Annotated in this window: 51 protein-coding genes and 2 pseudogenes (2 of these 53 running past the window's edge); 17 read left to right on the forward strand and 36 right to left on the reverse strand. The window is 66.1% G+C overall.

The window, feature by feature from the left end:
- A protein-coding gene (locus tag QM693_RS07405; protein WP_283335036.1) for a dihydrofolate reductase family protein crosses the window boundary here: on the reverse strand, window positions 1-6 show its start. The gene continues 639 nt to the left of window position 1, outside the view; the window shows 6 of its 645 coding nt (coding positions 1-6); the start codon lies at window positions 4-6; the stop codon falls past the left edge of the window.
- A gap of 292 nt (window positions 7-298) precedes the next feature.
- On the opposite strand from QM693_RS07405, the gene QM693_RS07410 reads away from it, so the two are divergent.
- A complete protein-coding gene (locus QM693_RS07410; protein ID WP_283335035.1) occupies window positions 299-601 on the forward strand; it encodes a hypothetical protein in 303 nt (100 codons plus the stop codon).
- Window positions 602-731: 130 nt separating this feature from the next.
- Here QM693_RS07410 and QM693_RS07420 read toward each other — a convergent pair whose 3' ends face one another.
- Entirely contained in the window at window positions 732-1817 is a 1086-nt protein-coding gene (locus tag QM693_RS07420) for an anti-sigma-D factor RsdA (protein ID WP_283335034.1), read from the reverse strand.
- A gap of 641 nt (window positions 1818-2458) precedes the next feature.
- Between QM693_RS07420 and QM693_RS07425 the strand changes: the two genes are divergently transcribed.
- A complete protein-coding gene (locus QM693_RS07425) occupies window positions 2459-4780 on the forward strand; it encodes an ATP-binding protein (protein WP_283351865.1) in 2322 nt (773 codons plus the stop codon).
- Window positions 4781-5436: 656 nt separating this feature from the next.
- On the opposite strand, the gene QM693_RS07430 is transcribed toward QM693_RS07425, so the two are convergent.
- From QM693_RS07430 to QM693_RS07495, 14 genes are all read right to left on the reverse strand, one after another.
- Window positions 5437-5877 carry a VOC family protein gene (locus QM693_RS07430; RefSeq protein ID WP_283351866.1) on the reverse strand — a complete coding sequence of 147 codons (441 nt, stop codon included), beginning with the start codon at window positions 5875-5877 and terminating at the stop codon, window positions 5437-5439.
- Between the two features lie 181 nt (window positions 5878-6058).
- Entirely contained in the window at window positions 6059-6673 is a 615-nt protein-coding gene (locus QM693_RS07435; protein ID WP_283352169.1) for a maleylpyruvate isomerase family mycothiol-dependent enzyme, read from the reverse strand.
- A gap of 716 nt (window positions 6674-7389) precedes the next feature.
- Window positions 7390-7800, reverse strand: coding sequence for a DUF3224 domain-containing protein (locus tag QM693_RS07440; protein ID WP_283351867.1), 411 nt, complete (start codon window positions 7798-7800; stop codon window positions 7390-7392).
- 137 nt (window positions 7801-7937) lie between these two features.
- Window positions 7938-8072, reverse strand: coding sequence for a hypothetical protein (locus QM693_RS07445; RefSeq protein WP_283351868.1), 135 nt, complete (start codon window positions 8070-8072; stop codon window positions 7938-7940).
- 193 nt (window positions 8073-8265) lie between these two features.
- The gene (locus tag QM693_RS07450; protein ID WP_283351869.1) at window positions 8266-9228 is read right to left on the reverse strand and encodes an NADP-dependent oxidoreductase; all 963 of its coding nucleotides are present in this window, start codon (window positions 9226-9228) and stop codon (window positions 8266-8268) included.
- Window positions 9229-9537: 309 nt separating this feature from the next.
- Window positions 9538-10044 carry a cupin domain-containing protein gene (locus QM693_RS07455; RefSeq protein WP_283351870.1) on the reverse strand — a complete coding sequence of 169 codons (507 nt, stop codon included), beginning with the start codon at window positions 10042-10044 and terminating at the stop codon, window positions 9538-9540.
- Between the two features lie 238 nt (window positions 10045-10282).
- The gene (locus tag QM693_RS07460; RefSeq protein WP_283351871.1) at window positions 10283-10600 is read right to left on the reverse strand and encodes a hypothetical protein; all 318 of its coding nucleotides are present in this window, start codon (window positions 10598-10600) and stop codon (window positions 10283-10285) included.
- A 120-nt stretch (window positions 10601-10720) separates the two neighbouring features.
- Window positions 10721-11356 (reverse strand): 3-isopropylmalate dehydratase small subunit, encoded by a 636-nt coding sequence (leuD, locus tag QM693_RS07465; RefSeq protein WP_283351872.1) that lies wholly within the window; start codon window positions 11354-11356, stop codon window positions 10721-10723.
- Window positions 11357-11451: 95 nt separating this feature from the next.
- Window positions 11452-12315, reverse strand: a complete 864-nt coding sequence (locus QM693_RS07470) for a dioxygenase family protein (protein ID WP_283351873.1) — start codon at window positions 12313-12315, stop codon at window positions 11452-11454.
- 40 nt (window positions 12316-12355) lie between these two features.
- Window positions 12356-13174: a citryl-CoA lyase gene (locus QM693_RS07475; RefSeq protein WP_283351874.1), complete on the reverse strand. Its 819-nt coding sequence runs from the start codon at window positions 13172-13174 to the stop codon at window positions 12356-12358.
- Window positions 13171-14373, reverse strand: coding sequence for a CaiB/BaiF CoA transferase family protein (locus tag QM693_RS07480; RefSeq protein ID WP_283351875.1), 1203 nt, complete (start codon window positions 14371-14373; stop codon window positions 13171-13173). The genes QM693_RS07475 and QM693_RS07480 overlap by 4 nt, the downstream gene beginning before the upstream one ends.
- A 48-nt stretch (window positions 14374-14421) precedes the next feature.
- Window positions 14422-15789 (reverse strand): amidohydrolase family protein, encoded by a 1368-nt coding sequence (locus tag QM693_RS07485; RefSeq protein WP_283351876.1) that lies wholly within the window; start codon window positions 15787-15789, stop codon window positions 14422-14424.
- Complete coding sequence (locus QM693_RS07490; protein WP_283351877.1) at window positions 15786-16916, reverse strand: alpha/beta hydrolase family protein; 1131 nt, start codon at window positions 16914-16916, stop codon at window positions 15786-15788. Before QM693_RS07490 ends, QM693_RS07485 begins: the two co-directional genes overlap by 4 nt.
- A gap of 3 nt (window positions 16917-16919) precedes the next feature.
- A complete protein-coding gene (locus tag QM693_RS07495; protein ID WP_283351878.1) occupies window positions 16920-18515 on the reverse strand; it encodes a bifunctional 3-(3-hydroxy-phenyl)propionate/3-hydroxycinnamic acid hydroxylase in 1596 nt (531 codons plus the stop codon).
- Window positions 18516-18915: 400 nt separating this feature from the next.
- Here QM693_RS07495 and QM693_RS07500 point away from each other — a divergent pair, with 400 nt between their 5' ends.
- Window positions 18916-19737: an IclR family transcriptional regulator domain-containing protein gene (locus QM693_RS07500; protein WP_283351879.1), complete on the forward strand. Its 822-nt coding sequence runs from the start codon at window positions 18916-18918 to the stop codon at window positions 19735-19737.
- A gap of 262 nt (window positions 19738-19999) precedes the next feature.
- On the opposite strand, the gene QM693_RS07505 is transcribed toward QM693_RS07500, so the two are convergent.
- Together QM693_RS07505 and QM693_RS07510 are read right to left on the reverse strand one after the other, a co-directional pair.
- Complete coding sequence (locus tag QM693_RS07505; RefSeq protein WP_283351880.1) at window positions 20000-20791, reverse strand: HpcH/HpaI aldolase/citrate lyase family protein; 792 nt, start codon at window positions 20789-20791, stop codon at window positions 20000-20002.
- Window positions 20791-22062, reverse strand: coding sequence for a CaiB/BaiF CoA transferase family protein (locus tag QM693_RS07510; RefSeq protein WP_283351881.1), 1272 nt, complete (start codon window positions 22060-22062; stop codon window positions 20791-20793). The genes QM693_RS07505 and QM693_RS07510 overlap by 1 nt, the downstream gene beginning before the upstream one ends.
- A 215-nt stretch (window positions 22063-22277) precedes the next feature.
- Here QM693_RS07510 and QM693_RS07515 point away from each other — a divergent pair, with 215 nt between their 5' ends.
- A complete protein-coding gene (locus tag QM693_RS07515) occupies window positions 22278-23198 on the forward strand; it encodes a LysR family transcriptional regulator (RefSeq protein WP_283335027.1) in 921 nt (306 codons plus the stop codon).
- A gap of 6 nt (window positions 23199-23204) precedes the next feature.
- Here the strand turns inward: QM693_RS07515 and QM693_RS07520 are convergent, their stop codons facing one another.
- From QM693_RS07520 to QM693_RS07530, 3 genes are all read right to left on the reverse strand, one after another.
- A complete protein-coding gene (locus QM693_RS07520; protein ID WP_283351882.1) occupies window positions 23205-24062 on the reverse strand; it encodes an HpcH/HpaI aldolase/citrate lyase family protein in 858 nt (285 codons plus the stop codon).
- A complete protein-coding gene (locus tag QM693_RS07525; protein WP_283352170.1) occupies window positions 24059-25177 on the reverse strand; it encodes a PrpF domain-containing protein in 1119 nt (372 codons plus the stop codon). The genes QM693_RS07520 and QM693_RS07525 overlap by 4 nt, the downstream gene beginning before the upstream one ends.
- A gap of 208 nt (window positions 25178-25385) precedes the next feature.
- Complete coding sequence (locus QM693_RS07530; RefSeq protein ID WP_283335025.1) at window positions 25386-26780, reverse strand: SLC13 family permease; 1395 nt, start codon at window positions 26778-26780, stop codon at window positions 25386-25388.
- Window positions 26781-27212: 432 nt separating this feature from the next.
- Here QM693_RS07530 and QM693_RS07535 point away from each other — a divergent pair, with 432 nt between their 5' ends.
- Together QM693_RS07535 and QM693_RS07540 are read left to right on the forward strand one after the other, a co-directional pair.
- A complete protein-coding gene (locus QM693_RS07535) occupies window positions 27213-28133 on the forward strand; it encodes a LysR family transcriptional regulator (protein ID WP_283351883.1) in 921 nt (306 codons plus the stop codon).
- A 179-nt stretch (window positions 28134-28312) separates the two neighbouring features.
- A pseudogene (locus QM693_RS07540) lies at window positions 28313-28479 on the forward strand (ABC transporter ATP-binding protein); the annotation flags it as partial.
- Between the two features lie 5 nt (window positions 28480-28484).
- On the opposite strand, the gene QM693_RS07545 reads toward QM693_RS07540, so the two are convergent.
- The gene (locus QM693_RS07545) at window positions 28485-29726 is read right to left on the reverse strand and encodes a UPF0158 family protein (protein WP_283351884.1); all 1242 of its coding nucleotides are present in this window, start codon (window positions 29724-29726) and stop codon (window positions 28485-28487) included.
- 795 nt (window positions 29727-30521) lie between these two features.
- Here QM693_RS07545 and QM693_RS07550 point away from each other — a divergent pair.
- The 4 genes and pseudogenes from QM693_RS07550 to QM693_RS07565 form a co-directional block, all read left to right on the forward strand.
- Complete coding sequence (locus tag QM693_RS07550; protein WP_283351885.1) at window positions 30522-31196, forward strand: response regulator transcription factor; 675 nt, start codon at window positions 30522-30524, stop codon at window positions 31194-31196.
- 106 nt (window positions 31197-31302) lie between these two features.
- Window positions 31303-32574 carry an ATP-grasp domain-containing protein gene (locus QM693_RS07555; protein ID WP_283352171.1) on the forward strand — a complete coding sequence of 424 codons (1272 nt, stop codon included), beginning with the start codon at window positions 31303-31305 and terminating at the stop codon, window positions 32572-32574.
- Window positions 32575-32609: 35 nt separating this feature from the next.
- Window positions 32610-34625, forward strand: a complete 2016-nt coding sequence (locus QM693_RS07560; protein ID WP_164061406.1) for a hypothetical protein — start codon at window positions 32610-32612, stop codon at window positions 34623-34625.
- A gap of 151 nt (window positions 34626-34776) precedes the next feature.
- Window positions 34777-34950: pseudogene (locus QM693_RS07565) on the forward strand (YidH family protein); the annotation flags it as partial.
- A 121-nt stretch (window positions 34951-35071) separates the two neighbouring features.
- Here QM693_RS07565 and QM693_RS07570 read toward each other — a convergent pair.
- Entirely contained in the window at window positions 35072-35605 is a 534-nt protein-coding gene (locus QM693_RS07570; protein WP_280780147.1) for a hypothetical protein, read from the reverse strand.
- Between the two features lie 192 nt (window positions 35606-35797).
- Between QM693_RS07570 and QM693_RS07575 the strand changes: the two genes are divergently transcribed.
- Window positions 35798-36424: a MerR family transcriptional regulator gene (locus tag QM693_RS07575; RefSeq protein WP_283351886.1), complete on the forward strand. Its 627-nt coding sequence runs from the start codon at window positions 35798-35800 to the stop codon at window positions 36422-36424.
- Window positions 36425-37069, forward strand: a complete 645-nt coding sequence (locus QM693_RS07580) for an RES family NAD+ phosphorylase (protein ID WP_283351887.1) — start codon at window positions 36425-36427, stop codon at window positions 37067-37069.
- A 392-nt stretch (window positions 37070-37461) separates the two neighbouring features.
- Here the strand turns inward: QM693_RS07580 and QM693_RS07585 are convergent, their stop codons facing one another.
- The gene (locus tag QM693_RS07585) at window positions 37462-39105 is read right to left on the reverse strand and encodes a carboxylesterase/lipase family protein (RefSeq protein WP_283351888.1); all 1644 of its coding nucleotides are present in this window, start codon (window positions 39103-39105) and stop codon (window positions 37462-37464) included.
- A 493-nt stretch (window positions 39106-39598) separates the two neighbouring features.
- On the opposite strand from QM693_RS07585, the gene QM693_RS07590 reads away from it, so the two are divergent.
- From QM693_RS07590 to QM693_RS07610, 5 genes are all read left to right on the forward strand, one after another.
- On the forward strand, window positions 39599-40390 hold the full coding sequence (locus QM693_RS07590) for an enoyl-CoA hydratase/isomerase family protein (RefSeq protein ID WP_283335015.1): 792 nt from the start codon (window positions 39599-39601) through the stop codon (window positions 40388-40390).
- A 31-nt stretch (window positions 40391-40421) separates the two neighbouring features.
- A complete protein-coding gene (locus tag QM693_RS07595; RefSeq protein WP_283351889.1) occupies window positions 40422-41402 on the forward strand; it encodes an ABC transporter substrate-binding protein in 981 nt (326 codons plus the stop codon).
- A gap of 132 nt (window positions 41403-41534) precedes the next feature.
- Complete coding sequence (locus tag QM693_RS07600; protein WP_283351890.1) at window positions 41535-43877, forward strand: CaiB/BaiF CoA-transferase family protein; 2343 nt, start codon at window positions 41535-41537, stop codon at window positions 43875-43877.
- Window positions 43878-43931: 54 nt separating this feature from the next.
- A complete protein-coding gene (locus tag QM693_RS07605; protein ID WP_283351891.1) occupies window positions 43932-44876 on the forward strand; it encodes a quinone oxidoreductase family protein in 945 nt (314 codons plus the stop codon).
- Window positions 44877-44916: 40 nt separating this feature from the next.
- Window positions 44917-46461 (forward strand): AMP-binding protein, encoded by a 1545-nt coding sequence (locus tag QM693_RS07610; protein WP_283351892.1) that lies wholly within the window; start codon window positions 44917-44919, stop codon window positions 46459-46461.
- A gap of 24 nt (window positions 46462-46485) precedes the next feature.
- On the opposite strand, the gene QM693_RS07615 is transcribed toward QM693_RS07610, so the two are convergent.
- The 12 genes from QM693_RS07615 to QM693_RS07670 all read right to left on the reverse strand — a co-directional run.
- The gene (locus QM693_RS07615; protein ID WP_283335011.1) at window positions 46486-47379 is read right to left on the reverse strand and encodes an IclR family transcriptional regulator; all 894 of its coding nucleotides are present in this window, start codon (window positions 47377-47379) and stop codon (window positions 46486-46488) included.
- 89 nt (window positions 47380-47468) lie between these two features.
- Window positions 47469-48308: an alpha/beta fold hydrolase gene (locus QM693_RS07620; protein ID WP_283351893.1), complete on the reverse strand. Its 840-nt coding sequence runs from the start codon at window positions 48306-48308 to the stop codon at window positions 47469-47471.
- The gene (locus tag QM693_RS07625) at window positions 48308-48628 is read right to left on the reverse strand and encodes a DUF362 domain-containing protein (protein WP_280780158.1); all 321 of its coding nucleotides are present in this window, start codon (window positions 48626-48628) and stop codon (window positions 48308-48310) included. Before QM693_RS07625 ends, QM693_RS07620 begins: the two co-directional genes overlap by 1 nt.
- Window positions 48629-48630: 2 nt before the next feature.
- Window positions 48631-49641 carry an NAD(P)/FAD-dependent oxidoreductase gene (locus QM693_RS07630; RefSeq protein ID WP_283351894.1) on the reverse strand — a complete coding sequence of 337 codons (1011 nt, stop codon included), beginning with the start codon at window positions 49639-49641 and terminating at the stop codon, window positions 48631-48633.
- Between the two features lie 226 nt (window positions 49642-49867).
- The gene (locus QM693_RS07635; RefSeq protein ID WP_283351895.1) at window positions 49868-50701 is read right to left on the reverse strand and encodes an ABC transporter permease; all 834 of its coding nucleotides are present in this window, start codon (window positions 50699-50701) and stop codon (window positions 49868-49870) included.
- Entirely contained in the window at window positions 50698-51588 is an 891-nt protein-coding gene (locus QM693_RS07640) for an ABC transporter ATP-binding protein (RefSeq protein ID WP_283351896.1), read from the reverse strand. The genes QM693_RS07635 and QM693_RS07640 overlap by 4 nt, the downstream gene beginning before the upstream one ends.
- Window positions 51585-52565, reverse strand: a complete 981-nt coding sequence (locus QM693_RS07645) for an ABC transporter substrate-binding protein (RefSeq protein WP_283351897.1) — start codon at window positions 52563-52565, stop codon at window positions 51585-51587. The genes QM693_RS07640 and QM693_RS07645 overlap by 4 nt, the downstream gene beginning before the upstream one ends.
- Before the next feature lie 332 nt (window positions 52566-52897).
- Entirely contained in the window at window positions 52898-53770 is an 873-nt protein-coding gene (locus QM693_RS07650; protein WP_283351898.1) for an alpha/beta fold hydrolase, read from the reverse strand.
- A 36-nt stretch (window positions 53771-53806) separates the two neighbouring features.
- A complete protein-coding gene (locus QM693_RS07655) occupies window positions 53807-54760 on the reverse strand; it encodes a DODA-type extradiol aromatic ring-opening family dioxygenase (protein ID WP_283351899.1) in 954 nt (317 codons plus the stop codon).
- Window positions 54760-56103 carry a M20 family metallopeptidase gene (locus QM693_RS07660; RefSeq protein WP_283351900.1) on the reverse strand — a complete coding sequence of 448 codons (1344 nt, stop codon included), beginning with the start codon at window positions 56101-56103 and terminating at the stop codon, window positions 54760-54762. Before QM693_RS07660 ends, QM693_RS07655 begins: the two co-directional genes overlap by 1 nt.
- A gap of 125 nt (window positions 56104-56228) precedes the next feature.
- On the reverse strand, window positions 56229-57545 hold the full coding sequence (locus QM693_RS07665) for a Rieske 2Fe-2S domain-containing protein (protein ID WP_283351901.1): 1317 nt from the start codon (window positions 57543-57545) through the stop codon (window positions 56229-56231).
- Window positions 57546-57640: 95 nt separating this feature from the next.
- Window positions 57641-57671, reverse strand: partial view of a hotdog family protein gene (locus QM693_RS07670; protein ID WP_283351902.1) — the 3' portion only. The gene runs 389 nt beyond the window's last position; only the last 31 of its 420 coding nucleotides appear in the window; its start codon lies off the right edge, out of view; the stop codon is at window positions 57641-57643.

Raw genomic sequence — 57671 nt, forward strand, 5'->3', positions numbered from 1 at the left:
GGGCATGGGCGCCTCCTCCAATGATCGGATGGACCGGGATACAAATAGACAGACCGGAAGAGATGGCTGGACTCATCGCGAACGTCGAAAATCGTGTTCCGTCGGCCGATCCGCTTCCGAATGGTGCAGTGCCGCCAAAGGCAGTAGTCCAGTCTGGCATTCCTGCACTCATGGATGACACCACTACGCACCAAACAGTCGCAGCCTAGTTCGACATCGACGTCGATATCGACAGCGCTGATCGGGGCGATCGCCGCTGTTCGCGCAGTAGACTGACGGCCCCGACAAGGAGGACTCGATGCTGGTCTTCGGCGAGCCGTACGAGGCGAGTAACGGCACGGTGATCATTACTGTGTCGCGGACAGCTTGGGGCCGACGAGGTGAGCGTCCGGTCGGTATATACACAGTCGGTGCGGAGGGTGCTACGTGGACGCCTGCCGTCGATGCGAGCTTGCACGCGTTGATCGGGGTCTGCACGGGTTTCGCGGCGGCCGTCATCGGCACGATCGCGGTGTTGCGGCGACCGCCATGGCCGGAAATGACCGAGCGGGTGATGACCGCGCTTGCTCAGGCGCGGATCGCCGAAAGCCGACATAAGTAGGAAATCGATCCGCCGCCGGTAGGGGAACAGCCGTTGTCCCCGACCCTGGGCGGTGGGGTACACGAACAGCTGGTACTCGTCGCCCAGGCCTCAGACGATCAGGATGTGGGTCAGCGTGATGCTGCCCGTCTCAGCTGGTCGGGGCGGGCGGCGGGAGCGGCGCAAAGGAAGGCTCCTGCGGCAGCTGCTGGATGGGCGGTTGCGTGGTCGGGTCGTCTGACGGCGGAGGTGGGGGTGGCTGTGTGGTCGGGATGTCGGACGGCGGGGGCGGGGGCGGTTGCGTGGTCGGGTTGTCCGACGGAACAGGCAGGGGCGGCTGCGGAGGCGGGACCATCGTGATGGTGGGGTCAGGGCTGGTGGACGGCAATGTCTCGGGCGGGACCGTGAGCGTCGTCGTGGGTAGCGGCGGCAGTGACGTGGGCGGCAGTCCCGGAAGCTGCAAATCCGGCGGCAGGGTTCCCGGCAACGGCTCGATTCCCGGTGCCGTCGTGGAACCGGGTGTGGCCGGCAGTTCGATGGTCTGCGTCGGCGTGTCGGTGGTGGTGGTACCGGGCGTCGTCGTCGCAGGCGGCGTGGTGGGAGCGATCTTCTCGAGTTCCGCGGCGAGCTTCGCCCGCCACACGTCGAGTTCGTTGCGCATGTCGGCGTCGCGTACCCCGCCGGAACGGTCGGCGGCGCCCTCGAGCAGGTTCTTCGCCGCCTCCGCGTCGCCCGCGGCGATCAGCCGCTCGGCCTCCTGCAGCTGCGACGCGGTGTCGATCTGCGCGACGGTCGAATCGGCCTGCTGGCTGAACACGACCGACTTGACGCTCCACAGCGGATCGCCGGGTGCGGCGTTGTACGAGAAGATGGTGGCGCCACCCATGACGACCGCGATCGCGGCGGCAGCGCCTGCGATGGGTCGCAACAAGCGGAGCTTGCTGCGGGCAGCGCTGCGTGCGGAACGGGCGTCCGAGGCGTCGATCGCCGCGATCACGTCGTCCAGCAGCGGCCCGGTCGGCATCGGCGTCGCCACGATGTCGGCGCGCCAATTGGTCAGCAGAAGCGCGAGCTCGTACTGCTCCGGCGAATCCGTTGCGACGGGACCGCCGCCGGCGATCGCGTCGATCAAAGCGTCGTCACGGCGCACTGCCGCGACGTCCACCGGTGCGTCGTCTCCTGGGAGATCGGCATCGGGATTGCCGTTGCGCTTGATGCCCCTAGCCAAACCTCTCACCTGCCCTCATCACCCGCGCCGGCTCGTGTCGAGCCGCGCGGACAGCTCCCGTGGTACTACCCACGGCCGGGGCCGACCCACAGCCGGGGCCGTTTTCTCGGCTGACGTACCGACCACGAGGCGGTGGATCAAGCAGTTCGTTCATCTGCCTGCTCGCCTTTCGAGTCCAGCGCCCGCTGTTCGGGTCCGTCATCGTTGACTACGACATCTAGTACGTCGGTAACGGGCTCCGACTTGTTACCGCATGGCAGGGAAGAGCGACACAAAATCGGAACCATGCGCGTCGGTTGTGGGTTTCCCGGTGTTCTCCGCACGCCGTCGGTTGCCGCAGGACCACACCCCTCCTCTGTGGGCCGACCCCGGCGCACTCGGGCGGTCCTGAGGCCCTGGGCCGGGGTCGACGTTTCTGCAAGGACATCGTCTTCGGGGTGGACGATCCTCCTAGGTGGATTATCCCACCGGTGGCCGGTACTCGGCGAGGCCCAGCTCTCGGTGGCGAGGATCCCCTGGGGCGCTCAGCACGGTGATCACCCGTGCAGAGCCACGAGAGGGTAGCGACAGGGTGGTCGCGGACCGGATCGCGTCGTGGCGGCGAAGGTACCGTGGTCGGCAAGGGGATGTGAGATGAAAGTGACGGTTTCATGCCTTCCGGCGGCACGGCGAACGTGGGGAACCTTCCCTACGAATTGACGAGTTTCGTCGGCCGCCGTCATGAGATCGCCGAGGTCCGCCGTCTACTCTCCGTGTCGCGGCTCGTGACGTTGACCGGTGTGGGGGGTGTGGGAAAGACCAGGCTCGCGCTGCGGGTCGCCGCCGATTCGTCTCGTGCGTTTGACGACGGTGTGTGGTCGGTCGGGTTGGGGGAACTGTACGACCCGGGCGCGGTCGTCGACGGGGTGCTGTCGGCGTTGAACCTGCGCGAGGGGCCCGGCGCCCCGGAAACGCAGCTCGTCGAGTATCTGACGCCGCGGAAGCTGTTGCTCGTGCTGGACAACTGCGAGCACCTCGTCGGCCCGGTCGCAAACCTCGCGGAAACCCTTTTGCGCAGTTGTCCGGACGTGCGGATTCTCGCGACCAGCCGGGAGCCGTTCGGAATCGGGGGAGAGGCCGTGCTGCGGGTGCCGCCACTGACGCTGCCGGAGGCGAGGCAGCGGTCGGTGGCCGGCGGGGGGCTCGGCCATTACGAGGCGATGACCCTGTTCACCGAACGCGCGGCGACGGCGGTGCCGGGCTTCGAGATCACCGAGAGCAACGAGGGCGTGGTCGCGGCGATCTGCCGGCGTCTGGACGGTCTGCCGCTGGCGATCGAGTTGGCGGCGGTGCGGCTGCGGGTGATGTCGGTCGAGCAGATCCTGCACCGGTTGACCGACCGCTTCACCTTGCTGACGACGGGTAGCCGCGGGGCGCCGTCCCGCCAGCAGACTCTCCTGGGGAGTATCGACTGGAGCTACGACTTGTGCACCCGGGTGGAGCGGGAGATGTGGGGACGGCTGACGGTGTTTGCCGGCGGCTTCGAGCTCGACGCGGCGGAAGGGATCTGTTCCGGCGGTATGACGCCGGAACAGGTTGTCGACGTGGTGGCGTCGCTGATCGACAAATCGATCCTGCTCCGGGAGGAGACGGGAGGTGCGGCGCGGTACCGGATGCTCGAGACGCTGCGTGACTACGGGGTGGAACGGTTGCAGGAGACCGGCGAATTCGCATCATTGCTACGGCGGCACCGGGACTGGTACGCACACCTGGTGCTGCGGGCGGAGTCCGATTGGATCAGTTCGCGGCAGCTGTCCTGGACCCTGCGCCTCGACGCTGAGCAGTCCAACATCGTTGCGGGTCTGCAGTTCTGCCTGACCGGCCCGCACGAGGCGAACGCGGGGATTCGGATGGCGGGCGCGATGTACCCGTACTGGCGGGTGCGGGGCAAGCTGCGCGAGGGGATGCGGTGGCTGGCGCAGCTTCTCGCGGTGCGCGGCGACGAACCCGGGCTCGAACAGATCACGGCGTTGTACGTGCTCAGTGTGCTGTCCGGGCTGCACGGCGACGCGGACGCGTCGGCAATCTATGTTCAGCGCGGCAGTGCCCTGGCGGCGCAGCTCGGCGATCGCACCGCCGCGGCACTGATGGACGATGCCGCCGGCCAGCACGCACTGATCACCCTGGATGCCCGGGCAGCGTGTGAGCACTTCGAATCCTCGCTCGCAGTATTCCGAGACGACGGCAACGTGCTGTACATGATCTGGTCCCTGTCCGGGCTCGCGGCGGCCAGTGACGCGGCCGAAGACTGGGCGCGGAGCGAGGAGTGTCAGCGGGAGATGCTTGCGCTGACCGAATCGCGCGGCGAGTTCATGTACCGGGGCTGGGCGCTGTGGGGTGCCGGGATGGGGGCGTGGCGGCGCGGCGAGTATTCCGGGGCGAAAGAGCTTGTCATGCAGGGGCTGCAGCTCGCCCGGTCGGTGGATGACCGCACCGGCGGCGCGGGGTGCATCGAGGTCCTGTCGTGGATCGCGGTGGATGAGGGTGCTCCTCGGCGGGCGGCGACGCTGATGGGTGCCGCTGAGGGCCTCGCGCGGGCCGGCTGCAGCCCCAGCATCCTCTACCCGAGGCTGCTCGTCCACCACGACCGGTACGAGGAGAAGGCCCGTGGGGCGATCGGTGACCGTGCGTTCGAGGCGGAGTTCGGGCGCGGTCTCGGGATGCGGTTCGAGGAGGCCGCCGGGTACGCCCTCGACGAGAGAGGTACGACCGCCGCGGCGGTCGGACCGGGGTCGACGACTCTCACGCGGCGGGAGCGGCAGGTCGCCGAGCTCGTCGCCGAGGGACTGACCAACAGGGCGATCGCCGACAAACTCGTCATTTCCCAGCGCACCGCTCAGGGCCACGTCGAGCACATTCTGTCCAAACTGGGGTTCACCTCCCGGACTCAGATCGCGGCCTGGGTCATCGAGCGCAGGCAGGGCGAGCCCTGATCGTTCACGCCACCCTGTCCACGGAACAGATTCCGGCACAGGTCGTTCGGCCTCGCATGGAGGGCGGAGTCCGGTTGAGCGTCCGATCGTCCCGCCGCCGGGGTCTGGTACTGGACTGACCGGGTTACGCGGCGGGTACACCTGGCCGGTGGCCGACTTCGTCCACGCCATCCGCACGACCGCAGCCGGCGAGCCGATGCTGTCGCCATCGGTCACCCGTCGTCTTGTGGAGTTGGCCGGAGCCCGCGATGACAACTCCGCGCACGCCGCCGCCCGCGCCCGGCTCGCCGCTCTCACCGGACGTGAGCTGGAGGTCGCGCCGGTGAGAAGCTACACGCGACCAACCAGGTCCAAGTTGCGCTTCTGGTCCAGCAGGCCGACACCCCGAACTGGGAGGAGACTATGTGACGAACAGCGTCCACCTTCAGGAGTCCGAGGTGCCGCTGCCTCCCACACGACGGCCTGTCACTGAACCGGACGCTGACGATCGCCGGTCTGCTCGATCTCGTCCACGCCACGCTCCTGGTGGTAGCGCGCTGCGTGCCCGGTAGCCGATCGGCGTACGGGACGCCTACAGACGGGCATTCTGTAGCGTTGTCGCGCTACCGCCGCGTCCATGGCCACGGATTGGCACACATGGGTAGCGCTCACGCGCGTCAGCCGATCTGCTCGAACAGGGACACGATGATCCCTTCGGGCCCACGCACGTAGGCCATCCGCACGCTGTTCTCGTACTCGCCGATGCCGCCGATGAGCCCGTACCCGTCCGCAGCCACCGCGTCGACGGCCGCCTGGAGGTCGCCGACCTCGAAGGACACGTTGCGCAGCCCGAGCTCGTTTGCCATCGCCGTGGGCGATCCGGGCACGTAGTCGGGCGTGACGAAGGCCGCGAGCTCCAGCCGGGACCCTCCGTCGGGCGGCCGCAGCATCGCGATCTCACAGTGCGCGCCGGGGATACCGCAGACGGTCTCCACGAACTCGCCCTCCACGGATCCGGTGCCCTCTACCTCGAGGCCCAGTCCGACGAAGAACGCCGTCACCGAGTCGAGGTCCGCGACGGTGATGCCGATGTGGTCGAAACGTTGTACGTGTGCCATGAGATCCATCGTCCAGTTGTTGTCTTGTGTTGTCTTGCCGATTCGACGCGGGGACGGAGCCGGGGCTTGGATCTCGACAGTGAGTCCCCAATGGCCCATCCGCTTGCGGAACCGCCTGTCCGCCCGGCGGGCTCGGCCCACTGTCTCGCTGGTGTTCAATTCTGGGACGCCACGGGCGTGATCACTCGAGCGCGGATACTCCGGGTCCGTCGAGGTCACCCAGCGCCGACTTGCGCCCCGATATTGCCATGAGCAGTGACAGTGCCGGGCCGCAGACTTCCGGGCCCCCACCGATCGACACGTCTGCATCGGTGGCCCGCAACTGCACCGGGGCAATGAGCTGCTTCGCACCGCCCAGGGATACCGGGGTGCGCGCCTGATACTGCAACGACCTGACGACCGCCTCCGATGGATATATACGGTTGATGCCCAGCGGCCGTCGGATGTCTTCGCCATGGACGACCTCTTCGACCAGCCTGCTGTCGAGCGGTGCCGGCGGCGTCGACGTACGTGTTGCGACCTGCTGAAGCCGGGCGAGCGTTTGGCGGGGTGTGGCGCCGCGTTCGCGTTCGACGCCTTGGGCGTTTTGGCGATCGAAGTTGAAGCGCGCCCGGGCCATGTTGCGCACGATGCCGAGGCGGGTGGTCTTCGCGTTGTTGATCAAGTGTGCGGCGACGTCGTGCACGGTCCAGTCACCACAGAGTGAGGGGTGGTCCCACTGGTCGTCGGTGAGGTCGGTGAGGTCATCGATCAGCGCCGCACGCTCCGCATGGACGATCGGCCAGACATCATTCATGAAGCCAGTGTGACAAACTCTGCCCGTCACCGACTGGATTGGGCCCCGCCTTCCCGACCCAACGTCGTGGACGATTCATGCCCGTCGTGCCGCGACCTGATCGTCGTCAAATACCGACGTGCTGACCTACACCCCGCCTTTCCCCTGGATAGCCAGATCGGGGTCCACCTGTCCTGGACCCGCTCACGAATCTGGATCCGCATAAGTCCTGATGAGCGATGGTGATCGGTCGTGATCTGGCAGTGCAGCACTCTCGACACACTCCTGATCGAGTGTCCCGGAATGGCCCGAATGGGGGATTCTTAGTTACGGGTGGGGTCCATCCGATGTAGAAACCGGGAGTTGAACGCCCGCTGCGCTAGAGGACTCCGCCCTCTGAGCACGACCACCACGCCGAACCAGGAGCCGGTAGCCATCGACAACAACCCGAAAGCTATGAACAACAATCCCGCCCACCGCGCTACACCCGATCCGAACAACCAGATCGCACCCGCCACAAGCGCGATCCGTACCACCGTTGCCGGCACGCATGCCCCCTACCCCGCCCAGCGTCACCGTCGGTCACCCATAGTGCCATCGGCACCCTCTGGATCTGCACGTCGGTGTCTGCTGACGGATAGGGGTTCCGCCGACGGATCCCCTTGCGGAAATCGCTCGGCGGCTCAACGCGCAGATGACTCGTACCGGCCACGGGGCCCACGTGGCCGCCACCGTGACTATTCAGGATGGTTCTCGAAGCTGTAGACGAGAGTCAGGACACCTTGGCGGGCCTCGGTGGCGTGCCCGGACAGTCCGGTCAGCTCCGCAGTACCCGAGTGCGGGATCACGGTGCCGAACGTTCTCTGGTCTTCGCCGTCGGCCAGACCGCCATGTTGAATTACGAACGTCCCGCGCCGGCCGTCCAGAGTCGCTTGGATGCGTTCCGAGGCAACGTAACCGGCGCCTTCGGGCCCCTGCGTCGTAAGAACGTCCGCGACCCCGGTACCTTCCAGGGCGCCTCGGTAGGTCTTGCGGATCACGACCCTGGTCAATTTCGGGCCTACGTCTGGTTCGTCATAGGGAACCTCATCCCAGCTGTCGATGTCGAACTCGGCGTCGACTGTTCGTTGCATAGTGGTGTCAGCCATGAGGACAAAGAATGCCAGACCGGACTGACAACGTGGGACGGCAGTGCAGCTCCACAAGCGGATCCGCTCTCGGGACAGGCACCCGATTGCCGCCACCTCGGTTCTGATGCTGGCGCCGGTGGCTGCGTTCCGCAGGTCTAGTTCGGGGCAGCGATCAATTGGTGATGGGCGAGTTCGCGATAGAGCTCGCTGGTGGTGAGCAGGCCGTTGTAGATACCGATCGCGTGGACCCGCCCGTGGTCGAGGACGATGATCTGGTCGGCGTTCTTCACCGTCGCGAGCCGGTGCGCAACGAGGACGGCGGTCTGATCGACATCCGAATTCCACCGCGGCGGCGGCCACCATCAACTTCATCGCCTCGGCCGTGCCGAACAGGTCGGGCACGAAGACGCTGTCGGAAAAGCAGAAAGTGGTGCGCTCAGTGCATTGCGGGCAGCAGCCGGCGCCCGTCCGGAAGCACGCCGGTCAGGAAGCAACCGTGGTCGCGTCGAGGACCAGCTTCCCTCGGACGTGTCCTGCCCGGCCCTCTTCGTGGGCAGCTTGCGCCTCGGCGAGGGGATACACCGAGCTGACCGTGGGCCGCACTCTGCCGTCATCGATGAGCCGGGAGATCTTGGTCAGCGTGTCGGCGTTCGGTTCGACGCTGAAGTGTCGGGTTCGTATACCGCGTCGCTCGGCTTCGGCCTTGACCTCGTCCGGGACCTCTGCTGGCAGGGCGACGAGAACCCCGTCTCGCTTCAGCACGTCGAGGGACCGCTGTTGGACTTCGCCGCCGACCGTGTCGATCACGGCATGCACCGGAGCCACCGACGTCTCGAACCGCTGCTCGCGGTAGTCGATGAACTCATCAGCGCCGAGCGAGTTCACGTACTCCCGGTTGGAGCCGGACGCGGTTGCGACCACGTGCGCTCCCACGGCCTTCGCAAATTGCACGGCCAGATGGCCGACACCGCCCGAGGCGGCATGGATCAACACGCGCTGCCCTCGTTGTAGACCGGCCTCGTCGAAGAGGGCCCGCCACGCCGTCAATCCGGTCATCGGCACCGCCGCCGCTTGTGTGTGGTCCAGGATGGGCGGCTTGGCGACGACCTGGCTGGCGGGGACGGCCGTGTACTCGGCGTAGGCGTTGCCGGGTTCGGGCAGCCGAACCATTCCGTAGACGCTGTCGCCCTGCTCGAACCCGCTGACGCTGTTACCGACCACTTCCACTACCCCCGAGATGTCCCATCCCGGAATCCACGGCAGCGGAACATCGGGAAAGTGTTCGAACCCGCCTTCGCCCAGCAACCAGTCCAACACATTGACCCCCGCAGCATGCACCCGCACCACGAGTTCGTCCCCGGCAGGCTCCGGACGGGGGGCTTCCTCGTAGACCAGGTTCTCCGGTCCGCCATAGGCGTGGAGCCGTACCGCTTTCATTTCTTCCATGTTCCTCTACCTCTCCGGCCTCTGTCACGCCGGTGACGACAGAAGAGATGTCAGGAATTTCAGACAGAAATGCGGTGGCCAAACCGTGAGACGAACCAGAACCACTTCCCACCCGCAGGCGCGCGGTGGCCCTTCCTTGCGAACGACGAGAACGCCTCGTCCACAAACGAATCCACTGTTCGCCGAAGCTGGGCGCCTTCCGGCGGCTGTGGCGGTCCTACTCCGAAGCTGTCTTCGGCTCATCGACTGGCCGAGCTGAGCAGCCCCGACCTGTGAACGACCCCGCATGCGTCGAGGCTCGAGCGGGGCTCACGGCGGTGTCAGGGCGTATCGGGCGATCACGTCGGGCAACCAGTCGGGTTCGCCGAATTGCAGACCGTAGCGCTCGGCAACTGCGGCGATCTGGGTGACGTCCGGTCCGCCGGCGGCGATCAGTTCGGACACTTCCAGGAAGCAATGTTCGAAGCCGGCCGGACTGATGATCTCGATCATGCGCGCGGGGACGGTGCCGGCGTTCCACATGGCGTGCATCTCACCCCGGGGCTTTGTGATGTATCCGCCGGGTTCGAGAACGGCCTCCCGGTCGCCGGAGCGGAATCCGATCACACCCTGCGTAACTATCGAGAATTCGTCCTCCCGCGTATGCAGATGCGGCGGCACCAGCGCACCGACCGGGAACGGGTGCTCGACGACCGACAACGCCCCACCGGTGTCACGGCCCCAAAGCTTGAATTCGACCCCAATCGGGCCCAGGTCACCGGTCTGCCCGGTCCCCGGCGGCACGACGACCAGCGGTGGGGGATCGGTTGCGCTCATGCGTCTCACCTACTCACCGACGTTGACAGATCGGGTCACACGTTCTCTGCTCAATGTACTCGAACAGCCGGTCGGTGATGATCTGCATCTGGTCGGTGCGCTCGCCCGGGGGAACGAGTTCGCGGCAGGCAGTCATGAAGGATGTGGCCATTTGGGCGTGGCCGAGCCGGATCCCGCGCAGGACTCTGTCGAGGGAGACGCCGCGCCGGACGAACTCACGCACCCCGGCAAGCGCTTCCTAGGTGACGGCCGGGAGAGAGTCGGCGAGTCCGCTGATCCACAGCAGGGAACGGATAGCCGACGATTCGGTGCCCATCCGCAGGGTGTCGAATTGTTCGGTGCCGCCGCCGAGTTCGGGGATCTCCCCGATGATGCGGGTGGCCATGGACCCGCCGACTTCGCCGGCCCATTCCACCGGGCCGGGACCGATCCGATCGACCGCGTCGGCGACGGTGGCCGCGGTGCTGGCGGATTCGGGAACGGCCGCGGCCGGACGTAGATTCCGCAGCCACACACTGGCCGCCGTGCCGGGGGTGGATGTGGTCGCATCAGGCATGGCGGTGTCCGGTCGCGGTGTGCTCGTGGTGGGGCGTCAACGTCTGGCCTTATCGTCCGTGCCGACGGTTCGGTGCGTGATGAGTGCAGGGGCTCTCAGGGATTCCGTGAGGCCCGGCAGTCAGGCTTCGGGGCGAGATGTAAGAGGCAGGTCGGTGACCTGGTGGTCTTCGGACGTCGTGGGTTTCCATCGGGGCCGGGAACGCTCGTAGGCGTCGATTGCGTCCGCGTGGCGGAGGGTGAGGTCGATGTCGCCGAGGCCTTCGAGTAGTCGCCAGCGGGTGTAGTCATCGATATCGAACGGGATCGCGTGGTGCTCGGTGGTGACGGTGCATGTTCGCAGGTCGACGGTGACGGGCCTGAACGGTTCGGCCTCGACGCTCGTCCACAGGCGTTCGATGTCGGGTTGCGGGATCTCGGCGCAGAGCAGCCCGGCTTTGCCGGCGTTGGTGCGGAAGATGTCGGCGAACCGGGCGGAGAGCACGGCCCGGAATCCGTAGTCCCACAATGCCCAGACTGCATGTTCGCGGGAGGATCCGGTGCCGAAGTCGGGTCCGGCGATCAGGATGCGGCCCCGGTCGAACGGTGTGGTGTTGAGGACGAAGTCGGGCTTGGTGCGCCACTGGGCGAACAGTCCGTCGTCGTAGCCGGTGCGGGTGATGCGTTTCATGAACTTCGACGGGATGATCTGGTCGGTGTCGACGTTGCTGCGGCGCAGGGGCACCGCGATCGCGGTGCAGGTGTGAAACGGCTCCATGGAGGGGCCTTTCCAGGGGTGACTGGACAGGGGTTGCCGGCCGGGACCAGGAGCTCCGCGGGGAGGGGCCCGGCCGGCAAGTGAGGGGGACGCCGCTAGCTGGCGGGTTGGAGGGCGAAGTCGAAGTTCGCGACGAGGAACGGTTCCTCGAGGATCTGCCCGTCCGGGGCCGGGCCGGGGGCGTGCTCGACGAACGGCACGATCAGCGCGTCCTTGACGCCGAAGACGACATCGCTGTCGAGGTAGTCGGTGTCCTTCTGGAACAGGTGGGTGATCAGTTTCTTGTAGCCGGGCTGCTCGAACATGAAGTGCACGTGCGCGGGCCGGTATTCACTGATCTCGGTCCGCTCGATGAGGTTGCCGACCGGGCCGTCCATCGGGATGGTGTAGCCGAGCGGGGCGATGGTGCGCACGCAGTAGGTGCCGTCCTTGCGGGCCTGGTACTTCGCTCGGAGTCGGGCTTCGTCGATCTCGGGCATCTGCGCTTCGTAGGTGCCCGAGGCGTCGGCCTGCCAGACGTCGAGGACGGCGCCGGGGATCGGTGTGCCGGTGGTGTCGGTGACCTTCCCGGTGATGAACAGCGGGGTGCCCGCGATGCCCTCGGACATGTCGAAGCCGAACGGGGCCGGTGGGGATCCGTCGATGTGGAACGGGCCGAGGACGGTGGCCGGGGTGGCCTGTTCGGCGAAGCGGTTGTTCATCTGCACCACCAGCATGCTCAGCCCGACCACGTCCGAGGACAGGATGAACTCCTGGCGTTTGTCGTTGCTGATCTGCCCGGTGGCGGTGAGCCATTCGATGGCCGCCATCCACTCGTCGGAGGTCAGCTCCACTTCGCGGGCGTAGTCGTGGATGTGTCGCACCAACGCCGTCATCAACTCGGCCACCCGCGGGGACCGGGCGGTGGACCACCGTTTGATGGCGAGGTCGGTGATGTTGTCCTCGTTGACGAAGGCCATCGTCGTCTCCTTGATTTTTCGATCTCGAGTAGGGGTGTGGTCAGGGGGTGGGGTCGGTGTCGGGGTCGACGTAGACGGCGTTGCGGTCGACGCTCATGTAGATGTCGTGGGCGATCGGGTTGCGGCGTTCTTCGGCGATCTGGCCGAGCAACCCGGCGCACCGGGCGAGCAGCGCGAAGCCGCGGAGCAGTTCGACCGGCAGACCCAGATCCGCCAGGGCGGCCCCGCACACCCCGGCGCCGTTGAGCGGCAGAGCGCGTCCGACGCCGCGTTCGCTCATCCGGCCGATCGCCTCGAACAGTTGCAGGTGCGGGCCGCGTAGCCCTTCCTCGGTGGCGATGCCGATCAGCACGGGGGTGCGGGGGTCGCCGTCCTTGTGGTTGGGATGGCCTAGGCCGGGAACGTGTTTGCCGAGCTTCTTCTGGCGGGCGATGGCATCGAGCGCCATCTGGTCCCACTCGTCCTCGGTTGCGGGCAGCGGTCCCTCGTGGGTGTCGAGGGCGGTGTGCAGGAACTGTCCGCAGTCCTCGGTGACGCCGAGGAAGCGGGAGCCGCCGCCGAGCAGACCGGCGGCGATCGCCCCTTGCAGGGAATCGGGGGCGCTGAGGTAGGTCACCCGGGCGGCGATGGCGGTGGGGGTGAAGCCGTGGTCGGCGAGGGCGACGAGGACGGATTCGAAGACCCGCAGTTCCCCGGGGCTGGGTCGGCGCATCGCGACCAGCCAGAAGGCGAGTTCTCCGAAGCCGACCTTGCCCATGAGATCGCCGGCCAGGTCGTGGCCGAGGAGGTTGATTTCGGTGGCGGTGGAGGTGCCCAGGGAGGTGGGGTACCGGGGTGTGGTGGGGTCGGTGGTGGTCATTTCTCTCCGTACGCTGCGGCGGTCGTGGCGGCCAGCCAGGAGCGGATCTCGTCGGTGTCTTGGCCGAGGGTGGGCGGGGCTAGCTCGTAGCGGGGTTCGATTCCCGAGAACGAGATCGGGTTGCGGACCCCGGGCACGGTCTGCCCGGCCGGCCCGACCTGCACGATCGGTGCCAGGCCGAGCTTCTCGGCGTACTGCACACCCTGGGCGATGGTGTTGATCGGCCCGTTCGGCACGCCGACCTCGTTGAGTTTGGCGAACCAGTATTCCGCCGATTGGGTCTGCAGCCGTTCGACGAGCAACGGGCGCAGTTCCTCCCGGCGCTCGGTGCGGTCGGCGTTGCGGGCGAAGCGTTCGTCGTCGGCCAGTTCGGGAACGCCGAGGACCTCGACGAGCTTGCGGAACTGGCCGTCGTTGCCGGCGGTGACGATCAGATCGTTGTCCGCGGTCGGCAGCGGCTCATAGGGGAACAGGCTCGGGTGGGCGTTGCCCATCCGGTTCGGGGTGACCCCACCCGCGACGTAGGCGGAGGTCTGGTTGACCAGCCCGCTCATCGCCGACGCGAGCAGGCTCGTCTCGATGTTCTGGCCCTTGCCGGTCATCGACCGGTGCCGCAGGGCGGCAAGGATTCCGATTGTCGAATGCAGCCCGGCCATCACGTCGAAGACGCTGATCCCGGCTCGGTAGGCGGGCCCGTCCGGGTCGCCGGTCAGGCTCATCAACCCCGACATCGCCTGCACGATCAGGTCGTAGCCGGGCAGGGAGGCGCCCTCGGCGGTGCCGAATCCGCTGATCGAGCAGTAGATCACCGTCTCGTTGCGTTCCTTGACCGAGTCGTAGTCGAGGTCGAACCGCTTGAGGCCCCCGGGTTTGAAGTTCTCGACCACGATGTCGGCGCGGGCGGAGAGGGCGTGGGCGACGGCGAGGTCGTCGGGGTCCTTGAAGTCGAGGACGATCGACTTCTTGTTCCGGTTGATCGCCGCGTAGTAGGTGGAGACCCCGTCGGGGCGGACCGGGGGCACCCAGGATCGGGTGTCGTCACCGCCCGGGCTTTCAACCTTGATCACCTCGGCGCCCATGTCGGCGAGCAGCATGGTGGCGTAGGGGCCGGCGAGGACCCGGGAGAAGTCGGCGATGACGATGCCGTCGAGCGGCCGCGGCCGCGGCGGCCGCGGACCGGTCGTGGATTCAGAGTTCACGTGAACATTTCCTTTCGAGTGGACCCGTGCGGGTCCGGTGGGAGCGGGTCAGCCCTCGACGAGGTCGAAGGCGAACAGCCGGTCCCGGGAGGCCTCGGCGCGCCGGCGGATGCCGCCGAGGTCGTATCCGACGAGCCGTCCCTGGTACTTGCGGACCTGCCCGGCCACCAGGACGGTGTCGACGTTGCCGGGGTGCCCGGCGCCGACGATGCTCGCGGCAACGTCGTTGGCGGGCAGCAGGTTGGCGTCGTCGACCCGGAGCACGATCAGGTCGGCGTCCTTGCCCGGGGTGATGCTGCCGGTCTTGTGGTCCAGGCCCGAGGCGCGGGCCCCTTCGATGGTGGCCATCGCCAGCAGGTCGGCGGGGGTGAAGGCGGGCAGCGTGTCGTAGGTGGCGGGGTCGATACTGATGCCCACGTTCTGCGCCGACAAGGCGGCGCGCATGACGTTAAACATGTCCCCGGCGACCGAGGCCTCGGTATCGATGCTCAGGCTGGGGCGAATCCCGTTGGCCAGCAGGCGTCCGGTGGCGGGGGCACCGAGACCGGGCAGAACCGCCTCGACCGCAGCGGAGACCGAGGCGTGGCCGCCGGAATCGGCGAGCATCTTCAGTTCCTCGTCATCGCTGGTGCAGCAGTGGATGAACAGCAGGTCCTCACCGAGCAGTCCGGCGTCGCCCAGGGAGCCGATGCCGCGGAACTGCGGCCCCCACGGCCCGTTCCCGACGTGCATGCTCGACCGGATGCCCAGTTCGCGGGCCATCGCGAGGTCTTGGGTGGTGACCTCGAGGGTGGACAGTTCAGGCCCGCGGAGCATGGCCTGCAGGGTGACCAGGGCGTCGTCGTCAGCCAGCACCTCCGATCGCACCCGCCGGATGTCCTCGGGGTGGGTGGCCTCGCCGCGCAGCATCCACTTGTTCGAGTCGATCGACGGCCACCCGAAGGCGAAGACACCGCGGATGCCGGAGTCCCGCAGCGCGCCGATCGCGGAGTCGGTGTGGTCGGGGCTGTTCTGGATGTGCGACTCGTCGCGCAGGGTGGTGATACCGGCGTCGAGGGCACCGAGCGCGCCGACCAGGTTGCCGATGTAGACGTCCTCGGGATTGAACTGCGGGCCCCAGGTCACCTGGATGTGCTGCCGGTACTTCGGGAAGTCCCAGCCGGTGCCGACCTGCCGGATTGCGCCCTGCCAGGTGTGCCGGTGGGTGTCGACGAAACCGGGCAGCACGGCGCGGTCGGTGCCGTCGATAACGGTGGCGCCGGTGGCATCGAGCGAGGAGCCGACCTCGACAATTTTGCCGTCGTCGATCAGGACGTCGCCGATGAAGTCGCCGAGAGCGTCGTCCTGGGTGAGCAGGTGGGCGCCGCGGATCAGGATGCGGCCCTGCGGAACCTCGGTGGTCTTCGCGCTGGTCATCGGGGGTCTCCTTCGTCGTTGAGCCGGTCGGCGAACCAGTCGGCGATGCGGGTGTGCTTGTCGTGCGAGTGGTTGTAGATGCAGTGATCGCCGTCCGGGAACTCGCTGAAGGTCTTGTCGGTCGATCCGGCACCGTCGTAGAGGGCGCGGGCGTTGTCGATCAGGAACACCTGATCGGGGGTGCCGTGCATGACATGCAACGGGCAGGTCAGATCGGCGAGTATCGGTGCGGTCAGCACGAACGTCTCCATCACCGCCCGCGCCTCGTCCGGGTCCGAGATGCCCAGCAGCGCCTGCACCTTGGTGATGAACCGGCGGTAGCGGTCGACGATCTCCGCCGGGCGGACGGTGCCGCCGTTGACGCAGCACGCCGCGATCCGGGGATCGGTGGCCGCCACCAGGGCGGCGAGGAAGCCGCCCATGCTGTTGCCCCAGATCCCCACCCGATCCGACAACCGCTCATCGGCCTGCAGGTGATCGATCATCGCGGAGAACGCCTTCTCCACTCCTTGGGTCAGATACATCCCCTGCAGCACCCGGGTTTCGCCCTGGCCGGGGCCGTCGACGAGGAGCACCGCGATACCGCGGGCGAGCAGGTACGTTGCCCCGACGTGGTATTCCTCGCGCCACCCGTCGAATCCGCCCGTCACGATGACCACCGGCGGCCTGCTCACCCCGGCCGGGCGGAGCAACCAGCCGCGCAGTTCGGCGTCCTGATACGGGATGCCGACGTGCTCGACCGGCGGATCGGCGAGAGCGCCTGCGGCCCCGTAATATTCGATCAGCTTGTGATACATCGGTTTCTTGCGAGGGTCACTGTCCGGCAGCGGGACCTGCCCGACCCGGTAACAGGCGCTGGCGCGCAGGTAGTCGGCGCGGGCGGTGAGCAGGTGCCCGGCCGCCGCCGCGTCCGCCGCGCCTGCGGCGATCCGCGCACCGACCCGGGCGCCGGCGTCGGCCCAGGGCACCCCGGAGTCGGCGAGTGCGTACAGCTCGGTCATGTCGGCGTAGTCCATGCCGTTGCCGATCAGGCGCTGAAGCGGCATGGCCCGCTTGTGTGCATCGACCTCCGCCTGCCAGGGCGCGGTTTCCGTGGCGGTGGTGGTGTCGTGTTCGGTGTTCGTCATCGCTTAGACCGTGGCGGGCTGGGCGTCGGGCTGCGGAACCGGTGCGGGGGCGGGGAAGAGGCCGGCGAAGCCGTCTGCCAGCGAGTCGAGCAGCAGGCCGGCATCGGCCGGGTCGGCCACGCTGCCGAACAGCCAGAAGTCTGGTCGGACCAGCACGGTCGAGCGGCCCAGTGCGGTCAGCCACGTGCTGTAGGTGCCGTCCACGTCGATCACCGGGGCGCCGGAGTCGGGGGCGCCGACGTGGGCGGTGACGATGCCGATCCGGTCGATGAAGTCGCGCTGCTGGTCGGTCAGTGACGTCAGGGCGGCGGAGTCGGTGGTCAGTAGCACCCAGCCCTTGCCGACGAGGTCGTCGAACAGGCCGGTGGTCCCGTCGACCTGCACCATCCCCTGGTAGCCGACCGTCCCGGCGGTCGGGTCGTCGGGGCGGACGAAGGAGGTGGGGCCGGGGATCTGCGGGAACGGCGGGATCAGCGACGGATCCGCCAGTGCCGCCTTCATGCCCTGATCGCGCATCTCGGCGATCGCGGGATCGGTGACGACGCAGGGCAGACCGATCTCACGGGAGAGGTTCATCCACGCCACGAAGATGGGTTTGCGGTCGGCGGTGTAGCTGTCGAGGATCTGCGGGGACGCCTGCCCCTTGAGCACCAGATCGAAGCGCCAGGCCAGCGAGGAGGCGTCGCGGATGCCGTTGCACATGCCCTCGCCGGCGAACGGCCACAGCACATGGGCGGCATCGCCCGCGAGGAAGACCCGCCGGTCTTGCCAGTGTTCGGCGACGACCTCGCGGAACCGGTAGACCGGGCGGCGCAGGATCTCCACGTCGTCGGGTCCCACCCACGGGGACAGCAACTCCCAGACGCGTTCTTCGGTGAAGTCTTCCGGCTTCTCACCGGGCAGCAGGGTCCATTCCCAGCGGTGATGCTGGGCGCCGAGCTGGAACAGGCAGCCCGGTCGGGCCGGATCGGCGAACTGGCCGTTGTCGAACTCGAAGTTCAACTTGTGCTTCTCTTTACAGTCGACCACGAGCTGTTCGTAGTCGCAGTTGCCGACCCAGCTCTTGATGCCGAGGGCTTCGCGGATGGAGCTGTTCGCCCCGTCCGCGGCCACCAGGTATTTGGCGCGCACCTGCGTGCGTTCGCCGGTCTTGCGGCTCTCGAGGGTGACGGTGACACCCTCCTCGTCCTGCTCGAAGTCCACCGCCTTGGTGGCCATGGTGACGTCGACGTTGCCGGTTTCGCTGACGGCGCCGTTCATCGCGAGCTCGAGGTAGTTCTGGTAGAAGATCCAGTGCCCACGGTGCCCGTGCGGGCCGGTCGTGCTCCAGTCCAGGCGCAGCAGCAGGTCGCCGTCGAACGCCTTCGTGCGCATGTCGTACATCTCCCACGGCACCGCGTCGGACTTGAACTCCTCGGCGATCCCGATCTTCTGCAGCGTGCGCACGATCTCGTCGTCCATGTGGCCGGCCCGGGACAGCCCGTAGAGGGTTTCGTGGGCTTCGAATGCCGCAACCGAGTGCCCGGCCTGGCCGAGCTGGGTGCTCATCATCTGCCCTACAGGTCCGAAACCGATGACGACGACGTCGTAGGTTTTCATCGCTGGTGATCCTTTCGAGGTTCTTCGTTGTCCGCCCGACCGCAGGCGGGGTGTGGGTGCTCGTGCAGGGCGCGGGTCCGCGAATGCCCTTCCCTGGGTTCGTCTTGGAGAACCCAGCCGCCTCACCGTCACCGGTTCGCTCGCGGCGTCGCGCTGCACATCTTCAGTTTTGATTCACCCGAACGATCTCTCAACGGCAAAAGTGCTGTTCAAAAGATTATTGTCCGTCTGGCGGACACTGGTCCGTTGGTGTAAGTTCAAGAATGCCCCGCTCGAAACGATGTGTCAAGCGTCATAGAGTCGGTCGACTGTGAGAGCAGATGCCGAGGTGGCACCGTCGAGCGGGGTCGGCTCGAGCTAATACTGGAGATCGAACGACACCTACCGAAGGGGGCCCGCAATGGCCGAACGAGGGACCGGGCCTGATTTCATCGAGGCCCTGGCCAGGGGCCTGCACGTGCTGAAAATCTTCTCCCCCGACCGGCCGGTGATGTCCCTGAGTGAGGTGGCCAAGGAAACCGATCTCGCACGCCCCACCGCACGGCGCATCCTGCTCACCCTCGAAGAGCTCGGCTACGTGCGTTCCGGGCACAGCGGCTACACCCTCACTCCCCGCGTTCTCGAACTCGGAATGGCCTACATCGGCGCCCTGAACCTGTGGGACATGGCCCGGCCGCACCTCGAGGAACTTGTCTCACATACCGGCGAATCGTCCTCGATGGCCCAACTCGACGGCTCGGACATCGTCTACGTCGCCCGCGTGGCCGTACCCAAACTCATCGCCCTGCGCGTCGACATCGGTACCCGGTTCCCCGCCATGGTCACCTCACAGGGAAGGGTTCTCCTCGCCGCGCTCAGCCCGGAATCCGCACGCGCCGTACTCGATGAGCCCAGCCGCTCCGGCCTATCGACGCGCGACTACACGCCGTCGCAGATCGACGACCTGCTCGCCGAAACCCGGGAACGCGGCTGGGCACTCGCCGACCAGGACCTCGCCCCCGGCGTCCGCTCGATCGCCGCTCCCGTCCGCGACGGCCACGGAGTAGTCCGCACAGCCATGAACGTCACCGTGCACGCCGCCGAAACCTCCGTCGAGACCCTCACCGAGAAGTACCTCCCACTTCTCCTCGACGCCGCGGCCGCAACCACCAACGACTGGGCTGCCTGGCAGAGCAGGCCCATCACATCCGCGCCGCGTAGCTCCGACAGAAAAATAGTCTGATGCAACAGACCTCGCGGTACACCTAGTATTCGAACAATGCCGAATGCAAGGCGGATCGTCGAGGCCGCGCAGACAACGGGCCGAGCAGCGTCGAGGCCGGGCGTTCGGTCAGCGAAACGATCGGGATGTCGTGGCCGCCGGCGCTCCCGACTCGCGTGAGGTCAGCCGAAGGTCCCAGCGCGGTCGTCGAATCCCATCGCTAGCGCGCTGAGACGGCCGCAGGTTCGATCGCACCACTCGAACCTGCTCACCTCACGGTTCGTCAGGCGTGGGCGGAAGCCAGTATTTTCCGTGCCCGGTCCGCGACGGGGAGGTCGACGAACTCGCCACTGGGTAGTCGCACCGCAGCGCCGCCAGCGTGCTCGAATGCCTCGACGACCTTTCGAGCCCAGTCGATGTCGTTCTGTCGCGGACTGAAGGTGGTGTGGATGGCCGGAAGCTGAGCGGGGTGGATGGCGGACTTGCCGAACAGGCCGAGGTCACGGCTGTGGGTGGCCTGGCGGACGAGTCCGTCGCTGTCGTGGATGTGCGGGTAGACGCTGTCGATCGGTGGTGCGATGCCGGCCGCGCGGGCGGCGACGACGAGGTGGGAGCGCGCGTACTGCATGGGAACGTCGCCGTCGCCCGTGCCGAGGTCTCTTCTAAGATCGATACCGCCGAGCGCGAGATGCGTGACCGCCGGGTGGTCGGCGATCGCAAAGGCGTTGGCAACACCTTTCGCGGTCTCGATGGCGCAGATCAGTGGCTTTCCGGGCGCCCGGTCCGTGACCCAGCGGATGTCGTCGAGTGTTTCGACCTTGGGGATGCGGATGCCGTGCGCGGACGTGGCGACGGCCCCTAGATCAGCGTCCGCCAATTCGGTCCCCGGCGCGTTGATCCGCACCCATGCGGTTCGGGTGGTGATGACGGATGCGACGTTCGCTCTCGCGGTCTCCTTCTCGGTAGGAGGTACCGCGTCTTCGAGGTCGAGGATGACGGCGTCCGCGCCGGCGTCGAATACCTTGCTGAGCAGTTTCAGGTTGTGGCCGGGCGCGAACAGGTAGCTGCGGTCCATCACAGGACGCCCTTCTCGGTGAGTGCGGTCAGTCGGTCCGGGTCGATGCCGAGAGTGTCCTGGTAGAACTGCTCGTTGTCCTGGCCGAGTCGGCGGCCGGCGAAGTTGATCGCACCGGGTGTTCCGAGCATGCGGAGCATGAGGTTCTGCATCTTGATCGGGCCGAGGTCTTCGTCGTCGACGGTGGTGATGCAGTGGCGGTCGAGGACGTGCGGATCGTTCATCAGTTGCGCGACGTCGTAGATCGGTGCCAGTGCGGCGCCGACGCGTTCGAATTCGGCCGTGACTTCGTGCAGCGGTCTGTCGGCGATCCATTTCGCGACCGCTTCGTCGAGCAGGTCACCGTTGCGGCTACGTTCGCCGGCGGAGTCGAACCAGGGTTGTTCGACGATGTCGGGTCGGCCGACCAGGCGCATGACTCTTTCGGCGACGGAGGTGGCGCTCGCGGAGATGGCGACCCACTGCCCGTCCTTGGTGAGGTAGGTGTTGCGTGGGGCGTTGTTGGGGGAGCGGTTGCCGTTGCGGCCGGCGATGGTGCCGAGTTGGTCGTACGCGGTGGGTCCGGGACCGAGGATCCCCAGCAGTGGTTCGAGCAGTGACAGGTCGATCACTTGCCCCTTGCCGTCGCCGTCCGGGCCGTTGCGGTGCAGTAGCGCGGTCACCACGCCGAAGGCGCCGGCGAGTCCGGCGACACCGTCGGCGAGACCGAAAGGTGGCAGCGTCGGCGGACCGTCCTCGCTCCCGGTCTGGTGCGCGAATCCGCTCATCGCCTCGGCGAGGGTCCCGAACGCCCGGCGCTCGGCGTAAGGGCCGGATTGGCCGAAGCCGGTGACCCTCAACATCACAAGTCTCGGGTTGATGTCGTGGAGGTGGTCCGGGCCGAGCCCCCACTTCTCGAGTACGCCGGGGCGGAAGTTTTCCACCAGAACGTCGGCATCGACGACGAGATCGCGGAGCATCTGCTGGCCCTCGGCGGTGCCGAGATTGAGGGTGATGCATGTCTTGTTGCGCGAGATGACCTTCCACCACAAACCGTGCCCGTCCTTCTGGGCTCCGTGTGAGCGGGCGGGATCGCCTGTGGGGTGCTCGATCTTGATCACATCCGCCCCGTAGTCACCGAGCAGCATGGCGGTGATCGGTGCGGCGTAGACGGTACTGATGTCGAGGACTCGGATGCCGTGCAGCGGACCGCGTGCCGGAGTAGAGGTGCCGCCCGTGCTCTCGTCGGCCTGGTCGTCAGGCGGGCGGATGTCACTCGGGTGTGCAGTCATAGGCTGTCCTCGCGTGGTGGGGGGAGGCGATATGGGGTGCGGCGCGTCGCCGCGGACGAGTGCCGCCCGATAGGCGGGTGCCAGGTGTCCCGGCGCGGCCGAAAAATTGTCAGGGCGCCGCTGCCGCCACTTCAGACTGGCACCCACACGGTTCAACTACAATCACGGGTATGTCGACAGGCATTAACTTCTTCTAAAGTCAGGAGGTGGGTCGGGTGCTGGACACGACCAGGATGTTCACGCTGCGCGAGGTCGCCGAGCACGGCTCGATCACCGCGGCAGCGGCGGCGCTCGGGTACACCACTTCGGCTGTCTCCCAACAAATCGCCAAGCTGGAGAAGGAGGCCGGGCAACCACTCCTCGAGCGGCACGCGCGAGGTATCGTGCTGACCGAGGCCGGGCGGTCGGTGGTCAAGCACACCGAACGCATCCTGATCGAACTCGAGGCCGCCGATGCCGAACTCGCCGAGATCAAGGGACTGCGCGCGGGTGTGCTGGCGCTCGGCACGTTCCCCACGGCCGGGTCGTCACTGCTGCCACTCGTGGTCAAGGAGTTCAAGACCCGGCACCCGGGGGTCGAGCTGAAGGTGCTCAGTGGTCGGTTCGCGTATTTGGTCGATGCGCTTCGCCGCCGGGAGACCGAACTGTCGCTGCTGTGGGACTACGAGTGGAACCGGGTGGATGACCCCACGTTGACGTACCATCACGTGATGAACGATCCGACCGTGCTGCTGGTGTCGGAACGGCACCGACTGGCCGACCGCGACTCGATCCGGATCGCCGAATTGCGCGACGAGTCGTGGGTGGTCCGCGCCGACGATCATCCGGTCGCGCAAACCCTCGAAAAACTCTGTCAGCAAGGTGGTTTCACGCCACGCACGAGTGTCTTCGCGCACGACTACGGTGAGGTGCAGGCGATGGTCGCCGTCGACCTCGGCGTGGCTATTGCTCCGCGACTGGCCGTGCTCAACCTTCGGCCCGACGTCCGGTCGATTCCCCTCGCTACCCGTCCGCCGCAACGGCGGATCCTGGTCGCGCATCTGACCGAGCGGCGGCTGAGCCCGGCCGCGCAGGAAGGAATCGCGGTGTGCGCTGCCGCCGCCCACCAGCTGCAGGAGGGCTTCGAAACCGGATAGGACCGGTCAGCTTCGGCCGATTCCGAACGCGTCGGCAAGGTGGGTGATCTTCTCGGCGCGACCGAGCCGGGGCAGGTCGCTGCCGTCGCGGACAATCCGGCCGCGGGCTTCGAAATCGGCGAGAAACTCCCGCGCCCAGGTCACGTCCGAGGGGGTGGGGCTGACGGTTTCGTTAATTACCGGCAGTTGTTCGGTGTCCAGACACAGCTTCCCGGTCAACCCGAGGGACACGGACACGGCGGACTGCTCGCGCAGCACGGTGTGACTGTTGCTGACGGTGGGGCCGTCGATCGGTCCGGGCAGGTTGCCGATTCGGCTGGCGACCACCAGCCGGGAGCGGGGGTAGGCCATGGCGAGGTCGTCGGCGCTGGTGCCGGTGTCGCGGCGATAGTCGCCGCTGCCGAAGGCGAGCCGGAAGACGCCGCGGGCGCGGGCGATATCACGCGCCTGATCGATTCCGAGGGCGGATTCGACCAACGCGAGTACCGGGGTGGATCTGCCGAGTCGGTCGAAAGTTTCGGTGATGTGTTCGGCGGCTTCGGTTTTCGCGAGCATCACGCCCGCCAGTCCGGGAAGCCCGGTGAGGCGATCGACGTCATCGCTCCAGTAGGCCGAGGAGCGGTCGTTGATCCGCACCCAGGCCGAGGTGTTCTCGAGCCAGGCGGCGACCTCTTCCCGTGCGTCGGACTTGAGTTGGGGGTCGACGGCGTCCTCGATGTCTAGGACGATTTGGTCCGCGCAGGAGCGGTAAGCCTGGTCGAACAGGTCGGTGCGGGTGCCGTTGACCAGGAGCCAGGATCGGGCGATCCGAGCATCGATTTCCCGACGTGCGATCGCCACGTTCTCCGGTGTTCGGATCCTCATCGCGCGGAGCCGACCAGTGCCGGGGCCGGCGCCGGGGCGGTGACGAACAGTTCCGCCGATGCGATGCGGCGGGCCGCCCGGTGCAGGGTGACCGATTCGAGTACCCCGTCGAGGGAAACGGAGAGGTCGACATCGAGTACCCCGGCGGGTGTCCCCACCCGAAGCGATCCCGGCCACCGGACCTGTGTGTTTTCGGTGACGACACCGCCGGTCACGGTGGACGCCGCGGCGACAGCGACCGCGGAGGTGAGCCCGATCGCCGGGTGCGGGGCGAGCATCGACAGCATCCGGACCGAGATGTCGTAGTCCTCGGCGCGGATGTCGACGCCGGCGCTGGTGCGGTAGTCCGCCGGCGGACCCACGACACCGACTTTCGGAATCGCATGGGAGATAGGATCTCCCGGCTTGCTCAACCCCATCCGCAACGATGATTCCTGTCGCAGCCGGAGCAGCAACGGCAGGTGTTCGGCGATCGTCTGGTTGTCCTCCGCGCCGGTCAGGCCGAGGTCGGCGGCGTCGAACAGCGCCGCCGGGGCGCCGGCGACGACCATCGTGGCGTGATAGCTGCGGCCCGCGATCGTGACACGATCGATGGATGCGCCGGTGGGCAGCAGGGTGGTCGCGCCGCCGGCGAGACCGGTGAAGGTGAGCCCCACCGGGACACCCAACGCGCTGGTACCGGGCACGGCCGCGTCGCCTTCGGTGGGGATCATCCCGCCAGGGGTGGCAATCTGAGCGTCCAGGATCGCGCCGGTGTTCTGGTTCCGCATCCGCACGGTCGTCGTCGCGGAGTCCACCGGAACGAACCCGGACTGCAGCGCGTACAGCCCGATCGCCGTGGCGCAGTTTCCGCAGTTGCTGCCCCATTCGACCTGGCGGTCACCAATCGCGACCTGAGCAAACAGGTAGTCGACGTCGATTCCGGGCTCGCTGGAGCGGCGCACGATCGCCGCCTTCGAGGTGGTCGAGCTGCCGCCGCCGACGCCGTCGAGCTGACGCGGATCACCCGAGCCGAATGCCGACGTCAAGATGGCATCGAGGCCGCCGGCCTGAGCAATGAGCGGATCGACGTCGAATGCGTTGAACAGCCAGCACTTGCTGGTTCCTCCCCGCATCCAGGTTCCATGAAGTGTGAACACGGTCCGGCCCACCTTTCGGGTTCGAAGAGTTTGTGAGGCACCGCTGGAGGCTCTGATCGGATGGGGAGCGTGCTTCCCAGCGGTGTCCCACTGCCCACCCTGACCTACATCAGGGTGGAGAACAATGGCGAATAAGTCGATGAGGGTTAAGTTCAGTTAAACCCTCGCGGGTGCGGTCTGCGTGTCAGACCAGAGTCGGGACGGCCACCAGCACCAGCCAGCACAGGGCCGGCGCGATCGCGACCACGATGCCCGCGTTGAGGAGCAGTTGCCGGTAGAACCGGGGCCGCTCGATGTTCTGGGCGTTGGCGAGGACGAGTGCGCCGTTGGTCGAGAACGGGGAGACGTCGACCACGGTGGCGGAGATGGCGAGTGCTGCCACGACTCCGACGACCGGCAGCGCCCCGGTCTGCAGCAGAGGAAGCGCGAGCGGGATGACCGCGGTGAGTAGCGCCGTCGACGATGCGAACGCCGAGGTGACGCCGATGACGTAGCAGAGGACGACGGCGACCAGCAGCGGTGCGCCGATGGTGATCGCCATCTCGGCGAGGTGGTCGATCGTGCCGATCTCTTCCATGAGCGAGATGTAGGTGACCATGCCGGCGACGAGCAGCACGGTGGACCAGCTGATACCGGCGATGGCCTCACTCTGCTTGGACAGGTCGGTGAAGGCGAGGATCGCACCGGCCGCGATGGCGACGAAGCTGATCGGCATATGCAGCACCAGGACCAGCACCAACACCGCGGCAATCAGGACGAGGGTGAGCTTCTGGACCCCGGTGACCGGCTGCACGTCGTGGTCGGTGACGACCTCGGTGCGCGGCGTCCGGATGAGGACCTGAGTGCCGCCCCCACCGGACGATTCGCCGGCCGGCGTTCCCCCGGGTCCCGCGGTGGGGGTGCTCAGCGCGCTCCCACCACCGTCGGAGTCGATGCCGGCGCTCGAGCCGGTGGCGGAGAACTCGAGATTCCGTACCCGGGCAAGGACGGCGTAGCCGACCACTGTGAGGACCGAAAGCAGCAAATTGATGCCGTAGCTGGCGAAGAACAGGGTCCAGGGGGCGATCGTCAGGCCGCTCGACTCGACGATGTCGCGGACGAGGACACCGGAGACCGAGATTGGGGAGAACGCTCCGGCGTGCGCGCCGTTGATGGTCATGATGCCCATTACCAGCGGACTCATCCGGGTCCGGGCGGCGAACGACATCGCCGCCGGGGAGATCAATGCGACGGCCGCCGGGCTGAACGTTCCCAGGGCCGTGAGCACGGAGGCGCAGAAGAAGAACACCCACGGGACGATCGTCACTCGTCCGCGAACGCCGCGAATGCAGGCGTTGACCAGGAGGTCGATGGTCCCGTTCTTCTTCGCCATACCGAAGAAGTAGGTGACGCCGATGATCGTCAGCACGATCGAACTGGGGAACTCGGCGAGGATTTCCTTGTCGTCGTAGCCGAGGAGGAACGCCCCCACGACGAAAGCGCCGATGAACCCCAATATGCCGATGTTGATGGGGAAGAAGGTGGCTATCACGAACATTGCCACCAACGCGATCAGTGGCAGTATCTCGATGGAAGTCATGGGCGTTCTTTCGGTTCGCTGCGGGGCGGATCGAACGGCGCCTGGTCGGCGGCCGGTCGCGACGGACAGAGGTGAATATGGGGCGGAGTCACGCGATGTAGATCGGGAGCTGTCACTCCCGCAGGCGCTGTGCGCGGTGCTCGCCGCCGCCCGAGGTGACTGTCGACGGCGTCGGCCGCCCACCCCGCACCGGGTTGCAGTACCTCATCGATGCCGGCCGAGGGGCGCCGCAGTGAGCGCACTGGGCGACCGACGGGATCGACAGGGCGATTCGGTGCTGTGATCCCGGGTGGTGAGGGAGTTGCGATCGTCTGCATGTCACATCCTTCGCTTGATCATTACCCAGATCACACTATGAGCGGGTTATGTTTATGACAATGTCGTATTTCTACGGCGGGGTTTAGCAGGATTAAAGGCTTGTGGGAGGTATCGATGCGCAACTCGTTCGATGTGGTGACACTGTTCCTGCTCCTCGACATCGCCGAGGCCGGATCCCTCACCGGCGGCGCCGAACGCGCCAACGTCACGCCATCCGCCGCGTCGCAACGCATCGCCAAACTGGAACAGGAGATCCGACAGCCGGTGTTGACCCGCCTGCCGAGAGGCGTCCGGTTGACCGAGGCCGGTGAAATTCTCGTCACGCGTGCGCGGCTGTTCCGTCAGGAAATGCGCGCTGCCCGTGGTGACCTGGAAGCTCTGCTGGGGCTCGAGCGCGGCACCGTCCGACTCGGCTCCTTCCCGACCGTCAGCGCCTCACTACTCTCGGACGCGCTGAAGGACTATCACGCCCACTGGCCCGGCATCGACGTGCGGGTCCAATCCGCGGTCCGCCCGCGACTGCTGGAAATGCTCCATTCGAGCGAGGTCGAAATGGCGTTGCTCTGGAGTTACGACTGGACCGAGGAGACCGAGAAATCCCTGGCCCTCATACCGCTGATGGAGGACGAAACGGTCCTGCTCGTCCCGCTCGACGGGCCATACATCGACAATGTCGCGGTGGCATCGCTGCGATCGGCGAAGTGGATCATCCGCAACGCAGACCACCCCGCCGCCGAAGTGCTTTACCGTAGCTGCGAGACGGCAGGGTTCACCCCGAACGTCGTCTACGAGGCCCATGACTACCAAGAGATCGAAGCGATGGTCGCCGCGGGGGTGGGCATCGCCATGGTTCCGCGTCTGGCCGTCGCACACCATCGCCCGGACGTCTGCGCTGTGCGATTTCTTCCCACCGACCGGGTTCCGACACGATCGATTTACATCGCTTCGCTTGCGCGTCGGCAGTACACCCCGAGCATGCATGCCGTCTCCCGGGCGCTGCACGACGCCGCCGACACCATCATCGCGCGACGCTGAGTTTCGTCTCCGCCCTGGAGTGAGGACAGCTATAGATGCAGCCTCGACCAGCCGAGCCAGTCCAGCCGGGATCACCAGGACGTCGTCCGCGTTGTATACCTGCGTGCCAGCGCACGAGAATCTGGAGCGAACTCGCCCCTGCCCGAGATCCTACGAGTTCTCGCCCGATCTTGCGGACCGCCGCCGAGATCGACGCGACGATCTGATCGTCTCGCACAACATCAATCTCGCGCGGACGGTGTCGCACAACATCGGCATGCTGTTCCGTCGTCATCTTGTGATGTTCGGTCCGCGGGAGGTGCTGCTCACCAGTGAGGAGCCGGTGGTCAAGCAGTTCCTGTGTGGTGCCCGTCAGCCCACGCGGATGCCGTTGTCGGCGAGGAACTCGCGGGCACGACCCAGTTGACGGTCGGTGGCGAAGGTGTACCACTGGTCGGTGAGGCTCTCCTGGTGGACGAGGTCGCGGAATAGGCCGAACGCGCCCTTGCCCTCGATCGCCCGCTCCAGCCGCTCCCGTAGCGCCGAATCGTGTTGCCGCTCGGCGAAGGCCGCCATGTCCCGCCAGCCATCCCGCGAGCCGGTGCGGTCGAACCGGAGCCAACGGTCGGGCTCGGTCTCCACGTCGACGGCGGCGTCCTCGCCGACCATCATCGGATCAGTGCTGCTGGCGTCGTACACCTGTCCGGTGCGCAGGTCGAGGTAGCCACCGGTGGACATGCCCAGATCCCCCTCCAATTCGGCACCGAGCATCTCGAGGTCGACTGGCACCACCCGCCCGGCCAGCGGCTCGCCGCGCAGACACGCGAGCAGGTCCTCGGCCAGCACCCCGTCACCCGCGCCGGCGCGCCAGGTCAGCCGGTTGATGACCGACACCGCCACCGGCTCGGCCTGCTCCCGTCGCTGCTTCAGTGCCATCGGTATTCCGGCCCCTACCTGTTGCAGCGCGTCGTCGACGTCATGTCCCCGCACCGCGGCGAGGAACCGGGCGGCATCTGCTGCCGCGATAGCGGCGCGCAGCTCGGACACATCGAGTGCGGGCACCTGGTCCTGTGCGGGCCACGCGTGCAGCAGCATCGGGTGCGGATGGCTCGGTCTGCGCGGTGCTCGGCTCTGCCCGTCGTCGTCGGACCACCGGCGCCCGTACTGATCCGGGATGGCGCCCCACCCCCAGTACGGCAGAGGCTTCCCTGGCGTGATCCCCAGCACTTCCAGGGGGTCGACCTTGTCGCCGCTGATCAGACAGCGGTGGGTCCAGTCATCACCCAGGTCGAAGGTGAACTGGAACTCCGCCCCGGGCTTCAGGAGCCGGGCGACTTTGGCCGACTCGATGTTCACCGCCTCGGTGATGGGCCCGCCGAGCGACTCCACCATCTCGGCCCCAGTCTCCGTGTCGGTGACCATTCGTCCATCGGCAAGGGTGAACATCGACAGGTGCGAGCGGTCCCACCGGGCGAAGGCGTCGTTGATCGCATTCGCGAGATCCAGGAAGGTATGCGACGGTCCGACCGCGAAGACGCGGCCGGGCCATGGACACAATTCCTCGCCGCGCCCGCCGAGCAGCTCCACCGTCACCGACCACCACGTTCGTGCCATTCCTCGAGGATGCCATGCGGGCCGCGGCGCCGCCTGCTCGCAGCCGCAAACCGCGCACAGCGCTTCACCGCTAACGGATCCGCTTACGGAACGAAGGCGGACTGCCGCCAGCATGCTCTGGGACGTCACTTCGTCCCGGTGCGGGTTCCTGCAAACACGTGTGGTGATTCGGCCGCCCGCGGAGACTGGCTGTATGGCAAGCGAATGGCAGGATTCGGAACGACATGTCAGCTGGGTACTGGGTTCGCGACGGAGTCGAGGTGATGCGGAAAACCACGGTGGTCTCACTCGTGCCCGCCCGGTTCGAAGCTTATGGCCGCGTGCTGCACCCGGTGCAGTCGGTCGACGACGGCGGGCATACGCGGTGGCTGCGCTGGTCGGACATCGCCCGTGTCACGGGCGCGATGGCTCATCCTTCGATGGAGCTGGAGACAATGCTCGAATTCGCCCCGCAGGGATATTCCAGTCGACCCCCATCGTCCCGGAGTGGCGGTCGCCGTGTGGCGACGCGGCGATCGTGAACGAGGCGTCCAGCTAGTCGAACAGGCGCTGCAAATCGACCTCAAAGGAACGACCGGTTCAACGCAAGCCCTGTGTCTGCAAGCGCTGGCATGGATCTGGCATCGGAGAAGCTCAGCTGGTCTGTGGGAAGCGCGATTGTCGTACTGCCCTATTTGAGTGAGTACCAGAAAGCCTGTGAAGGCGCGACGCAGCGTGCCTCGAGTACGGAGGCTTATGCATCTGCGCATCGTGACGGCGCGGCGTTAGGTTTCGACGCCGCGGTCGCCTAACGCCTTGGGTGAGCAACTTCATCCTCCGGAGTCGACCCCTTGCGGTCCCGCCGCACACCTGACAAAGCGTGAGCTGGAGGTTGCTGATCTGATTGCCGAGGGCCTGACGAATAAGGAGATCGCTGCTCGCTTGGAAATTTCCCCTCGCACCGCTCAGGGGCATGTCGAACACCTACTTACGAAGTTGGGATTCACTTCACGCGCACAGGTCGCGGCATGGGTCGTCGAAACACGCAGAGAAAATTCTGTGGCCCACGTCGCGGCGTTGGTGGCGGTGATGATGGCCGCTGCCTCCTGCAGCACCGCACCGCAGTACACGGATGCGAACATCGAAACACTGCCCTCGAATGCAGTAGGAACCGTGTCGCTCGGCGACCGCGCGGTCGAAACCTTCCGTGGTCGGACCCTGGTGTTCGTCTTCGACGAGAGCGGAAACGTCCTCGGCCGTTGGAAAACGGACGCATCGGCGGCAACCAGGTGGTGCCTTACACCACAACGTAGTCACCGCCTGCTGCCATGCAGTGACCACACACACCGACACCGCCGCATCGATACCCCTCTCACCGAGCACACCCCGTGCATCGATCTGAAACAACCCAAACAACGTCTCGGCTGGTCAGGCCGGTGTGAGACGGCACTGAACCGGTGTGGGAACGGGCCGAAAACCGCCTGCAGGTAGCCTTCACTGCATGGATGCGGTGAAGATCGACGCAATCGAGCGTTACCGCGCTGTCAACGACGCTGCGGCCACGCCCGAATTTCGTCTGCCCGCTCATGCGTTCCGAATGCCTTTCGAGAGGAGCAGAGAGTTGTCGGTATCGAAGCCCGAATCGAAAACCAGAAACCCAGAGAAAGGGTATGTCGCCCTTCTGGGTTGGAGTTTGAATGCTATCGAAGCTGTTGACCGTTTCGACAGGCGATATCTCGTCGTCGCGCCCGATTGGGCCGAAGATTATTGCAAGGAACACGGAATTCCGTATGTGCCGTGGAATTTCGAGCGATTGAACGATCGTTCCATGGAGATCGCCGAGACGCTGAAGGCGAAAGGTGTCGACGTCGCGATCCCACTGTTCGAGGAGACCGTCGAGTGGGCGGGCGCGATCAACTCCGTTCTTCTCGACAATCCACGACTCTTCGGCCAGTCTCTGCTACTGCGCGACAAGGCCTTGATGAAACGTCGCGCCCAACTCGGCGGCATCCGCGTGGGAATCTTCGAGGAAGCCCACGAACGCGACGACGTCATCCGATTCCTCAAGCGAGTCAACCAAACATTGCTCAAGTTGGACGGCGACCCGAACGATCCGATCCATCTCAAAGCCTTCGACAAGGCCGGCAGTCTCGGGCACCGGGTGATCCGCACCCCGGATGAGGTCGACACCATCCCGGACGAGGAGTTCCCGGTCTTGATGGAGTCTCATCTGGACGGGTGGGAGTTCGCAGTCGAGGCATGGATTCACAACGGAAAGATCCGCTTCCTCAACATCTCGGAGTACGTGACCCTCGGATACTCCGTGTTCGTCCCGGCCACACCGGAGTTGGAGAAGTACCGTCCGGAGATCACTCGTCAGATCGAGAAACTGATCAAGACCTTCGACATCGAATTCGGGTTCGTTCATCCCGAGTACTTCGTCACCAGCGACGGAGAGATGTACTTCGGAGAGGTCGCGTACCGTCCGCCGGGCTTCAAGGTGTTCGAGTTGCTGGAACGTGCCTACGGGTTCAACGCATATCAGGGCCTGGTGCTGGCATTCGATCCCAAGACGACGGAAGAAGAAATCGAGGACTTCTTCCCGAAGGAAGTGGTGGACGCCAAGGGGCATGCCGGCTGTTTCGGTGTCTATCCACGACGACGCGTCGTCAGCCAACTGTGTATGCCAGAGGAGACCGAGGACCACATCTATTTCGAATCCCACGAGCTCACAGCGCCATTGGAAGAGACGGTCACCAAGCGAACTGCATTCGGCACGCACTGGGGACTCCTCCACTTCTTCGGTGACGATCCCTACGAGATGCGTGATCGACTGAAGAAACAGGAAGAACTCGACTTCTACGTTTGAGTCGAGCAGGTCCGTTCATACGTGAGGATCCCCGGTTGAAATCGACCAGCAGCGATACGAATACCGACAGCACGACGTTGGAGAAACGTCTGGCCGGGCTCGACGATGCCACCCGATCGTTGGCAGTGACCCGCGATTTCGGTAAACACGTCAAGCTACGCCCGGTGCTGGACGCCCTGCGTCTGGTTCTGTTGCAGCCGGGGGGCGCCGCAGCGGTGCAGGCCCGCGCGGCGGACCTGGACGAAGCGGGCCTGTTCGTCGGCACCGACTGGGCCGAACCACAGATTCTCATCCCGGCGCTGAGCACCGGAGCATTGAGCAGCGCCAATGCGGACACGGTGGTACTGGAGGCCGTCAACGAATTGCGCCTGCTGGCCGTCGCCAAGGGCGAGTATGCGCACCCGTTGATCTCCGCTGAGCAAGCCAGGCACCATCTTTCGCAAGTCCTGGCCGTCAACATGTCGCTGTTGTTGACGCCCCCCAGCGAAGCGGAGCGTGAACAACAGGGACGCCTGGCGCAGGCGACCCGGGCACTGTTCCGTCATCTGGGACAGGGTGTCGGGTACGACAACATCCTCGAACACCTCGTGGAGGAGATCTGGAGGATCCTGCGGCAGCGGCCAATACAGGTCGATCAGGTCAAGCAGATGATCACACAGATCGCCGTATACAGGAACAGTCCGGACATCGAACCGGGTGCCAGCGGGGTCGGCGCCGATCGTCTGATCAGCAGTCTTTTCGGCACAACGGATGCCTGCCGGGAAGACCCGGGCGTCGATGTCTACCGCAGTCGCCTGGAAGCAATGGACAGCAGCGGCCTCCAATACGAAGCGGCCGGATTCGCGCGCGCAATGCACGACACCGGACTGGTCTCGCCGTACCACGCCGTACTGCTGCGGTACCTGCTCGAAAAAGGGGAGTACCTGATCGGAGAAGCCCTGGGGCTGTCCAGCACCGGCCGCGACTGCCTGCTCTGCTACCACGACCTGGTGCGCAGCCTCATCGACAATGCGGTCCATATCGAGACCGCCCAATGCATCTACGGTCTCGCGTTGATGCTGGAACGGGGCATTCTCTATCAACCGGCCGTCGCCCCCGCCATGTGGCGCCAACTGGCGCAACCACTGTCGGAGTATTCGCGGCAACGCCTGACCCAGACCTTCGGGCCGACGCTGGACGCTCGGGCTTGGCTGTTGTCCGGAATGCTGTCGATCCTGGGCTTGCCGCTGGGAGTGGGACAAGGCGACAACCCGACGTGCCAGTCGGCGAGGGCGCTGTCTATGTGGGCGTACAACGATCCGGACTACCTGCTCCAAACCCTGGTGTGGGCAGCACGAGACGACGAGATCGTCATGCATTTCGAAGGGCAACCGATATCGTCTCGCGACAGTGCGTCCGGTGTTGCGACCGTGCTGCCAGTCGACCTCGACCCGGTATCGCTGCTCGTCGTGCCGCACCTCGACCGCATCTACGCGGAGATGGGGAGGCGGTGCGCCGACCGCGAAGGCGACCCGCACCGCTGGGTCAACCCGGAGTTCCACGGCTGGTGGTCGGGCCGCGGGTTCCGTATCAACGTGGACGTGCCAACCGGCAAACTGACCGAACTCGACGAGTTCCTTCGTCATTTTTATGCCAGCTATCACCCCTTCTACAACGGCAACCAACCGCTCATTCACCCCCAACCGGCCGGTATCGCTGTCACCGACAGCGCCGCCCGATTCATCGGCTGGCATGCGATCACCGTGCTGCGGGTCAATTTGGACCCGCAAGAGGTGATGCGCGTTTACTTCTACAACCCCAACAACGACAGCGGACAGGACTGGGGTGACGGCGTCGTCGTGAGCACCGCAGGTCAAGGCGAAAGATTCGGCGAATCTTCGCTACCGTTCGAGCAGTTTGCCTCCCGGCTGTACATATTCCACTTCGATCCACTGGAGCCAGGCGAAGTAGCTGGGGTCACCCGAGGCGAGCTCGATCGCGTGGTGGGGCACATCCACCGCAGTTGGGGTGCGGATCGGCTGCCGGAACTCGAGACACACGCAGACTGTTGACTCGACTTCACGCCGCAATCATGGTGCCGGTCCGGACGATGCCCGGGCGTGCACGGATCAGCCTCTTTGGCGTGCGCTCACCGGCCTGCTGACGCCGTGTCTGTTCCTGAGTTAGGTTCGTGCGGGCAGATGGCGACCCCGAGCCTTCCGCGTGGGTACAGATCCGGATCCACGTTTCACCCTCGCGAACGAGCGGACGTTTCTGGCCTGGAGCCGGACGTCGCTAGGGCTTCTCGCGGCCGCCGTAGGGCTCCAAGCCTTTGGGGCCGAGTTGGTCGGCCCGACGGTCCACACGGTGCTGGTGATCGGAATGCTCGCGGGTTCCGCTGCGCACGGTGACGCATGGTCCGAGCAGGAGGATCGATGTCGCATCTGCTGGCGGTGCGGGGCGGCGGCTCCCACAGTTGGGTGGGCGCCGCCGAGTCCGCCGGCTCGGGCAGGTGAGCTCAACTGCCGAAGAGGGTGCCTAGTTCGCTGAGGTCGGGGACGAGTGCGGCGGCGGGTGGTGCGGGGTCGACGCTGGGCACGGTGACGACGGTCGAGGCTTGTTGCACGGTGTAGGCGGTCATCGGGAACTGGACCAGGTATTGCTCGATGCCGGGGTAGTTGGAGACCCACATGGCGGGGTCGGTTCCTTCGCGTCCGCAGGAGGCGAGGGCGACGTAGGAGCCGTCGGGGACGTCGGTGACCGATTGGGTTGTGGTGCCAGGTGGTATGTCGTCCTGCTGGTATAGGGACTGCCCGCTGCGCATGATGTCGTCGAGCGGTGGGAGTACGCCGCCGGGTGCGGCGGCGAGGGAGGTGGTGCAGCCGATGGTGGCGCCGGTGTTGTTGGTGATTGTGTTGGTCACGGTCGATCCGGTGACGCTGAAGGCGTAGGTGACGTCGGTGGCTTCGGCCGCTGATGCCGGTGCGGCGGTTGCGATGGCGAGGGGGATGGCCGCGGCGGCGAGGAGTGTGGTGCGGGCGGTCGTGCGCATGTGGTGGTCCTGTTCGTCGGGTGGGTGGTGCTGGGTGCATCGTGCAGGAAAACCGACTGATTGGCATTGTTTTGGTGACATCGGGTCGACTTCGTACCCGAGGGCTCCGCCGCGGGGCGCGGTAGCGACCCCAACCAGTTCCCGCTATCATGAATTTGTGCCCGTTAATTAATAAAAGTGAGGGTGGGTGTGATGAACGAGCCCGCCGATGCCAGCACTGAAGCCCGCTACCTGCGCGGCGATCTCGGTTTCGAGGATGCGCTGCGGGAGGTGACTGGTACCGACGTCGGACGCCAGTTCTTCGCCCAGATACTGCACAGCCTGTCCGGCCGGAACCCGGCGGCACCGTCGCTGTCCGACCACGACGCAGCCCTGCTCGATCGGGCCGGGTTCGTCGACGACCCGGCCGCGGCGACGACCGCACGAGTGGACCGCGACATTCGCATGCAGGAACTGGTCCGCAGCTCCCTGTCGATCGCGGAGGCCGCGGACCGTCTCGGGGTGACCGCGGCCCGGATCCGGCAACGCCTCGGCGAGGGCACCCTGTGGGCGTTCCAGTCGGGCCGGAACCGGTTGCTGCCGCCCGCCCAGTTCACCGACACCGGCGCGGTGCCGCACCTCGACCAGGTGGCGCCGTTGCTGGCGAAGGATCTGCACCCGCTGACCGTGCAGGCGTTGCTGACCCGCCCGCAACCGTCCCTGACCGTGGAGGGCCGGTCGGTGTCGATCGTGGCGTGGTTGACCGGCAGCGCCGGAACCGCCGCCGATATCGAACAGGTCCGAGACGTGATCACCGCCGCCGAATGGGAATCGGCATAGATGGGGTCGATGCTGCCCGCACCGCCGTCCATCGCCGACCTTCGTGATGCGGGCGTGCGCGGCGAGGAAGTGTTCGACTGGCAACCGGCCGAGGTGGTGTGGCGGGTGCATCGCACCACCGGCACCCATGTGCTGCCCTGGAATGGGATGCGCACGTTCGGGCCGATCCTGCGGTTCGACCACCACCCGCTCCCGCGGGCCGAACATCCCGGCTATGGCATCTGGTACGGCGCCTCCAGTCCCCGCGGCGGGTTGGCCGAGGCGTTTCAGAGCGCCCGGGTGATCGACCGCCACCGCGGCGACCCGTATCTGACCGGGCTGCGATTTATCCGCCCGCTGCGACTGCTCGATGTGTCCGGCATCGGCGAGGGGACGTGGGCGACCCGGGTCGGCGGCAACCACGCCCTCGACTCTGCCGCACACGGCCGAACCCAGCACTGGGCCCGTACCATTCACCAGGCCCATGACGATCTCGATGGGATCGCCTACCGCGGCCGGTTCGCCGGCGGTGTCTGCATCGCGATCACCGAACGCGCCGCCGACGCGTTTCCTGCGCTGCCGGCGTTGTCGCTGCCGTTGTCGCATCCCGGGTTGTCCGGGCCGATCGACAGCGCGGCCTATCAGCTCGGCTACACCATCACCTGACGCTGCGACGCACGTGGGCGAACCGGTTGGGCACGCGGCGCATGTCCCGTGACGGAACGACATCGACTGCAGGACGCGCTTCCGTCGGAGGAGGGAAGTGATCGGTACACGTCCGGTCGGACTGTATGTCGGTGTCCCGTGTCGGTGTCCGCAACTCATCATTCGGATGGTGTATTGACAACCGGAAACCCTGCATCTGAGTCCACTACGGATGATGTGGGTTTCCGCCCCGGCCGCGCACGGTTGTAGCGGCCTCTATGAGGTGGATCCACCCGCCGGCGACCCACGACTACGCTCCCGGTGCTGGCCTGCGTCCTTCCATGGCAAGACCCGGTACGTGTGAGAACGCTGCGGGCCTCGGCGTGACGGTAACCAGAGTGTTGTTACGAACCTCAGGCGGTGGGAGTGGTGGGGAGCCAGTTGTAGTTCTGCTCGTTCCAGAATCCACACCGGTGGTCCGCTGCGTACTGCTCCGTGCTGACGGTGCGTGTGTTGGGGCCTGAATCCAGAACCATGATTTTGCCCTCACCGATCGCTGACCATTCGGGCTGAGTGGGAGCAGTGGGACTGCCGTGCGCGGCGAATCCTGCCCAATAGGCCATCATCGTTTGCGACAATTGCTGCTGTTCTGGAGTGAACCGCGTCGCCAATTCCCCGCCCCACAGGTACGGCAGCTGGGTGGAATGCGCTGCTCCTACGTTGAAATCGGGGAGTTTGGTTTCGCGTGTGGGCGCGTGCTCGTCGTCGAACCTGTAGAAGAAGACTCGTGGCTGGTGGACAGCCATTTCGTTCGCCAGCGTCAGGTATTGGCATCCTCCGAGCCCGTAGAACACACTGCTGTCATTCCATATCGTACTGAGTGCGTAGGCCGCACCGTACGGACTCGGGAATGACGAGTATGGGTACTGGTCGGCGACAGCGTGTGCAAGTGGTCCGAATTCTTCTTGCAGTTCCTGCTTGTATCGGTCCTCGGTCACGTCTGCGAAAGGGATTGCCCAGCCTCGGGTTTCATCACGTGTCTCTCCGATCATGATGGGGACGTTGTTGAACGAACCAGACTTGATCGCCGCGTCTGGTGCAATCGGAAGTTCGGGGCCCCCAACGATGGGCAGAGGGCCTGTGAGGATTCCCCCGAAATTCGTGCTCGCTGCGAGAAGTTCGTCACCAGATCTGGATCGTAGACACTGGGCCATGTCGCCGGGTTCGGAGCAGCCTGTCGAAACAGCGAACGAGGCGGCGTCGGCCTGGGCTTCTTCAGTTGAGTGGCTGGGGCATCCGCCGCTTTGGATGATCGCGCCCTGGAACAGACCGCTCGCTGTCGGCGACGCGAGTTGGGCGCACACCGAGTGTCCTCCGGCAGATTGGCCCACAATTGTGACTTGACTGGGGTCGCCGCCAAAACCTGCGATGTTCTCTTGAACCCAGTGCAGGGCTGCTTGCTGATCCAGGAGTCCGAAGTTGCCTGCGGTGCCGTCATCGGCCCCAGGTAGCTGGAGGAAGCCGAAGGCGCCGAGTCGGTAGTTGATGGTGACAACGACTGTGTTGAACTTTTCCGCGATTTGTGACCCATCTGACTGGCTTCCCGAACCACTCATGAAGCCACCTCCGTGAATCCAGAACAGGACCGGGAGGGGCCCTCCAGTTCGTTCGGACGGTGTATATACGTTCAGATACAGGCAATCTTCGCCATAAGACACATCGTTGCTGCCACTGCTCACCGGTTGATAGCACCTCGGGCCGAATTCCGCTGCTGAACGGATGCCGTCCCACGTCGGCGTCGGTGCGGGTGGCTCCCACCGCAGGGTGCCGACGGGTGGGGCCGCATAAGGCATGCCGAGGAACTGGTCCACCTGTCCAGCTGATATCCCCTCCACGTCACCAGTTTTCGTTGTGACGACCAACGAATGACTGTCCGATTCTGCTTGTGAGCGTGAAGCTGCATGCTCGGGCCCCGCATGTGTGCCGCAACCTGTCAGGGCCGCCGTCAATGCCAGCACGATAGTTGTTTTCGCGAACAGTCGCGTTCTAACGCTCACCCAAATCTCCTTGGATTGTCAGATGATTGCCTGGTCGAACGAAATGAAGGCGCCGATGTCGCCACGGGCGAGTAGGGCGGATTGCTCGGGAATGCTGGTACCGATCGTTTTCACGGCGGCAGGCTCACCCCGAGACTTCGCAGGTACAGGAAGGCTTGGAGCCCTCGCCGCTGGCAGCCAAGTATCTGCAGGTGGAGGCATACGGCGCAACAAGGCCGTCCCGGTAGACGGACCCGAAAGGCTGACCTGAATGAATGCGGGAGATCTGCGAAAGACATAGTCGGCGTTGACTACCGGACGCCAGCGCCCCGGGGACACATCCCCGTTTCTCAGGCGTCGAGACGGAGAGTCCATGCGATTCGGCGAAATGCTTCGCGTCCCCGGCCCGGTTTCGTGTCGCGGGTTCGCCTACCGGACCGTTGGAGGTGTGCCGGGGCGCGCGGGTACCGATACTCGAATTCTCAGTTCCAGTCGACCGACCCATGGAGTACAGATGACGCCTTCCTTCCCTCCGCTCGCCGCGTCGGTCCATGCCGCTGTGGCCGACGCCGTGGCGGTCGTGCGCATCGAGCGACCGCCTGCGAACGCTTTCGATCCTGCGCTGATCGCGGAATTGCTCGACACCCTGAAGCCGCTGGCGGCGAACACCGACGTGCGGTGCATCGTGCTGCGCGGAACGGGACGCTTCTTCGTGGCCGGCGCCGACATCCGAGTGATGCGCGAACTGTCGGAGGAGACGCAGCACGCGATGCGGCCCTGGATCGAGGTGCAGCAGGTCCTCGAGACCGCTCCGAAACCCGTGCTGGCAGCCCTCAACGGGCACGCACTCGGCGGCGGAGCGGAGTTGTCACTGGCCTGTGACGTGCGGGTGATGGCGGCGTCGGCGTCGATCGGGTTCCCGGAAATCGGCCTCGGACTGTTTCCCGGGGCCGGCGGCAGTCAGCGCTTGCCCCGCTTGCTCGGCGCGCATCGAGCGAAGCTCCTCATGATGGAGGGTCGGCGCCTGTCCGCCGACGAGGCCCGGCAGATCGGCTTGGTGGACGAGGTGGTACCCGACGACGAATTCGACGCGCGGATAGACCGTCTCGCCGCCGAGTGGGCGGCGAGACCGACGGCCGCTATCGGCCTCCTCAAGCGGGTGGTCGAAGCGGGGCGGACACTCCCACTCGATCAGGCACTGGACGCGGAATTTGCGGGTGTCCTCGACCTCATTCGCACGGCCGACGCCGCCGAGGGTCTACAAGCCTTCCTCGACAAGCGACCGCCGCATTTCACTGGTCGCTGACCCTGCTCGTCACCTCACCCAAAGGATGCTCATGACACACTCGATCGGACGGCGAGCGTTTCTCGCCGTCGCGGCACTGGCGGCCCTCACCGTCGCCTCGACGTCCTGTACCCGGCCAGCGACCGAAGCAGCGCAGGGGAGCGGGCTGATCCGCATCTCCGTGGGCGTCGACCCGTCGTACGCGCCGATTTTCCTGGCCGACGCCGAGGGCATGTTCGACGACGCCGGACTGGACGTTCAGTTGATGCAGACCGAAGGCGGAGCGGCCGGCGCGCAGAACGTGGTGGCAGGGACTTCGGAATTGTCCGGAAACGCCGACTCCACGGCGCTCACCGTCATGGCCGCGAATCCGTCGCTGCGCGCGCTCGGTGTGTTCGAGGATTCCGACCGCTACTTCCAGGTGGTCCTGCGCGAGGGTGTGGAGCCGAAGGACATCGAGACGATGGGTGTGTTCCCCGGTATCGGGCTCTACTTCACCGACTTGTATCTGCGGAGCCTCGGGCGAGATCCGGCATCGGTCAAGCTCGTGAACACCAGTCCACCCGAGCAACCGGCGCTGCTCGCTCGCGGTGACATCGACGGATTCCTGTCGTTCGATCCGTGGGTCGAGCAGGCCGTGGCGACAGGTGGTCGTGTCGTCGCGACGACCGGTGACTTCGGCGCCAAGTATTCACAGTGGATCCTGGCATCCGATTCGTGGTTGTCGGCGAACGAGGACGTCGCGGCCCGGGTCTTCGACGTGATCGCCGAGGCTGCTGCAATTACCGATGCCGACCCGGACCGGGCTGCCAAGGCGATCTCCGACTCGATCCAGATGGATCCGGCCGAGGCCCGTCGGACCGTCTCCCAGATCGATTTCGGAGTGCGCGACTTCACGGACGACGACGTGGCACGGGCGAATGAACTGGTCACCTTCTTCCGAGGCCAGGGCAAGATCACAGGAGAAGTCGATACCTCGCGCGTTCTGCTCCGTGGGTGGGTCACAGCCCACGTGAACCAACCCCCGGCATGACCCTCGGCGACGGCGCGTCCGTCCGGTTCGGTCAGCAGAACAGATCGATTCACTGGTACGAGAACGCGACGTAGGTTCGGGTCCAGTGAACGGGCGGACGCCCGCTGGGAACAATGAAACGGAGTCCTTCTGGTGGAAAGCGCAATTCGCGTGGTGGAGTTGTCCAGCCCGCTGAGCCGATTCGCCGGCCGCATCCTGGTCGGACTGGGATACGAGGTCGTTCTGATCGAACCGCCGGAGGGCGATCCGACCCGACGGGAACTGGACGGCCACGCATTCACGCACTGGCACGCCGGAAAGAAATCCGTCACGATCGACGTCGAGACAGCCGTGGGCCGTGCGGAACTGGCGCACCTGGTGGCCGGGGCGGACGTTTACCTCGATGGCAGCGCCGTCGGCGACGAGCCGATCGAGCTGGCACCGGGATCGGTCGTTCACGTACGAGTCACACCTTTCGGCGTCGACGGTCCGCGCCGCCAGTGGTGCGCCACCGACCTGACGCTCGCGGCCCTCGGCGGAATGCTCGCTCAAGTGGGTGAACCTGCTGGGCCCCCGCTGTCTCTACCTCAGGGCCAAGCCGAACAGCTGGCAGGGGTGAACGCCGCGATCGCGGTGTTACTCGGACTCCGGTCGCGGCGTCAGGGCCCGGTCCCCCTGATCGACGTCTCCGCACAGGAATGTGTGGCGGCAGGCCTCGAGGCCGGCGCCCTGGCCTATCTCCACGAGGATCGCGTCCCGGACCGACCCGGCCGGGTGCACCCGTTGGTACCGCACGGCCTGTTCCGGGCCGCCGACGGCTATGTCGGTGGCGGGCTCGGCGGAAGTCCCCGAATGTGGGACGCGCTGGTCTCCTGGCTGGTCGAGGAGGGTGCCCAGGAGGATCTGGACGACCCGAAATGGGCTGACCCCGTCGAGCGGAAAGAGCACCAGGACCACATCTTCGCCGTGCTGCAGGGTTTCCTCGACAAGTGGCCGAAGGAGGACTTCGCGCGGGCGGCGCAACAACGCAAGCTGCCGTGGTCCGCCGTCGTCCGACCGGACGAACTGTTGTCCAACCCCCAACTCCAGGCCCGCGACTTCTTCGTCGACGTCGACGAGCCCGGGTCCACCGTACGAGATCTGGGCTTCTCCTTCCCCTTCCCGGAAGGAGGGAGGACCCGGGCCCTGCCGGTCCCGCCGATCGGTGCGCACCAGTTCCTCCTCGACGAGCCGGAACCCGAAGTCCTCGAACCGACCGTGACCGCATCCGGGCCTGACCTGCTGCCCCTGTCGGGCGTCCGGGTCCTGGACCTCACCTGGGTTCTCGCCGGTCCCTACTGCACTCAGATCCTGGCGGACCACGGCGCCGACGTCATCAAAGTCGAGTCGTCGGGCCGACCCGACCCGACACGGTTCGCGCCGTTCATGCACCTGTCCCGCGGACCACACGACGATCCGAACACCAGCGGGTACTTCAACGACGTCAACAGGAACAAGCGCAGCATCACCCTGGACACTCGTTCCGAGGCAGGACTGGCCGTGCTCGCCGACCTCGTGGCGCAGTCCGACGTGGTGGTCGAGAACTTCAGTTCCTCGGTGATGGAGAAGATGGGCTTCGGGTACGAACGACTGCGGTCCTTACGTCCGGACATCGTGTACGTCTCCATGTCGGGGACCGGCCACACCGGACCGCGACGCGATTGGGTCACCTACGCGGACATCGTCTCCGCGGCCACCGGACTGACCGCTCTCACCGGGTGGAGTGCCGACGACGTCGTCGGAGTGATCTACGGTCATGGCGACATCGTCGCAGGATTACACGGCGCCGCAGCGGTTCTCGCCGCCCTCGAGCACCGAGGCCGCACGGGCCGCGGTCAGCACGTCGATCTCTCCCAACTGGAGGCGATGGCGTCACACATGGGCACCAGTGTCGTGCAGGCGACGGGCGCCGGACAGCTTCCCGTTCCGCTCGGCAATGCCCATCCCGACATGTCACCGCACGGCGTCTTCCGCTGCCTCGGACCCGACCGCTGGTGCGCGGTCACCGTTCGTGACGACGCGGACTGGACCAGATTGTGCGCGGTGATCGGCCGCCCGCGTTGGGCCACGGACGAGCGTTTCCGCACGCCCGGGGCGCGACGGGCGCACGAAGCCGACATCGCGGCAGCGATCACGGCATGGACGTCGCCGCGGCCTGCCGATCTCGTCGCTGAGCAACTCCAGCAGGCGGGCGTCCCCGCCGGGTCCGTGCAGAACGGGCGGGACCTCGTCGAAGCCGATCCGCATCTGCGTGCCCGCGGTTACTACGTGCCCGCAGTCCATCCCCGTGCGGGAGCCTTTCTCCACCAGGGCGCTCCGATCCGGGTCGGGAAAGCCGTCACGATCCGGCAACCGGCGCCGGTGCTGGGCGCGGACACCGATGCCGTGCTCCGCGAGGTCACCGGTTACTCCGCGGAGACCGTTGCGCGGCTGCGAGCCGACTCGGTCCTCACCTGAGCCGGTCACTTCGATCAGGCTTTTTCACTCGACAGCACTCCCGAAGGACAGAACATGCGTGCAGCCCGCTTTCACACATTCGGACACGACCCGATCATCGACGACGTCGAGGTGCCGACCCGGAAACCCGGACAGACCCTCGTCCGGATCGATGCGGCGGCGCTGGGGCACCTCGACCTCACCGTCGGCAGCGGGAACTTCGATATCAAGCCGACCCTGCCACACGTCGGAGGCACCGACGGGGCCGGCACCGTGATCGAATCGGATACTTTCGACGCCAGTACTCGGGTGTTGGTCCGGGCTGGCGGAGTCGGACTCTTCAAGCCCGGATGCTGGGCCGAATACCTCGTGGCCGCCGACAAGGTGTTCACACCGTTCGATTCGGCCCTCGAACCGGCGATCGCGGCCACGTTCTTTCTCCCGAGCACAACCGGTTTCGTCGCGGTCCACGACATCGCCCGCGTCGCCGCCGGTGAGCGGGTCGTCGTGTCCGGCGCCGCCGGCGCGGTCGGGTCCATGGCTGCACAGTTCGCGCTCCTCGCCGGCGCCGACGTGATCGGTGTGGTGGCGCGGGCGGACCAGGTACCGCTCGTCCCCGACGGTGTACGACCGGTCGTCGGCCGTGGATCTGAACTGGCCGACACGCTGGGGCCCGATCCAGTGGCGGACGTTCTCGTCGATACCCTCGGCGGCGACTCGCTGCCGTACCTGCTCGAGCGCGTCGTACCGGGCGGGCGGGCCGCACTGATCGGCTACACGCTGGGGACCGAACTCACGATCGATTTGCCGAACTGGCTGCTCAAGGATGTACAGTTGCTGCCGGTCAACATGATTCGCAAGAGTGCGCGACAGGCAGAACTCGCACCCGACCTCATTCGGCGCCTCGTCGACGGCGAGATCGGCATGGCGGTTCAGGAGTTTCCGCTCGACGACATCGCGTGTGCACTGCAGATGATGCGTGAAGGGAAGGTCGCCGGCCGCGCGGTCGTCGTACCGTGACCGGCCGCCATCGCTCGTTCGCCGAAGGAAGGTGACACCCGTGACGCCCGAATCCGATTCTCTGCCGCTGCCGGCGGCGATGACGATTCCGTCCCTGCTCGTTCAGCGTGCCACCGAGCGGGGCGATCATCTCGCCGTCCGGGCCGGGGACGTGGAGGTGTCCTATCGCGAACTCGTGCAGCGAGCCGCAACGTCGGCCGAGGCGCTGTCCAGACATGGGATCGGCCGGGGTGACGCGGTGGCGGCGATGTGCGCCAACCGCATCGAATTGATCGATCTGCTGCTCGGCTGTAGTTGGCTAGGAGCGGTCACGGTGCCATTGAACACAGCACTGCGTGGCGCCGCCCTCGACAGCGTGCTCGAGCAGTCCGGGGCGGGCCACCTGTTGATCGAGCCCACCTTCCTGCCCCGGCTCCGGCAGACGCGATTCACCGGTGAATCCTGGATACTCGGCACTTCGTCCGTTCCCGGGCCGGGAGACAGCCGAACCCCCGGACGAGCGGCCGAACCCGCGGTAACCGCGCTCGACACGGCGGCGGTGTTGTTCACATCCGGGACGACCGGGCAACCGAAAGGGGTCCGCTGCCCTCATGCTCAATCACTCTGGTGGGGAGCGGGGGTGGGAGCCTCCCTGGGGCTGGGACCCGACGACGTTCTGTACAACGGCCTTCCCCTGTTCCACACGAATGCACTCAACACACTGTTCCAGGCGCTGGTTGCGGGAGGAACATTTGTGCTCGGTGAACATTTCTCGGTGCGGCGATACTGGGCGCAGGTGGCCGACAGCGACGCCACGGTGATCTACCTGCTCGGTGCGATGGTCGCGATGCTCACCGGCCGGGAACCCGCCGTGGAAGACAAGAAGCACCGCGCCACCCGCGCCCTGGCGCCGGCGACTCCGGCCCGCCTGTGGGCTCCCTTCCGTGAGCGTTTCGGCGTCGAACTCGTCGACGGCTACGGCACCACCGAGACGAATCTCGTTCTCGGAACTGTGCCCGGCGATCGCCGACCCGGCTATCTCGGAACGGTGCGCGACGGCTACGACGCGAAGGTCGTCGACGACGCCGGCGACCCCGTCTTGGACGGCCTGCCCGGCGAACTCGTCGTCCGCACAGACCTTCCCGGAGGATTTGCCACGGGGTACCTGTCCGAGCCTCCCCGCATGGCGGGCGACTGGATCGACACCGGCGACCGGGTGGTCCGGGAACCCGACGGGTGGTATCGGTTCGTCGATCGGGTCCGCGACGTCATCCGGCGGCGCGGCGAGAACATCTTCTCCGCCGAGGTCGAGGAGGCCCTGGCGCGGCATCCGGCGGTCGCGCAGGTCGCGGTCTTTCCGGTGCCGTCGGAACTCGCCGAGGACGAAGTGATGGCTGCCGTGGTACTCCGGGAAGGAATGCAGTCGAGCCCCGAGGACCTACGGCACCATGCGGCACTACAACTGGCGTACTTTGCTCTGCCGCGGTTCATCGATTTCGTCAGTGAACTGCCGTTGACCGAGACCGGCAAGGTCCGCAAGGAGGTACTCCGTTCGCGTGGGGTCGGCAGCGGCACCTGGGATGCCGACGCCGTCCCGTCCCGGTGACCGGCAGCCGCCTCGAACCACCGGTTACCGGCCGCACCCGTTGAACGAGCACATCGCGGGCGTACATGCCTCGGCGCCTGCCATGTCGGTCGCCGAGTATGCGCAGCGCATCGCGTGAAGTGCTCGGGAGATCCCGATGCCCGCGGTTCGTAGGGCGCCGGCAACCCGGCTGACGTTGAGCCGCGCCGTCGGACCCGTTACCGACAGGGCTCCGGCGAGGGTCCGGGGTCCGCTGAACACCGGCACGGCAACACTCATGTAGCCGATGCGGGTCTCTTCGACTTCGACTGCGAGTTGCTCGTTGCGCATGCGGTGGAGTTGCTGGCGCAGGACGGCGACCGACATCGTGGTGCGGGCGGTGAGAGCGGTGAATCCTTGCTCGATCACTTCGTCGAACACCGCCTGCGGCGAGAACGCCAGGATCATCTTCCCGGTCGCGGTGCAGTACAGCGGCAACCGGCCCGCCACCCGCGACTGCTGTTGCAATCCGCGGTGACCGACGATCTTCTCGATGTAGAGCACGTCGATACCGTCCCGAACCGCGAAGTGCACCGTCTCCTGCGTTGCAAGGAGCAGGTCTTCCATGAAGGGCAGGGCGGCGTCACGCAGGATGCGCTGCCGGGGGACGAGCTGTCCGAGTTCGAACAGCCGCAGGCCCAAGCGGTACTTCGTGCCCGCCCGCTCGAGGAGTCCCCATTCGACGAGTTCGCCGGCCAGCCGGTGCACGGACGCCTTCGCGACACCACTTCGACGTGCGAGCTCGGTGAGCGAGAGGTCGCTGTGCTCGCTCCCGAACGCGTCGAGAATGAGCCGGGCCTTGCCGAGAACGGACGACATGTCTTGTCCCGCAACGCGGTGTGCCGGGGGGATCGGTACGACCGGGCCGAGGCCGGCCGAATGCTGCGCCTCTGTAGTCACTGCTGCCTCCTGGCGGTTGGCGGGGCATTCGTCCCGATCACAGCTACGCTAGGGCTGAACAATGGCGAGACGCACGCCACAGGGTTCGGTCACCGGACCCGTCCCAAATTTTCGGACGCGACCCGCACGGCCGGTGAGTTCAGAAAGGACTGGACCACCGCGGCTACCCGCGGTGCCTCTCGCTCGATCAACGCAACGGTCCCGTCCTCGATCACCTCCTCGAGCACCACCCGCGCCCCGGTGAACTGTTTCCTCAACGTCGGTAGGTGGGGCATCGAGAACGGGTCTGCGCCGGCAGCGAGCAGCAGCACCGGCGCCGTCACCGCTTCGATGCGGTCCGCCATGTGGTAACGAGCGCAGGCACGGTGTCCCTCGGCGGGATCGACACCGTGCGCGAGGGCGTCGCGCAGGAAGCGGTCGAGCAAATCCGTTGCCGAGGAAGGGTAATACGGTCGTCTCAGGTTCCACAGGGTCTGCAGGTGGCTGCCGTCGGGTTCGCGGACGGCGCGGTCCACGACTCCCGAATCCGGTTCGCCGTTGCGGTTGTTACCCTCCGTCCACGGGCAGGAGGACAGCACCACAGCATCGACTTCACCGGGGCGGCCGGCGGCCATCTCCATCGCCACCGCGGCGCCGGTGTGATGTCCGAGGACCGCCACCGGTCCGGCGTTCACGGCGTCGAGGAACTCCCAGGCGGCGTCGGCGAACGACTCGATCGTCTGCGGCGGAGCGAGTGGCGCACTCGCTCCGAACCCCACCGTGTCCAGGGCGAGAACCCGGAACTCGTCGTCCAGGAGCGGGATCAACTCGCGGAACTCGTCCCAGGACCGCGGGGTCTGATGCAGCAGGAGGAGCGGCCGGCCACTGCCCGATTCCGCATAGTGCAGTTGTCCGAACGTCGTGTCGGCGTAGCCGAACCGTATCGCCATCAGTAGGCCGTGACCATGGGGGTGTCCACGCCGATCACGTCGATCTTCGCGGCGCCGCCCGGATTGCCGACCGGCTCCGCCCGGGTCGGCAGGACCTCGAGGAAGAAACGTTTCGCGTCCTCCTTGAAGTCGGGGTCTGCCTTCCGATCCACCGTGATCGCCTCGACCGGGCAGGCGAGTTCGCAGGCGCCGCAGTCGATGCACTCGTTCGGATTGATGTAGAGCTTGCGCTCACCCTCGTAGATGCAGTCGACCGGGCACTCCTCCATGCAGGAGCGGTCCATGTAGTCGATGCACGCTTCGCCTATGACGAATGCCATTGTCAGCTCTCCTTTTCGGTGGAATGGCCCGGGAAGATTTCCGCATCCGGGTCGAGGACGGCCGCGGCGTTGTTGACCGCGGTCGCGGCCTCACCGAATCCGACGGCGATGAGCCGGACCTTTCCCGGGTAGTCGGTGATGTCGCCGGCCGCATATACGCGCGGCACGGTGGTCTCCATTCGGGTATTGACGACGATGTTGCGCGAATCGATCTCGAGTCCCCACTCGGTCATCGGCCCGAGGTCGGCGGTGAATCCTAGAGCGGCGATGATGGTTTGTGCCGGCAACGTCGTGGTGGTCTCGTCGAGTTTGTGCGCGACGTCCACCTCTGCGACCCAGCCGTTGCCACGGACCTCGGCAATGTCCGCGTTGACCAGCATCCGCACAGTGCTCTCACGGACCTTCGTCACCGTCGCCGCGTGTGCACGGAACTTGTCGCGACGATGCACCAGGGTCACCGACGATGCGATCGGCTCGAGGTGGACCGCCCAGTCGAAGGCGCTGTCGCCGCCGCCCACGATTACCACGTCCTTACCGGTGTGCGCGGACAGGTCGGGCACGAAGTAGCTGAGACCGCGGTCGACGAAATCGAGCCCCTTCACCAGAGGGCGTGGCGTGAATGTCCCGATCCCACCGGTGATCACGACCGCGCCGGCGGTGACGGTGCGTCCCTTGCTCGTCCCGATCATGACACGTCCGTCCTCGGCATGATCCAGCGTCCGGGCCTGCTCGCCGAGCAGATATGCCGGATCGAACGGTGCGGCTTGCGTCAGCAATCCATTCACGAGATCTCGCCCTTTCACGGATGGAAAACCCGCGATGTCGAGGATCGCCTTCTCCGGGTACATCGCGCTCACCTGGCCACCGGGCTCGGACAGAGCGTCGAGAACGGCGACCCGGAGCCCGCGGAATCCGGCGTAGTACGCAGCGTAGAGACCGGCCGGGCCGGCACCGATAATGAGAATGTCGACGTCGAGGTCCGTGCCGGTCGACGCGTTGAGCGAAGCGTTCATGCCGGCAACGCTAATCATGTTGCCGTGCCGGATAAATGAAACCGGTCCGGTCAGCAGACTGTGTTCATTCCTGCCGCTGACAGGAACGGACACGAACACGGAAAAGGCGGGTCCGCCGGCGAAGGAGAAACGCCGGTGGACCCGCCTGTAGTTCTGTTCTATCGACGCCGGAGTCGTCCGACGACTCGTTACCCGGTGCTCTGTGCGCAGGCAGGCACGAGGACTACTACTTGACGCCGTACCGCGCCAGGTACCGGCCCGACAGCACCCTCAGGACACGGTCGAACAGAAAGCCCATGATCCCGAGCACGATGATGCCCACGAATGTCCAGTCGATGCGCCCGTAGTTCCGGGCCTGCCAGATCATCGAGCCGATGCCGTGGTCGGCCGCCACGATCTCGGCGGAGACGATGGTCAGGAAGCTGTTGCCCATTGCAAGACGGGCGCCGGTGACGATGCCCGGCACCGACGACGGCAGCACCACCGTCTTCATGATCTGCAGTTTGCCGGCTCCCAGGTTCGCGGCGGCCTGCAGCTTGTTCTCGCTGATCGCGACGGTCGCGGCGATCGTGCTCACGGTGACGATGAACACCGACGTGTAGAAGATCAGCACTATCTTGGACGTCTCACCGATGCCGAACCACACCACCGCCAATGTCACGAACGCGATCGGGGGGATGAAACGGAAGAATTCGATATACGGGTCGAGCAGTTGACGCACGAGGTTGACGCGGCCCATGAGAATGCCGACGGGGGCACCGATCACGACGCCGAGACTCCACCCGACCAGAATGCGCTGGGCCGACGCCCAGATCGATGTCCAGAGGACACCGCTTTCCGCCAGTTCCCCTGCTGCTGTGACGACTTGAGCGGGAGAGGCGACGGTCGTCGGTCCGTACCACCAGGCGAGGAATGACCACACCCCTAGGCCGATGACCGCGGAAGCGACCCACAGCGCCGCCGTGCGCAGGGCGGCCCCCCCTGCGCTCGAGCGTCTCGTTCGGGCCGGTTGCGCTCGTTCGCCGCGGGTGGGGACGGTGTTCTGTACCGCTGCGGTCATAGCTGGTCCTCCTCGATGCCCTGATTGCGGAGCGAGGCCACGACCTCGGCGCGGATGTCGTCACGCAACTTCTCGTACATATCGATCACGTCGGGGTGCGCCCTGTCCCGTGGGCGCTGTGCGTGCACCTCGTAGATGCTCTTGATTCGCGCCTTGGGTCCGGCCGACATCACCACGACACGGTCGGCGAGCGTCAAGGCCTCATCGATGTCATGTGTGACGAACACGACGGTGCACCCGGTGTGCCGCCAGATTCGGTCGAGCTCGACCTGCAGGACCTGCCGGGTCTGGGCGTCGAGTGCGCCGAAGGGTTCGTCCATCAACACCAGCGACGGTTGGTTGGCCAGGACTCTCGCGATCTGTACCCGTTGCCGCATACCGCCCGACAGCTGTGCCGGAAACTTCTTGCCGGCGTGTGGGAGACCGACCATCGCGAGGTACTCGGCGGCGATGCGCGCCTGGTCGGCCTTGCCGGCCCCGTGCATCCGGGGTCCGTAGGCGACATTCTGGGTCACGGTCATCCACTCGAACAGGGCCTCGGAACTCTGGAAGACCATGCCGGCGTGTGGGTTGCTGCCGTTCACCTCGTCGCCGTCGCAGGTGATCTCGCCGGCGCGGGGCTCGATGAATCCGGCCATCGCGGACAAAAGTGTCGACTTGCCGCACCCCGACGGGCCGAGCAGGCACACGAACTCGCCCGGTCGCACCTCGAGGTCGATTCCCGACACGATCTCGGCGGCTCCGAAACTGATGCCCAGATCGCGGATCTGGATGGGGACGCCGGTGACGGTTCTGGCCGGACTGGGCGCGGCGGCTGGGCCGCCCGATGCAACGGCGGTCGTGCCGCCGCTGGGGACGGCGGTTGTGCCGCGTGTGGGGACGGTCATTTCTTTTCCTCCTGGTACCAATCGAGCAGCATGGCCGAGGCCAGATCCGGCTGCTCGGAGAGAACGCCGATCTTCTTGTAGAAGTCGACGATCGACTGTGCGGTCTCGATGCTCTTGTCGGTCAGGTTCTCGACGCCGAAGTTGATCTCGTCGACCGCGGTGACGGTCTGGTCGTCGGCTACGTTGACGGCAGTCCTGGTCGCGGCGGCTGCGGTTCGAGGATCGGACTCCACCCGCGCGGTGGCGTCGACGAGCACCCGGGCAACCGCACGGGCGGTGCCCTCGTTCTGGTCGAGCCAGGGCTCGGTCGTGATCGCCCAGTGGTGGTAGAACCAGTCGAAGTCACCGGTGACTGCTGTGATGTGCCCGCTGCCCTGCGCGAGCGCGGTGGCCGGCCACGGTTCCCACAGGACGTATCCGTCGATGTCACCCCGGTCGAGGAGCGCCGGCATGTCCGTGGGGGTGGCGGAGACCGTCTCGACCGACCCGGCAGGAACTCCGTTGGCCTGGAGGTATCTGTCGGTCGAGATCTGGCTCAGCCCCGGGACGATGCCCATCTTGCGGATGTCAGCGGCCGAGTCGACCCCGTTACGCAACACCACCTTGAGGTAGTCGCCGGACACCTCGTACGAGTACATCGCCCGCAGGGACGGATTCTGGCGTAGCTGCGCGATCGTCGTGGTGTCCGAACTGCCGGCCAGCTGGACCTGGCCGGTCGCGAGCGCGTCGACGGCTTCGCCACCCCGGCCGAACTGGACCAGCTCGACGTCGAGGCCGGCATCGGCGAACATGCCCTCCTGGTCAGCGACGAAGAAGGGCGCGTACGACGCGTCGATGCCAACGGCGATCCGGAGCGGACCGCCGGCGGAATCGGCGGTGGTCTGCGTGGCGGGGCGGCTGCACGCCCCGGTCGAAATCGTGAGAACCACCGCCGCTGAGGCAAGTGTCACCTTGCCGAGTATCGATCGCCAGGCCATGTTTGTACACCTCCTATTGTGATCTGGACCTCATTTGTGGGGTTGTGGTGAAAACTTAACGGCACCTCGGTGGGGCGTGAATCAACCGGGTCCACCGTGCGGACCAGGCCGCAGAACTTACCCGCGCGGGAACATCGTGGCTGGTAGGTGCGGCTTGTTCGAAACGCAAAGGAAACACATCGGCGTTTCCGGCGAGTGCGGTCGCCGGGCGGGGACTGAACTACATGGCACAGTCGGTCAGGCCGCCGAAGGCGCTGACCGACTTTCGATGCACGAAGCCGGCCGCGCTCGAGGACGCGGCCGGCTTCACGGTTTCGTGCTGTCGGCTCCGGTCAGACGACGCTCTTCACGCGCTCGGACGCCTTCGCCAGGAACTCCAGACTCAGCGGGTTGTACAGCGCCGCCTGCTCGTGCTGGGGCCAGTGGCCGCATTCCGGATACAGCTGCAGCTGCGCACCTGCGATGTCCGCGGCCATCTGCTCGGCCTCCGGCACGTCCCCGAAGGGGTTCTCGTGGCCCCATACGACCAATGTCGGTGCCTGGATGCGTGCGAGCCGATCGGGCCGTAGCAGGTTTCGCTGACGTGTGTCCATGTCCTGCAGCGACAGCAGGTTGTGAATGTTGGCGACGAACTCGGGCTGGTGGTAGATCCGGTGCCGGGCCTCCACCAGTTCCTCGGTGGCGTTGACCGGATCGTGCATCAGCAGGTGCAGCCGGGCACGGGTGAGTTCGATGTCGTTGCTCTGGACGGCCTTGGTGGTCGAAGTGCGAATGCGCTGCATCACGTCGGGGTTTGCGACGGTGCCTCCGGCGGCGAGCAGTTGCAGCGACAGCACTCGCTCGGGCTGCTCACTTGCGAGGTACGCGGCAACCCAGCCGCCCAGCGATTCTCCGACGAGGTGGACCTTGTCCAGCCCGACCGCGTCGAGGTAATTCACGAGATGGTCTACATAGCGCGGAATTTCGTACGGGTAATCCGGTTTGCCCGTGTAGCCGTGGCCCAGCATGTCGATCGCGTGGCACACGTAGTGCGGAGCATGTGCGGCGATGTTACGCGCGAAGGCTTCCAGGTGACCGCTGGTGCCGTGGAGGAAGATCACTGCCTCCTCGCCCGCGCCGGCCTGTAGCGACCGGGTGGGAACTCCGGCTGCGTCCACCGTCTTGACCGCGAAGTCGAGTCCGGCGAGTTCGTTCCAGATTGTCATGTGTGTGTCCTTTGTCGGGTGTGAAGGGTTGACGAGTCACGGCGCGAGCGGCCGAGTGGTGGGATCGAGGACGACGACGCCCATCCCCGTGAGCCATTCCGGCATGGGTTCGTAGGCAAGGCGTTCCGCGGGAACGTAGTCCACCATCGCGGCCATCATCAGCCAGGTGCGGAGTTCCTGCGCACCGTTACCTGCCTCGGTGTCGACCTCGTCGGTCGAGAACTCCGCGAGTTCGGCCGCCTTGCCGGTCTCGAAAAGATCGAGGATCCGGTCGTCGAACTCCGGTGAGATGGCCGCCTCGGCTGCGCGGATGATCTCCCGCCGGCGCACGTCGTAGTCCGACCAGTTCTCGCGACCGTCGAGCCAGGCCTGCACCATGAAGTCGTCGTCCTCACCGTGCGGATCACGCCAGTCCGGCCATGGCAGCCGGTGCGACAGACCACCGGACGCGATCACGACCACCCGCTTGTTCTCCGGATACGAGTCGAGCGCCGCGCGGAGCGCGTGTGCGAGCGCCTGACAGCGCCCGAAGGTCGGCAGCGGTGGTGCGAAGACATTGACGACCAGAGGCACGATGGGCACGTCGAGGTCCGCCAGCAGGTACTGGATGGCATGCGACTGCCCGTGGTCGATCTGCAGGCGGGCGGAGAATGCGAGATCGAACCGTCCGCTCTCCACCACCTGCGCGGCGAGGTGGCCGGCCAGGTGCGCGTCGACACGCTGCGGGCCCTTCGGGGTACCCGACTCGCCGCTCGCGATGCACTCGCCCACGCCGAGCGTGAAGGGCGGAACGAGATCGAGCCAGAACCCTCTGAAGTGATTCGACCCCAGCAGGATCACCACGTCGGGCCGCGCCGCGGCGATCCGCTCCCGCGCAGTGACCAGCGCCTCCCGGAAGCGTTCCGCCTCGGCTTTGTGTGTCGTTTCCTCCCAATGGGTGTTCATGAGGGTGCTGTGCGACGCACCCACCCCCAAGACGATCTCGGCCATCAGCCTGCTCCTACTTCCTCGATTGTGCGGGTCGCCGTGTCGACGGCAACACGGATCAGGTATCGGGTCAGCTTCTCGGCCTCGGCCAGGTCGACGGTGTTCATGCCCATGGCGAAGTCCACCTCGAACGGTGCGTCCACGACCTTGGGCATGCCGACCCGTATGGTCGGGATGCCCCGGTTGCGCAGGATGTTCGCGTCCGTGGCGCCGCTGCCGTCGTGCACCGGGCGGTGCGGTTGACCCTCGACCGCCTCCCAGGCCGCTACGGCGCTGCGGCAGAGCCACATCCGCTCGTCGGACGACTCGCCCGGGATCGATAGGATCTGCTCCACGTCGATGCGGGCGTCCAGTTCGGTGGCTATCCGCCGCACAGCGTCGACCAGTTCGCGTTTGGCGGCGGTCGGTGTGGTCCGTGGGCTCAGGCGCAGATCCACCATCATCCGCACCTGAGCCGGGGTGAACGAGGCGGTCCGCTCGCACCCACCCCGGATGTTCGCGACCATGCCCTGGGGAAGCACCAGCCCGCTCCGGTGCGCCTGCGAGTACTGCGGGAACCATTGCTCCAGGCGTACTGCCACCTCGCCCGCCAGTGCGACGGGGTTGCGGTACGGCAGCCGGTGCCGGGATCCGACGTAAGTGTGGGTGCCGTGCACGGTGACCTCGAACCAGGCCAGGCCCACCTCCTCCCATGAGACCGTCCACCCGGGCTTGGCGATGAGCGCGAAATCTGCCCAGACTCCCTGTTCGAGCAGGAACGAACAGCCCACGCCCTGGCCGGTGTTCCGGCGCGGATTTCCCACGTCCGGACGAGGGTTCGTCGGCATTCCGCCGGCACCGAAACCCGCGACAAGGTCGCCGGTGAGTGGTATGCCCGCTGCGTGCACTGCTTCGATCGCCGCCATGACGCAGGCGGCATGCCCCTTCGGATTCGAAGCGCCGAGGCCGATGACGTGGTCGCCCTCGCTGTCGGCTCGCGCCGTCATGTCGGGACGGAGAGTCTCCGCCGCCCAGGGCACGTCTTCCTCGCTGTTGCCACTGGTGACGGTGTCGATCGGGGCATACAGCATGAGGTCCGGCCCCGACCCGTCACCGCGCAACCGTGCCCACGAGTTGGCTTGGCGGTCGTCGAGATCCATCGTGTGCGCTTCGATGCCGCTGGCCGTCAACGTCTCTGTGATGTGTTGTGCGAGTGGCGCTTCGTCGCCGGTCGGGCTGGCGATGTCCACCAGGCCGATGATCAGCTCCCGTAATCGCTCCCGATCGACCGTCGCCCACGCCTGTTCGGTCCAGGTGCGGCGCTGCTCGTCGAGGCCCGCGAGCGGGGTTGCAGTTGCGGCCGTCACGAGTTGATCCGGTGAACCTGGGTGTTGCTGCGTGCGGCGACGAAACGCCATGCCCTCGGCACGCCGGTGGCGAGCACGACGCCGAACGTCACGCCGGTCAGAGTCTTGAACATCGAAATTCTCCTCTAGTCGGCGTCGACCGCAGTGGGAGCGCTCGCCCCATTGGCCGACTCGGTGGATGTCGCCGGCTGCGCAGTCTTCCGCGCCGCGGAGGCACGGCGCTCACGAACCGGTCGATCGGATGTTGCCGGCGCGAAAGCGACTGCAGCCGCGATCTTCTCCCCATATTCCTCTTCGGCGAGATTGCGCCACGTGGTGAGCGAGACGTCGGGTCGGTACAGCTTCTCCGGCGGAGCGTCGGTGACGCGGACCATCCACTCGTCCTGGCCCGAGAACTGGCCGTGGAACAGCCAGCGCACGGCACCGAGGTATTTGGCGTAGAAGCCGAGCCTCTTCATCCCGGTCTCGAAGTTGACCATGAGTCCCACGTACTGGTGGTGATCCTCGTCGACCGGAACATAGAACTCGTAGTGAATGAAGTTGGGATAGGCGATCCTCAGCACACCCGGCATCGACAACGAGGCGAAGCCCGGGAAGTTCTGGGCTGCGATCACCGGATTCACCTTCACGCCGGCGCCGACGTTGCCGATCTGCGAGATCTGGCTCTCGTCGGGCTTCTTCTTCCACCAGCGCTTGTTCGTCCACTTCCCGACGCCAGGAAATTCGGCCTCCCAATAGACCTCCTCTTGGACCCGGTAGATCCACCGGCCTTCGGGGACGATGCTGGTGATGTTCCACGTCGGCATCGGCTTGAACAACCGCCACAACGCGGTGCGGTGCAGGTACTTCGCATGTCCTTCGTCGAATCCGTTCTCGCAGGCGAAGCGCCAATTGCCGCCCCGCGGTTGGATCCGGCCCCCGACGACGCCTTCGTTCTCGACGAGCTCACGGGGCAACTGCTCGTCGATCGACGGCACGGGCTCGTTGCCGATCGGGATGTACACCCAGACCAGGCCCAGGCGTTCTTCCACCGAGTAGGTCTGCACGGACAGTTTGCCGCAGATCTTCGAATCCGGCCCGTCGGTGATGACGGCGGCCAGTTTGCCGTCGGTGAGCCGGAACGTCCACCCGTGATAGGGACAGCTGACGGTCCCCGGGAACTGTTGATCGCCCTCCGACAGCGGGACGCCACGATGGGGGCAGCGGTCATGCAGTGCGTAGACCTTGCCCGCGTCGCGAATGAGCGCGAGCTTCTCGCCGCAGATGGTGTAGCTCGTCGGCTCACCTGTTACATGGTTCGCCCACGTCACCGGGTACCAGTATCCGCGGTAACCACTGCCTGCCTCGTTGTATCGAGGCCAGGCGGTCCAGTCCTGCCGACCGGCCGCGCGCGGCCTCTCCGGGAGAACCTGCGAGTTCTCCGGCGCCTCGACACCAGTCATGTGAAGTCCTCTCGAGATGAGATCAAGTGATGCAGGAGATCTTCCGATCGATCGCCGTGCACCTCAACAAATCCGGTTCGCTCAGCAGACCGGGTTCACCGTCGTGACGATCGAGGTGTCGTGGTG

Source organism: Rhodococcus sp. IEGM 1305 (assembly GCF_030058635.1).
Lineage (GTDB): Bacteria > Actinomycetota > Actinomycetes > Mycobacteriales > Mycobacteriaceae > Rhodococcus_F > Rhodococcus_F opacus_D.

Bases quoted from the DNA above. Each gene is read 5' to 3' on its own strand.
- QM693_RS07410 (WP_283335035.1), top strand. From the start codon at position 299: ATGCTGGTCTTCGGCGAGCCGTACGAGGCGAGTAACGGCACGGTGATC.
- QM693_RS07425 (WP_283351865.1), top strand. From the start codon at position 2,459: ATGCCTTCCGGCGGCACGGCGAACGTGGGGAACCTTCCCTACGAATTG.
- QM693_RS07430 (WP_283351866.1), bottom strand. From the start codon at position 5,877: ATGGCACACGTACAACGTTTCGACCACATCGGCATCACCGTCGCGGAC.
- QM693_RS07435 (WP_283352169.1), bottom strand. From the start codon at position 6,673: ATGAATGATGTCTGGCCGATCGTCCATGCGGAGCGTGCGGCGCTGATC.
- QM693_RS07440 (WP_283351867.1), bottom strand. From the start codon at position 7,800: ATGGCTGACACCACTATGCAACGAACAGTCGACGCCGAGTTCGACATC.
- QM693_RS07450 (WP_283351869.1), bottom strand. From the start codon at position 9,228: ATGGAAGAAATGAAAGCGGTACGGCTCCACGCCTATGGCGGACCGGAG.
- QM693_RS07455 (WP_283351870.1), bottom strand. From the start codon at position 10,044: ATGAGCGCAACCGATCCCCCACCGCTGGTCGTCGTGCCGCCGGGGACC.
- QM693_RS07460 (WP_283351871.1), bottom strand. From the start codon at position 10,600: ATGCCTGATGCGACCACATCCACCCCCGGCACGGCGGCCAGTGTGTGG.
- leuD (WP_283351872.1), bottom strand. From the start codon at position 11,356: ATGGAGCCGTTTCACACCTGCACCGCGATCGCGGTGCCCCTGCGCCGC.
- QM693_RS07470 (WP_283351873.1), bottom strand. From the start codon at position 12,315: ATGGCCTTCGTCAACGAGGACAACATCACCGACCTCGCCATCAAACGG.
- QM693_RS07475 (WP_283351874.1), bottom strand. From the start codon at position 13,174: ATGACCACCACCGACCCCACCACACCCCGGTACCCCACCTCCCTGGGC.
- QM693_RS07485 (WP_283351876.1), bottom strand. From the start codon at position 15,789: ATGACCAGCGCGAAGACCACCGAGGTTCCGCAGGGCCGCATCCTGATC.
- QM693_RS07490 (WP_283351877.1), bottom strand. From the start codon at position 16,916: ATGACGAACACCGAACACGACACCACCACCGCCACGGAAACCGCGCCC.
- QM693_RS07495 (WP_283351878.1), bottom strand. From the start codon at position 18,515: ATGAAAACCTACGACGTCGTCGTCATCGGTTTCGGACCTGTAGGGCAG.
- QM693_RS07500 (WP_283351879.1), top strand. From the start codon at position 18,916: ATGGCCGAACGAGGGACCGGGCCTGATTTCATCGAGGCCCTGGCCAGG.
- QM693_RS07505 (WP_283351880.1), bottom strand. From the start codon at position 20,791: ATGGACCGCAGCTACCTGTTCGCGCCCGGCCACAACCTGAAACTGCTC.
- QM693_RS07510 (WP_283351881.1), bottom strand. From the start codon at position 22,062: ATGACTGCACACCCGAGTGACATCCGCCCGCCTGACGACCAGGCCGAC.
- QM693_RS07520 (WP_283351882.1), bottom strand. From the start codon at position 24,062: ATGAGGATCCGAACACCGGAGAACGTGGCGATCGCACGTCGGGAAATC.
- QM693_RS07525 (WP_283352170.1), bottom strand. From the start codon at position 25,177: ATGCGGGGAGGAACCAGCAAGTGCTGGCTGTTCAACGCATTCGACGTC.
- QM693_RS07530 (WP_283335025.1), bottom strand. From the start codon at position 26,780: ATGACTTCCATCGAGATACTGCCACTGATCGCGTTGGTGGCAATGTTC.
- QM693_RS07535 (WP_283351883.1), top strand. From the start codon at position 27,213: ATGCGCAACTCGTTCGATGTGGTGACACTGTTCCTGCTCCTCGACATC.
- QM693_RS07545 (WP_283351884.1), bottom strand. From the start codon at position 29,726: ATGGCACGAACGTGGTGGTCGGTGACGGTGGAGCTGCTCGGCGGGCGC.
- QM693_RS07555 (WP_283352171.1), top strand. From the start codon at position 31,303: ATGCCTTTCGAGAGGAGCAGAGAGTTGTCGGTATCGAAGCCCGAATCG.
- QM693_RS07570 (WP_280780147.1), bottom strand. From the start codon at position 35,605: ATGCGCACGACCGCCCGCACCACACTCCTCGCCGCCGCGGCCATCCCC.
- QM693_RS07575 (WP_283351886.1), top strand. From the start codon at position 35,798: ATGAACGAGCCCGCCGATGCCAGCACTGAAGCCCGCTACCTGCGCGGC.
- QM693_RS07580 (WP_283351887.1), top strand. From the start codon at position 36,425: ATGGGGTCGATGCTGCCCGCACCGCCGTCCATCGCCGACCTTCGTGAT.
- QM693_RS07590 (WP_283335015.1), top strand. From the start codon at position 39,599: ATGACGCCTTCCTTCCCTCCGCTCGCCGCGTCGGTCCATGCCGCTGTG.
- QM693_RS07595 (WP_283351889.1), top strand. From the start codon at position 40,422: ATGACACACTCGATCGGACGGCGAGCGTTTCTCGCCGTCGCGGCACTG.
- QM693_RS07605 (WP_283351891.1), top strand. From the start codon at position 43,932: ATGCGTGCAGCCCGCTTTCACACATTCGGACACGACCCGATCATCGAC.
- QM693_RS07620 (WP_283351893.1), bottom strand. From the start codon at position 48,308: ATGGCGATACGGTTCGGCTACGCCGACACGACGTTCGGACAACTGCAC.
- QM693_RS07625 (WP_280780158.1), bottom strand. From the start codon at position 48,628: ATGGCATTCGTCATAGGCGAAGCGTGCATCGACTACATGGACCGCTCC.
- QM693_RS07630 (WP_283351894.1), bottom strand. From the start codon at position 49,641: ATGAACGCTTCGCTCAACGCGTCGACCGGCACGGACCTCGACGTCGAC.
- QM693_RS07635 (WP_283351895.1), bottom strand. From the start codon at position 50,701: ATGACCGCAGCGGTACAGAACACCGTCCCCACCCGCGGCGAACGAGCG.
- QM693_RS07640 (WP_283351896.1), bottom strand. From the start codon at position 51,588: ATGACCGTCCCCACACGCGGCACAACCGCCGTCCCCAGCGGCGGCACG.
- QM693_RS07645 (WP_283351897.1), bottom strand. From the start codon at position 52,565: ATGGCCTGGCGATCGATACTCGGCAAGGTGACACTTGCCTCAGCGGCG.
- QM693_RS07650 (WP_283351898.1), bottom strand. From the start codon at position 53,770: ATGACAATCTGGAACGAACTCGCCGGACTCGACTTCGCGGTCAAGACG.
- QM693_RS07655 (WP_283351899.1), bottom strand. From the start codon at position 54,760: ATGGCCGAGATCGTCTTGGGGGTGGGTGCGTCGCACAGCACCCTCATG.
- QM693_RS07665 (WP_283351901.1), bottom strand. From the start codon at position 57,545: ATGACTGGTGTCGAGGCGCCGGAGAACTCGCAGGTTCTCCCGGAGAGG.